The organism is Streptomyces sp. NPDC001796, assembly GCF_042892355.1.
Taxonomy (GTDB): domain Bacteria; phylum Actinomycetota; class Actinomycetes; order Streptomycetales; family Streptomycetaceae; genus Streptomyces.
This window is the reverse complement of the sequence record NZ_JBIAUC010000019.1, coordinates 56,020-111,285: the sequence shown is the minus strand read 5'-3', so window position 1 is coordinate 111,285 and position 55,266 is coordinate 56,020. Positions and strand designations below refer to the sequence as shown.

Here is a 55,266-nt window from a genome sequence, read left to right as displayed (position 1 = left end):
GGTCGCGGAGGGCCTGACGGCCGGGGCGGCGGTACAGGCCGGGCAGCCCCTGCTGTGGCTCGAGGCGATGAAGATGGAACACAAGATCACGGCCCCGGCCACGGGGACGGTCACGGCACTCCACGCCAGTCCCGGCCAGCAGGTGGAGGTCGGCGCATTGCTGGCAGTGGTGCAAACCGCCGAGTAGGGACGCGCCCCCATAGGGGCGCGGGGCTGTATCGACATGCGGCTACCGCCGCGTGAGCGCGAGCAACCACAACGGACCCGCACCGGGAGACGCCAATGAGCCCCCTTATCGAATCCGACGAACAAAAGGCCCTCCGCTCGGCCGTCGCGGCCCTGGGCGACCGGCACGGCCGCAGCCACGACCCCGTGGAACTCTGGTCGGAAGCCGCCAAGCTCGGCTACCTCGGCGTCAACCTCCCCGAGGAGTACGGAGGCGGAGGCGGCGGAATCGCAGAACTCTCCATCGTCCTCGAGGAGCTGGGCGCAGCCGGTTGCCCCCTGCTCATGCTGGTCGTCTCACCGGCCATCTGCGGCACGGTGATATCCCGCTTCGGCACCGAGGAACAGAAACAGACCTGGCTCCCCGCAATCGCCGAAGGCACCCGCATCATGGCCTTCGGCATCACCGAACCCGACGCCGGCTCCAACTCCCACCGCATCACCACCACCGCCCGCCGCGACGGCGACGACTGGATCCTCAGCGGCCGCAAGGTGTTCATCTCCGGCGTCGACATCGCGGACGCGACCCTCATCGTCGGCCGCACCGAGGACGCGCGCACCGGCAAGCTCAAGCCCTGCCTGTTCATCGTCCCCCGCGACACGCCCGGCTTCGAGCGGCGGCAGATCGACATGGAACTCACCGGCCGGGAGAAGCAGTTCGAGCTGACCCTGGACGACGTACGGCTCCCCGCCGAAGCCCTCGTCGGCGACGAGGACGCCGGGCTCCTCCAGCTCTTCGCCGGTCTCAACCCCGAACGCATCATGACGGCGGCCTTCGCGATCGGCCTCGGCCGCTACGCCGTCTCCCGTGCGGTGCAGTACGCGCGCGACCGTACCGTCTGGCAGCAGCCCATCGGCGCCCACCAGGCGATCGCGCACCCCCTGGCGCAGGCACACATCGACCTCGAGCTGGCCCGCCTGATGATGCAGAAAGCCGCCCACCTCTACGACTCCGGGGACGACATGGCCGCCGGTGAGGCCGCCAACATGGCCAAGTACGCGGCCGGGGAAGCCTGTGTGAAGGCCGTCGACCAGGCCGTACACACCCTCGGCGGCAACGGCCTCACCCGGGAGTTCGGGCTCGCCTCCCTCATCACGGTCGCGCGCGTGTCTCGTATCGCACCGGTGAGCCGGGAGATGATTCTCAACTACGTCTCCCACCAGACCCTGGGCCTGCCCAAGTCGTACTGACAACCGGCGCGCCGGCGCGAGGAGGAACAGTGTTCCGCAGCGAGTACGCAGACGTCCCGCCCGTCGAACTCCCCATCCACGACGCCGTGCTGGGCCGGGCCGCCGAGTTCGGCGAGCTGCCCGCCCTGATCGACGGCACGGACGGCACCACCCTCACCTACGAACAACTGGACCGTTTCCACCGGCGGATCGCGGCCGCGCTCGCCGAGGCGGGTGTCCGCAAGGGCGACGTGCTCGCGCTGCACAGCCCGAACACGATCGCCTTCCCCCTCGCCTTCTACGCGGCCACGCGCGCCGGTGCCTCCGTCACCACCGTGCACCCGCAGGCCACGGCCGAGGAGTTCGCCAAGCAGCTGCGGGACTCCGCGGCCCGCTGGATCATCACCGTCTCACCGCTCCTTCAGACCGCCCGCCGCGCCGCCGAACTCTCCGGCGGCGTCCAGGAGATCCTCCTCTGCGACAGCGCGCCCGGCCACCGGTCGCTGATCGACATGCTGGCCTCCACCGCGCCGGAGCCCCAGGTCGTCATCGACCCGGTGCAGGACATCGCCGCGCTCCCGTACTCCTCCGGGACGACCGGCATCCCCAAGGGCGTCATGCTCACCCACCGCCAGATCGCCACCAACCTCGCCCAGATCCGGCCCCTCATCGGCACGGGACCCGGCGAGCGCATCCTCGCCGTGCTGCCGTTCTTCCACATCTACGGGATGACGGCCCTCATGAACGCGCCCCTGCGGCAGGGCGCCACCGTCGTCGTGCTGCCCCGCTTCGACCTGGACGCCTTCCTCGCGGCCATCCAGAACCACCGCATCACCGGCCTGTACGTGGCCCCACCGATCGTGCTCGCCCTCGCCAAGCACCCGGTCGTCGCCCAGTACGACCTGTCGTCCCTGAAGTACGTCATCAGCGCCGCGGCACCCCTGGACGCCGAGCTCGCCGTGGCCTGCGCCCAGCGCCTCGGCCTGCCGCCCATCGGCCAGGGATACGGCATGACGGAACTGTCCCCGTGCACCCACGTCGTCCCCCTCGACGCCCGCGACGCGCCCCCCGGCACCGTCGGCAAACTGGTCGCCGGAACCGAGATGCGCATCCTGTCCCTCGACGACCCCGACAAGGACCTCGGCGTCGGCCAGGCCGGCGAGATCGCCATCCGCGGCCCCCAGGTGATGAAGGGCTACCTGGGGCGGCCCGAGGCCACCGACGCGATGATCGACCGCGACGGCTGGCTGCACACCGGGGACGTCGGATACGTCGACGCGGACGGCTGGCTGTTCGTCGTCGACCGCGTGAAGGAACTCATCAAGTACAAGGGCTTCCAGGTGGCCCCCGCCGAACTCGAAGCCCTCCTCCTCACCCACCCCGGGATCGCCGACGCCGCCGTCATCGGCGTCTACAACGACGACCACAACGAGGTCCCCCACGCCTTCGTCGTCCGCAGGCCGGGCGCCGACGAGCTCTCCGAGGGCGAGGTCATGATGTACGTCGCCGAACGCGTAGCCCCCTACAAGCGCGTCCGGAACGTCACCTTCATCGACGGCGTGCCCCGCGCCGCCTCGGGGAAGATCCTCCGCCGGCAGCTCAGGGAGCGCATATGACCGACCTCGTCGGCACCGCCCACGACCGCGGCATCACCACGCTCACCCTGGACTCGCCCGCCAACCGCAACGCCCTGTCGGCCGCACTCGTCGGCGGCCTGGCCGACGCGCTCACCGCCTGCGGCAAGAACCGCGACGTCCGCGCCGTCGTCCTCACCCACACCGGCACCACCTTCTGCGCGGGCGCCGACCTGCGCGACCCCCCGCCACCGGACGCCCTCGTCGGGCTGCTGCGGCAGATCATCGAGCTCCCCAGGCCGGTCGTCGCCCGGGTCACCGGGCACGTACGGGCGGGCGGCCTCGGTCTGCTCGGCGCCTGCGACATCGCCGCCGCCTCCACCGCGGCGACCTTCGCCTTCACCGAGGTGCGCATCGGGGTCGCCCCCGCCGTGATCTCCCTGCCCCTGCTGCCCCGCACCGACCCCCGCGCCCTCGCCCGCCACTACCTCACCGGCGAACGCTTCGGCGCCCCCGAAGCGGTACGCACCGGCCTGCTCACCGCCACCGGCGACGACGTCGACCAAGTGCTCGAACCCATCCTCGACGGACTGCGGCGGGCCGCACCCCAGGCCCTGGCGGAGACCAAGCGACTCCTCACCGCTACTGTGCTGCAGACCTTCGACCGGGAGGCGGCCGACCTGACCGCGCTCTCGGCCCGGCTGTTCTCCTCCCCGCAGGCCCGCGAGGGAATGACGGCCTTCCTGGAACGACGGGACCCCTCATGGGTGGTGTGAACACAGTCGAACGCGAGCGCGTCCCCAAACAGGACCGCAGCCGGGCCACCCGGCAACGGCTCCTCCAGGCCGCCGTGGCCTGCCTCGCCGACCACGGCTGGGCCGGCTCCACTGTCCTGGTCGTCGCCGAACGCGCCGGCGTCTCGAGGGGCGCTGCCCAGCACCACTTCCCGACCCGGGAGGACCTGTTCACGGCGGCCGTCGAATATGTCGCCGAGGAGCGCTCCACCGCGCTGAGGGCCCTGTTCCCGCACGGGGCCGCCGACCGGCGCGCGGTGGTCGCGGCCCTCGTCGACCTCTACACCGGGCCGCTGTTCCGGGCGGCCCTGCACCTGTGGGTCGCCGCCTCCAACGAGGAGCAGCTGCGCCCCCGCGTGACCGAGCTGGAGGCCCGCGTGGGCCGCGAGACCCACCGCATCGCCGTCGAGCTGCTCGGCGCCGACGAGACGAGGCCGGGCGTCCGCGAAACGGTCCAGGGCCTGCTGGACATGGCCCGCGGCCTGGGCCTCGCGAACCTCCTCACCGACGACGCCGCCCGCCGCGAACGAGTGGTGACGCAGTGGGCGGCACTGCTGGAGCAGGCACTGGGCTGAGGACAGCACAGGCGGCCCCGCCGACAGCCCAGGCCGCCCCGCCGTCGGCGCAGGCCGCCCCGCCGCCGGTGGAGGGCCCGGGGCGGCCCGCCGTCAGTGCGCGATGTCCGCGTACCCCTCGATCTCCTGCGGGCTGCGCGACCCCGGACCCACATAGCGGGCCGACGGACGCACCAGGCGGCCCGTGCGCTTCTGCTCCAGGATGTGCGCCGACCAGCCGGCCGTACGGGCACACGTGAACATCGACGTGAACATGTGCGCCGGTACCTCGGCGAAGTCCAGCACGATCGCCGCCCAGAACTCCACGTTCGTGGCGAGCACACGGTCGGGACGGCGGTTGTGCAGCTCCTCCAGAGCCGCCTTCTCCAACGCCTCCGCGATCTCGAAACGCGGCGCACCCAGCTCCCGGGCGGTACGGCGCAGCACGCGCGCCCGCGGGTCCTCGGCCCGGTACACCCGGTGACCGAAGCCCATCAGCCGCTCACCCCGGTCCAGCGCCCCCTTGACATAGGCCTCCGCGTCACCGGTGCGCTCGATCTCCTCGATCATGCCGAGCACCCGGGAGGGCGCACCGCCGTGCAGCGGCCCCGACATGGCGCCCACGGCACCCGACAGCGCCGCGGCCACGTCCGCGCCCGTGGAGGCGATCACCCGCGCGGTGAACGTGGACGCGTTCATGCCGTGCTCGGCTGCCGACGTCCAGTAGGCGTCGACGGCCGCGACGTGCTTCGGGTCCGGCTCGCCCCGCCAGCGGATCATGAACCGCTCCACGACGGACCGCGCCTTGTCGATCTCCCGCTGCGGCACCATCGGCAGCCCCTGACCGCGCGCCGACTGGGCGACGTACGACAGCGCCATGACGGCGGCCCGGGCCAGGTCGTCGCGGGCCTGCTCCACGTCGATGTCCAGCAGCGGTTTCAGGCCCCACACCGGGGCGAGCATGGCCAGCGCGGACTGCACGTCCACACGGATGTCGCCGGAGTGCACCGGGATCGGGAACGGCTCGGCGGGCGGCAGTCCGGGGTTGAAGGCGCCGTCCACGAGCAGCCCCCACACGTTCCCGAACGAGACATGGCCGACCAGGTCCTCGATGTCGACGCCCCGGTACCGCAGGGCACCGCCCTCCTTGTCCGGCTCGGCGATCTCCGTCTCGAACGCGACGACTCCCTCGAGCCCGGGTACGAAATCGGACATCAGGCGGCTCCTCGTGATGTGTACGGCGGAAAGGGGGGCGCCGCCCCGGCTCCACGGTCTGTAGCGGTCGTTCTCGAAAACTCGCGGTCCGAAACGGTCACCCGGGTTGATGCCCCGATCGGTCGGCGGTCACCCAACCCGAACGGCATCTGCACGATATCCCCGAGTGCCACCTTTGGGGAGACCAAGCGGCACTCAGTGCCACACAGTGATGAACCCCACCCGCACCGTGCCCACTGTCCACAAGCCGCCGAAGGCCCCCGGGCGCGTACGGCAAGATGACGACGTGACCGACCGCCACCCGGACGAACCCGCAGCCCAGCCCCCCGTGCACCCCGCCGCCAAATCCACCACGGACCCGGTTATCGAACCCATCGTCGAACGCGCGGCCGAAGGCCCCGCCGAGGGCCTGTCCGCCAACCCCGCAGAGATGCGAGCCCACTACCGCGCCGAAGGCCTCGACGAATCCACGCTCGCCCCCCACCCCATGGACCAGTTCGCCCGCTGGTTCAAGCAGGCAGCCCAGGCGGCCATCGCCGGAATGATCTACGAACCGAACGCGATGATCGTCTCCACCGCCGACGCCGAAGGGCGCCCCAGCTCCCGCACCGTCCTGATGAAGCAGTACGACGAACAGGGCTTCGTCTTCTACACCAACTACGACTCCCGCAAGGCCCAGGACCTCGCCGCCAACCCCTACGTCTCCCTGCTCTTCCCCTGGCATCCCATGGCCCGCCAGGTGATCGTCACCGGCACCGCCCGCCGCACCGGCCGCGACGAAACCGCCGCCTACTTCCGCACCCGCCCCCACGGCTCCCAGCTCGGCGCCTGGGCCAGCACCCAGTCCTCGATCATCTACTCCCGCGCCGAACTCGACGCCACCTACGAGGAACTCACCACCCGCTACCCTCAGGGCACCCAGGTACCGGTCCCCCCGCACTGGGGCGGCTTCCGCATCGCACCCTCGACGGTCGAGTTCTGGCAGGGCCGCGAAAACCGCCTCCACGACCGCCTCCGCTACGTCGCGGAACCGGACGGCAGCTGGCGGGTGGAACGCCTCAGCCCCTGAGTCTCGGTGCCCGAAAACGCAGACGACCCGCGAGCTCAGGTCCTCCGCCAGAAGACGAAGGAGCCGGCCGGACGTACCGGCGAGCCCGCGGGCCGGGTGACTGCGTTGGATTGGCCGGCTGCGCGCATCTCACACGCGCTGGTCCGGCGCCGAACTGAGTACGACGGCGGGCCGCTAGCCCGCAGTCACCTCTTCCGTCCGGTAGTCATACATCTGCCGAACCACCTCCTCTCCGAAGTGGGATCCACTCTAGGAAGCGGCCGGAGAGCAATCAACCCGTTTTTTCTCGAGATGACGGCGACGCGGACCCCGGCCGGGCGGCGGGGGCCGGCGCGGCTCACGGAGACAGCACGTCGGCCAGGAACGGCCCGATCGCGGCTCGCCATGCCTCCGGCTGGGCGTGGTGGAGGAAGTGGCCGGCGTCGGGGACCTCCGCGTACTGGCCGTGGGGGAGTACGCGGACCATCTCCTGGGCCTCCGCGCGGCCCAGTTCGCCGTCCAGGCCGCGGACGACCAGGGTGGGGCAGCGCACCTGGGCCAGTTCCTCCCAGTGCGCGTCGTACACCCAGGTCTCGCGGGATCTCAGCATGTGCTCGGGTTCGAAGACGGGGCGCCAGCCGTCCGGGGACTCGGTCATCACCTCGACGTAGAACTCGCCGCGGGCGGGGTTCGGGCGCTCGACCCAGGGGTCGTCCTCGCCGAACCACTTGCGCACGTCGGCGAGTGTGGCGAAGGGGAGGGGCCAGGACTTGAACCAGTTCTCCCATTCGCGCTGGGAGGCGGCGCCGAGTGCGGAGGCCCGCATGTCGCAGATGACCAGGGCGCGTACCAGGTCGGGGCGTTTGGCGGCGAGCTGCCAGGCGGTCAGGGCGCCCATCGCGTGGCCGATGAGGACGGCCGGGGCGAGGCCGAGTTGTTCGAGGGCGGCTTCGGCGTCGTCGATGTAGGCCTCACGGGTGTAGCCGTCGGCGGGCTTGTCGCTCTGGCCGTGGCCGCGCTGGTCGAGGGCGACGGCGCGGTGCCGTTCGGCGAGCAGGCGGGCGGTGGGCGCCCAGTGCGAGGCGCGGCCCATGAGCCCGTGCAGTAACAGCAGGCCCGGCGTCTGCTCGCCGTCGCCGGTCTTGGGCGGGTCGGCGAACTCCCATGCGGCGAGGCGTACGCCGCCCGCTCCGGTCACGTCGATGCGACGCATCGTCCTGGCACCCCCCTGCTCGGCCGGGACCGCTCGCTTCGGCGTCGGGCGGTCGGTCCGCGCGCTTGTCGTACTGGTCGTACTTTCGCTGTCGTGCTGCTTCTGCTGGTGTCGGCGGTCACTGCCGGCGCCGGTGTCGCCGCCGGGCGGTGGTGCCTGTGCTCGCTGTGCGGCGGACGCGTCATTGGTACAGCGCCCGGCCCGGCGAGATCGTCACCACCCACGCTATCGAATGACTATTCGAAAGCGCCGTTTCCGCGGCAACACCCCACCTTCGAGTGACCTCCCTGGAGGATTGGCCGCCGTCTGCGCGGGGAGATCTTCTGCGGGAGGCGGACCGCTCGGGGAAAACCGGTCCGAGGGGGCGACCCTGAGAGCTCGGGGCTCCGGGTCGAAACAGGGGAGGACAGGCCCCGGCGCCGATGGGTGCCGGGGCCCTCCCCAGGTCCGGGGTCGCGTCCGGGGCACATCCTCCCTCCCCTTCCCGGCCGTTGACATCGCTGTCATGTCCGGCCAAGAGCCCTCAGGTCATATGCCTCACGCGACAGCCTCGCATGCGAACGGTCCCGGCGCTGCGATTCCGCTCACTGAATCTTGATTGCAGTACGATCGCGGAATCATCACAACAGCCCCAGGAATCACAGAAGTTGTGAGGGCCGGGCGGGACGAGGAGGAGCGTAGCGGGACGGAGAGGGGCCAAGAGGGACCAAGAGGTCATGCAGGGTTCCAGTCATACGGGGTCCCGGCGCCCTCTGTCAGGGCTTGGCCACGAAGACGTGGGACGCGATGTCCGCCTGGAGCTCCGCCGCCTCGCCGCCGCTGCCGACGAGGACACCGCCCGCCGACTCCGTCACGCTGACCACCGAGCCGGGCTGCACGCCCGCCCGCCGCAGCGTGTACATCAGCTGCGCGTCCGTCTGGATGGGCTCGCCGATACGGCGTACGACGACCGTCTTGCCGTCCGTGCCCGGGTCCAGGTCGGCCAGCGAGACCATGCCCTCGTCCAGGAAGGGGTCCGCCATCTCCTTCTCGCCGAGCTCCTCCAGGCCCGGGATCGGGTTTCCGTACGGCGACTCGGTGGGGTGGCGCAGCAGCTCCAGGACGCGGCGCTCGACCGCCTCGCTCATCACGTGCTCCCAGCGACACGCCTCGGCGTGCACCTGCTCCCACTCCAGCCCGATCACGTCGACCAGGAGGCACTCGGCGAGCCGGTGCTTGCGCATGACGCGGGTGGCCAGGCGGCGGCCCTCGTCCGTGAGCTCCAGGTGCCGGTCGGCGGCGACCGAGACCAGGCCGTCGCGCTCCATTCGCGCCACCGTCTGGCTGACGGTCGGGCCGCTCTGGTCGAGCCGCTCGGCGATACGGGCGCGCATGGGGACCACGCCTTCCTCCTCGAGCTCGAGGATGGTGCGGAGATACATCTCCGTCGTGTCGATCAGTCCGGACATACGTGCCCCTCGAAGAGATCTGCCGGAGGCTCGACTGCTCACCGGCGTGTGCGCTGGCCCTGGATTCAATTCTGACTCATCCCACTGACAACCGGGGCGCGGCGAGGGGACCAGGCGGCCACGGGGCGCGTCGGCTCGGCACCGGACGCGCCTTCCGGTGCGCCGGTTCCAAGGCCCCGGCCGCGCACCTCGGCGCCTGGCGGGCCGTATTGACATCCCACTGGTCCAGACCGCAACGTGATCCGCGACACGGGCCGACTTCGAAGGGGCGTCGCCGATGAGCGCAGGGCCGAGCGGTGGGGAGCCGCAGGGCGGGAGCACACCGGCGGAGCGGTTCTTCGACGCGGCGATCGGGCTGCTGCGGCGCGTGCGGGACGAGGACGCGGAGGAGATCGCGGCGGCCGGCACGCTGATCGCGGACACCGTGGCCGCGGGCGGCCGGTTGTTCGCCTTCGGCGCCGGGCACTCCTCGCTGGCCGCGCAGGACCTGGTCTACCGCGCGGGCGGCCTGGCCCTGATGAACCTGCTCGCGGTGCCGGGAGTCGTCGGCGTGGACGTCATGCCGGCGACGCTGGGCTCCGCCCTGGAGCGGGTCGACGGTCTGGCGAGCGCGGTCCTCGACACGAGCCCCCTCCGCTCCGGCGACCTCCTGGTGATCATCTCCCTGTCCGGCCGCAACGCGCTGCCCGTGGAGATGGCGATGAACGCCCGCGCGCTCGGCATCAAGGTCATCGGCGTGACCTCGGTGGCGTACGCGGCGGAGACGAAGTCCCGGCATGTCTCCGGCATGTACCTGAAGGACCACTGCGACCTCGTCCTGGACTCGAAGATCACGGTGGGAGACGCGGAGCTCACCCTGGACACCATCCCGGCGCCCTTCGCCCCCGCCTCCACCGTCGTCACCACGGCCCTGCTGCAGGCGGTCATGGCCACGGCGGCCGGGGTCCTCGCGGAGCGCGGCATCGAACCGCCCCTGCTGCGGTCGGGGAACGTCGACGGCGGCCATGAGTGGAACGCCCGGGTTCTGGCGGAGTACGCCGACCGGATCTTCTACCGCCAGGCGTAGCCGCGCCCCATGGCCCTACTGCGCGGCCCGTCCCTTCACCACGTCGGACAGGTCCAGCGCCGCGGCGATCCGTACCGCCACGTCCTCCGCGTACACGGCGTCCACCCGCTCGAAGCGGCTGCGCCCGGCCCCCCGCAGAAACGTCACCACTCCCAGCGTCCGCCCCCGGCTGCGCAGCACCGCGCACAGGGCGTGCACCGCGTCCGCGGGCCACTGCCGGGCCAGCGCCCATGCGCGCGCCTGCGCCGGGTCGGCGGCGCCCGCGTCGGCCCGTACGGTCCCGGAGCGCTCCACGCACTGCAGGGCGGGATGGCCCTCGTCGTACCGCACCGGCAGTCCCGCCTTCCCGGTGAGCACGCTCGGGCCGGGGGCACCGGACGGCGTCTCGGCGGCCCGCACCAGTCGTACCGGCCCCGCCCCGTCCGGCACCCAGCCGCCCGCCACCCGGTCGATGAGGGCGTGGTCGGCGAATCCGGCGAGGGAGAAGTCCAGATGGATCGTGGCCGCCTCGCCGGGGTCCTCGCACTCGGCGGCCGCCCGCGCGGCCCGGTGCAGCTGGTTGGAGCGGAAGCGCAGCAGGGCCGCCTCCTGTTCGCTCTGCCTGGTCTCGGTGACGTCCTGGAACAGCCATCCGACCCCGAGTGGGACCGGTTCCTCCGCCAGCGGCGAGGCCAGCCGCAGGAACCCGCTCCGCCAGCACCGCCGCTTCTCGCCGTCCGCGGTCCGTACGCTCACCCAGATCTCGGCGGGCGCCGGCGGCGCCCCCTCGGCGAGCACGTGGGTCAGCGCGCTCTCCAGCTCCTCGACGCCCTGTGCGAGCAGGTCCCCGAGGGGTCGTCCCAGCACGGCCGTGCGCCCGATGCCGAGCGCCCGGGCCGCGTGGGCGTTGACGACGGCGGGCCGCAGGTCCGCGTCGACCAGCACGACACCCCAGCTCGCGTCCTCGAACAGGGCCTCGCTGAGCGCGATCGACCGCTCCAGGTCGATCTGGGCGTGCACCTCGCTGAACGCGCAGTACACCCCGGCGGGTTTCCCGTCGGGGCCGCGCACCGCCGCGGACTGGGTCCGTACGAGCACCCGCCCGCCGTCCTTGGTCAGCAGGGCGAACTCGTGCACCTGCCGCCCGGGGGCCTGCATCGCGGCCATCAGCCACGCCTCGACCTCGGCCGCGTCGGCCCTGCGCACGGCCCACCCGGCGAAGCCGCGCCGCCCCACAGCCTCGGCCGCCGACCAGCCGAGAATCCGCTCGGCCTCGCGGTTCCAGTGGGTCACGACCCCGTCCGCGTCGAAGGCGCACAAGGCCGCGTCCATCCCGTCGAGGAGCGCGGCGAGAAGATCCGAACCATCCCGCTCCGGCTCGTCCGGCACCGGCTCTTCCGTGGTCCCCCTCCGCCGGGAAGCACTCACCCGAACCCCCCTGCAGCCTGCGCGTCCGCCCGTACGGCACGCTCGTCCGCTCTCTCGCCCACATTCAACTCGACCGTGACCCAGCCCACATCTCCTTCACAGAAGATTGGGGGAAATCCTTGCGCGCTGGGGTTGCGTCCGCTCGGTCCGCTGACTAGCCCTTGCTGACCGCGGCCAGGATCTCCGGCAGCCGGCGGGCCGTGCGGGGGGCCGCGAGGCGGAGGCCGAGGAGGGTGATCAGGGCGCCGTAGGCGGCGCCCGCAGGCAGCAGGAGCCAGGTCCAGTCGTCTCCGTTCGCCGTGACGTTGAGCCAGATCGTCGCCGCGATCACGGGCGCGGAGAGCAGCGCGGCGGAGACCATGCCGCCGAGGATGGAGATCCAGGCGAGCCCCGCCTGCCCGGGGACCACGTTCTTGTAGCCCTCCTGCGGTATCGAGTACGGGAAGCGGGCCGAGGACCAGGCGCCGGTGGCCAGCATCGCGCCGAGCAGCGCCAGGGACAGTCCCAGCACCTCGGGCAGCCTGTCCCAGGCGCCCAGCAGGGCGGTGGTGGTGACGGTGACGAGGGCGGCGTACGGCAGGGTGATCAGCAGCAGGGCCAGCGCCCGGCCGCGCAGTTCGGCGTGGGCGTCGCGGGTGGAGGAGATCGTCGTGGCGACCATCCAGAAGGCGGAGGTGTCCTGCCCGAACTGGTTGTACATCTGGATGCCGAGCATGCCGGCCGCGAAGCAGGCGAAGTAGACGGACCCGGTGCCCTGGAGGGCGTTGAAGACGGGCACGATCAGCCCGATGGCCAGCGATGTCACCCACGCCGCCTTGGTCTTGGGGTCGCGCCACACATAGCGCAGGCTGCGCTCGGCCACCGTGCCGGTGCGGCCCGCCGGCAGCAGCCGGGACAGGCCCCTGGAGGACCGCTCCCGGGGCCCCGGTTCGGCGGCCTGGAGCGTGGAGGAGTCCGGTGCGGTCATCAGCTTCGTGAGGTTGCGCGACCACACGGCCAGCAGGCCCGCCGACGCGGCCGCGCTCAGCGCGAGTTGGGCGGCTCCGACGCCGTACGAACCCTTGCTCACGGAGTCCACCGCGCCGATCGCGGAGGCGGGCGGAACCCAGCGCACGACGTCGCCCACCGGCCCCAGCCGCGACAGCCCGGCCGAACCCAGCTCGCGGGCACCGAAGTTGACGAGCTGCGCGCCGACGGCGACGACCAGCCCGCTCAGTACGGCGAGGTCGCGGCCCTTGCGGCTGGTCAGCAGCCGGATGTTGGCGGCGGCGACGGCCCGCGCGAGGGTGACGCAGACCAGCAGCGTGAGCACGACGGCGACGACCGCGGTGCCGTACGCCGCCGCCCCGTGCGCCACGGAGATCACCGAGCCGACGGCCATGCAGAGCGTGAACAGCGGCCCGATGCCGACCAGGGAGGCCACCAGCAGCGCCCGGACGAGGGGCCCGGGGCGCAGCGGCAGCATCACCAGGCGGGTGGGGTCGAGCGTCTCGTCGCCGCTGGGGAAGAACAGCGGCATCACGGCCCAGCCGAGCGCGACGACCTCGATGCCGAGCACGGCGACGGAGGCGGCGTGCGCGTTGCCGCGCAGCAGGATGAGGCCGAGCAACTGGGCGGCGGCGAACAGCAGGACCAGGACGAGGGACGTGATGTACGCGGCGCGTCGCCCGGCCGAGCGCAGCAGTCCGTTCCGCAGCAGGGACAGCTTCAGCCGTACGACGACGGTTGTCAGGCCGGTCATCGGGCGCCGCCGCCGAGCCAGTCGAGGTCGGCGCCGGCGTTGCGGCCGTGCGCGCCGACCAGTTCCAGGAACGCCTGCTGGAGGGTGGGCGCGTCACCGCGTACGTCGGCCAGCGGGCCGTGCGCGCGGATGCGGCCCGCGGCCATGACGGCCACCCAGTCGCACAGCGACTCGACCAGCTCCATGACGTGGGAGGAGAACACGACGGTGGCGCCGGAGGCGGTGTACCGCTCGAGGACGCCGCGGATGGTCTGCGCGGAGACCGGGTCGACACCCTCGAACGGCTCGTCGAGGAAGAGGACTTCGGGGTTGTGCAGCAGCGCGGCGGCGAGGCCGATCTTCTTGCGCATCCCGGTGGAGTAGTCGACGACGAGTTTGTGCTGGGCCCCGGCCAGGTCGAGGACGTCGAGGAGCTGGGCGGCCCGCTTGTCGACCTCGGCACCGGGCAGTCCGCGCAACCGGCCGGTGTAGGCGAGGAGCTCGCGCCCGGACAGCCGCTCGAAGAGCCGCAGCCCTTCGGGCAGCACCCCGATACGGGCCTTCACCTGGGCGGGGTCGCGCCAGACGTCGTGCCCGACGACCTCGACGGTGCCGCGGTCGGGCCGCAGCAGCCCGGTGACCATGGACAGCGTGGTGGTCTTCCCGGCCCCGTTGGGCCCGACCAGCCCGATGAACCGCCCGGCGGGCAACTCGAGATCGACCCCGGCGACGGCGACGTGCTCCCCGAACCGCTTCCAGAGATCGTGTACGCGTACGGCGGCGGCACCCGCCCCTGCACCTTCGGTCATGTGTGCACCCTACGGGGGAGGGGCGCCCGGCTAGCGATCCCTACCGCACGCATAGGCCAAGGGCGACAGCAGCTCCTCCGCATCCGGCAGCCACCGGTTCGCCGACGTGGGCCGCCGCGCCCACTGCACGGCCCCCCGCGATCCGAACCGGGTGGGCGGCGCGGCCACATACGCGCCCTCGCCGAGCGTGACCAGGTCGAGCGAGGCGGGCTGCCAGCCCAGTCTGCGCAGCAGGTCCGGCACCTTCGCGGACGCGCCCGGCAGCACGAAGAACTGCATGCGCCGCGCCGGTGTCAGCGTCACCGGACCGAGCGTCAGCTCCATGCGCTCCATGCGCGCGAGGGCGAGGAAGCCGGCGGTCTCCGGGACGTCGATCGCGTCGAACGTGCGCCCGGTGGGCAGCAGGATCGACGCGGTCGGCCGCTCGGACCACAGACCGCGAGCGACGGTGGCACTGCCGGTCGCCTGCGTCGCCCAGTCGTCGCGTGCCGGGTGCGCCCCGGGCGCGGGACACGCGGACTGACCGCAGGAGCAGCGGTGCATCCCGTCGACGGCATCCAGCCAGGTGCCGGGGAACACGTCCCAGTGACGCTCCTCGACGTAACGGACGGCGGCGTCCAGGAGCGATTCGCCGCGCTGCTTCGGGATGTGGGCAGCTTCAGGGCCCGCGATGGTCTCTTCCACGATGAACTCAACTCCAGCGATCACCGCGGGTTACGCCTCGGACACTCGGGGCCGTCTCCGGGTGGACCAGTGCTTTTTGAGCATGTCCTTTTCATCCCACATGCGCCGGGGAGGAGCACCGTTTCCGCGGATGGGGCGCATGGATGCACGGGTGGGGGCGCGCACGGGGAACCGCAGCGGGGGTGGGGTAACCAGGTGGGGGGTGCGGGACCAGCCTTTACCCCGGCAATCTGCGCATGTCTCGCATCAGGGGAATATCCGCTGGGCATCGATCTTCAAGGCCGGATCTTTTCGGTGCACCGGCCACTCGGCGAACCGAGCCAGGAAATAGGGGGTACGCCATGGCCGCCAGGCCTCTTGTCGCGCGGCAGCCGAACGAACGACTGCAGGCGCTCATTCAGGAAGCGGGCTGCTCGAACGCGGGGCTCGCCCGCCGGGTCAACATGTGCGGCGCGGAGCACGGCCTCGACCTGCGCTACGACAAGACGTCCGTGGCCCGTTGGCTCCGTGGACAGCAGCCGCGGGGCCGGGCCCCGGCGATCATCGCGGAGGCGCTCGGCCGCAAACTGGGGCGCACGGTGACGATCGACGAGATCGGCATGGCCAACGGCAAGAACCTGGCGTCGGGCGTCGGTCTGCAGTTCTCGCCCACGGTGCTCGGCGCGATCGAGCAGGTCTGCGAGCTGTGGCGCAGCGACGTCGGACGCCGGGACTTCCTGTCCGGGTCCTCGGTCGCCGCGTCCGCGCTCGTCGAGCCGAGCCGCGACTGGCTGATCTCCGGGCCGGACCCGCAGGTCGCGCGGTCGGCCGGGCCACGGGTGGGACAGTCGGACGTGGACGCGGTACGGGCCATGACGCAGGCCCTGGTCGAACTGGACCACCAGTACGGCAGCGGGCATGTACGGCCGGTCGTCGTGCACTACCTCAACAGCGTCGTCTCCGGGCTGCTGGCGGGGTCGTACCGGGACGCGGTGGGACGCGAACTGTTCGGGGCGGTCGCGCGGTTGACCGAGCTCGCGGGGTACATGGCGGTCGACACCGGACAGCCGGGGCTCGCGCAGCGGTACTACATCCAGGCGCTGCGGCTCGCGCAGGCGGCCGGTGACCGGGGGTACGGCGGTTATGTGCTCGCCGCGTCGATGAGCCACCTCGCGGCGCAGCTCGGAAACCCGCGCGAGATCGCGCAGTTGGCGCGGGCGGCGCAGGAGGGGGCGCGAGGGCGCGTGACCCCGCGCGCGGAGGCGATGTTCTGCGCGGCGGAGGCGCGCGGTCATGCGCTGATGGGCGATGTGCGCGCCACGCAGATCGCGTCCGGGCGTGCGGTGACGGCGCTGGAGTCGGCCGACGCGGCGTCCGGGGACGATCCGGCGTGGATCGCGCACTTCGACGAGGCGTACCTGGCGGACGAGCTGGCGCACTGTCACCGGGACCTGGGGCAGGCGGAGGCGGCGGCCCGGCGGGCGGAGGAGTCGCTCGCCGGGCATCCCGAGTCCCGGGCCCGGCGGCGGGCGATCGGGCTGGTGCTCCTCGCCACCGCGCAGGTGCAGCAGCGGGAGGTGGAGCAGGCGTGCCACACCGGGTTGAAGGCCGTGGAACTGCTCGGCACGCTGCGGTCCAGTCGGGGAGCGGAGTATCTCGAGGACCTGCAGCAGCGGCTCGAGCCGTACCGGGAGGAGGCCGTGGTGCGGGAGTTCGGGGCGCGGTTGGATCTGGCAGCCGCGTAGTGCCTCCGGCGGTTGCGTGACGTGCCCGGGGGGCGCGGGGCTTCGCCCGGGGCCCCGGGGGTGTCGCCGTAGGGGTGACGGATGTCTCGTCGGTGCGGGTTGCGGCTGGTCGCTCCCCCAAGTTCTCGGCTTCGCTCGAGCCGGGGTCTCCCCAGCTCTCGGCCTCGTTCGAGCTGGGGGGACCCCCGTCGCGGCGGAAGCCGCATATCGGCACAGTCCCGCGCCCCTGCGGAGCGCTCCCCCTGTCCGACGTAGCACCGGTCATGGGGACCCGGTAGCGTGAGCCGACGATTCCGAAAGTCCCCCATTCGTAGGAGTCCCGGTGACGCAGAGTGGACAGGGCGAGGAGCCCTCGGCGCGGCCCGCGCGCGAAGGCATCGTGCTGCCCTCCGACGGCGGTGCGCCCCTACTGCCGGGCCAGACGAGCGGAGTGAACGGTTCCATACCCCCGGCGCCCGCGCCCGGCCCCGCGGGCGGTCAGGCGTGGGGGCAGCCCTGGGGGCCGGAGCAGGCCGGCCGGCAGCAGAACCAGAACCAGCAGTGGGGCGCGCAGCCGTCCTGGGAGGGCTCGGACCCGCGCTCGGCCTGGGGGCAGCAGCCGCCGGCCGGCTCGGGACAGCCGCTGCCCCCGCAGCAGAGCGCCGGTGCCGGGCCCCTGCCCCCGCCGGCCGGCTCCGCCGACGAAGGAGCCACGCAGTACCTGCCCCCCGTCGCCGTCGCCCCGAACGAGGGTGCGACGCAGTACATACCCCCGGTGGCCGCCACTCCCGACGAGGGGGCCACCCAGTACATCCCGCCGGTGGGTCCGGGCGCGCTGCCCCCGGAGATGCCCGCTGACCAGGCCACCCAGGTCCTCGGACGCGCCGCCGGTCCGCTGCCGCCCGCCGCCGGCCCCGACGCCCAGGCCACGCAGTACCTTCCGCCCGTGCCCGGCCAGCCGTACGCCGTGCGGCCCGGGGGGCCGGGGCAGGCGCCGCCGGCCGAGTTCGACAACCTCTTCCGAGGCGGCGCGGGCGGGTTCGCCGAACCCACCCAGCACCTGCCGCGGTTCGACGGCGCGGACGCCCCCGGCGCACCCGATGGCCGGGCGGCCGGCGAGCGCGGTGGCCGTACCCGCTCGCGTATCCCCCTCATCGCGGCCGTCGGCGTCGGCATAGTCGTCCTCGGGATCGGGGCCGGCGCCCTGCTCGGCGGTGGTGGCGGCAGCGGTGGCACGAGCGACGACAGCAAGTCCGTCGCCGCGACCGGGGCCGCACCGGACTCCTCGGGGTCGGGCGCCGCCGACCCGGCCCGGGCGCAGGCCGTGGCCCTGGACAAGCTCCTCGCCGACAGCGGCAACAGCCGCGACGCGGTGATCAGGGCGGTGGCGAACGTCAAGACGTGCCAGAACCTCGACCAGTCGGCCGCCGACCTGCGGGACGCGGCCAAGCAGCGCAACGACCTGGTCAGCCGGCTGTCCGGACTCCAGGTCGACAAGCTCGCCGACCACGCCGCGCTGACCGCCGCGCTCACCAGCGCCTGGAAGGCGTCCGCGTCCGCCGACAGCCACTACGCGGCCTGGGCCGACCAGGTCTCGGGCGACAAGGGCTGCAAGAAGGGCCGTGCGCGCGTCACCCCCCAGGCCCAGGCGGGCAACCGGGACAGCGGCACGGCCAGCGCCCAGAAGGCGAAGGCGGCGCAGATATGGAACGGCATCGCGCAGAAGTACGGCCTGACCGAGCGCCGGCCGACCCAGCTGTGAGCACGGCGGTGCGCGCCGCCCGGTGAAGGGGGCGGCGCGCACCGGCACGCCTCACTCGCTGTCCGTGCTCTCCAGCGTCTTCGACACGTTCACGAAGCCCTTGCGCGCCGCCACCAGCCGCCCGTCGCGCACGACCTGGAAGGTCACGTCGGAGTTGATCAGGCGGGGGAAGCCGACGACCGCGGTCAGGTCCTGGAAGCGCCAGCGCAGCGTCGGGGTGAGGCCGCCCGTGTCGATCTTCAGGCCGTTGTCGAGGGCCATGCGGATCGTGCGGGCCGACACCTCGCCGTTGCCGAGCGACTCGACGACCTTCTTCAGGACCGTGTACGCGATCCACGTGGTCTGCACGCCCGCGTCCGCCGGATCGATCCGGTTGTCGTCGAAGGCCTGCTCCTTGATCACTTCCTTCATCTCGTTCCAGCGCGTGTCCGACGCCTCCGGGTACCAGCCGGTGACGTACGCGTCCTCGTAGGGGCCGGAGCCGCCGCCGGAGGAGTCGATCACCGACTGGTCCACGCTGCCGAGCACGGACGCGGTGCGCACCGGCCGGTAGTCGGCGCTCAGGCGGCGGAAGGAGTCCATGAAGGTCCCGGTGCGTTCGTCGAGCGCCGGGACCACGCACCCCTTCTTCCCGGGATCCGCCGTCGCCTCCTCCAGCGCCTGCCGTGCCTGGTCGTCGAGGGCGGTGGCGTCCTCGGCGGCGCGCACGTCGGCCACCGGCGCGTGGTGCGCCGCCTTCAGTCCGGCGTCGAGCAGGAGGGGAAGTGCGTCACCGGCCACCGTGTCGGGACGCACCAGCGCGACGCGGCCGCAGGTCCGGCCCAGCTCCTCGCCGAGGCCGGCCAGAAGTGCGGGCTGGCCGCCGTTGACGGGATAGGACAGCACGCTCTTGAACTCGTCGTCGGTCAGGCCGTAGCCGCCGATGTAGGGGATGCCCGCCGACTCCAGCGGGGAGAGGAAGGAGCTGGCGTACTGACTGTAGGAGCCGACGACCGCGGCGGCGTTCTCCTTCACGGCGAGCCGGGCGCATTTGGCGGCGTCCACGTAGTCGTTGTGGTCGTTGCAGGTCAGGACCTTGAGCTTGCGGCCGCCCAGGCCGCCGTGCGCGTTGACCCAACGTGCGTAGGCCTGCGCCATCGCCGGCATGCCCGGCTTGTTGGTCGCCGAGGTCTGGTCGGGTGCCCAGGTCATGACGGTCACGTGGTCGTCCCCGGAACCCCCCGTGGTACCGGGGACGACCCCGCAGGCGACCGCTATCGACGCAACTGCCACCAGCGCCCCCGCGGAGAGCAGGAAGGTCCTTACGCGGGGAGTCGCTTTTTCAGGGACGAGGCCCGGAACGCGGGGGCCGGTGGGGGAGGAGCTGGTGCGTCGCCTGCCGGTCATGGACACGCACGATTCCCTCACACCGCTAACCGTCCTGTCATCCCCGGTCAACGGAAGGTGACGACGAGGTGAATTGCGGGGTCCGATGATCCGTATTTCACAGGGAACGTACGATCGATGACCGTGCAAGCTCCGGAGAACTCTTCCCGTCGCGGTCGTCGCTCATCCACCATGGGCGGCATGCCACTCAACGACATGCCGTGGTGGCGCTGGCGCAGCAATGTGCGCTCCGCGCTGCACATGCTCTCCGATCCCGTCTTCCAGCGGGACGTCTGGCTGGCCGGTGTCGAGGGGTACGGCGACGTCACCGACGCCGTGTACCGCCTGGTCGAGGACACCTGGCTGGACAACTGGTCGGCCGAGAAATACGTCGGCACGATCTTCCGGGACTCGCAGGAGGCGGCCCTCGTCGACACGGCCGTCCTGCGTGTGCTGCGGATCATGCACCAGGTCGGGCCGGACGCGCCGGTGGACGCCTACCTCAATCACCAGGCGTGGCCGGAGGCGGTGCGGGCGGCACGGGACGCCCACGTACGGCTCTCCGTGGCCGACGGGGAGGACCCGGACGTGCCGCCGCGCACGCTCGAGGTGCTGCGGATCCTGACGAGGAGCGCGTAGGCCCTGTCGCCGGCGTGGGCGCCGGGGTCCGGCGTGGGCCCTGTCTCCGCCGACCGTCCGGGTTGCGGGACGGCGGTCCACGCCGGCCCTCGGACATGAGACCCTGGCGTGCATGAACGAGCAGTCCACCCGAGCCTCGGTCCCGGCCGACCAGTACGTCCTCACGCTCTCCTGCCCTGACAAGCAGGGCATCGTGCACGCCGTGTCGAGCTACCTGTTCATGACCGGCTGCAACATCGTCGACAGTCAGCAGTTCGGCGACCAGGACACGGGACTGTTCTTCATGCGGGTCCACTTCTCCGCCGAGGCCCCGGTGACCGTGGACAAGCTGCGCGCGAGCTTCGCGGCGATCGGTGACTCCTTCCAGATGGAATGGCAGATCCACCGGGCCGACGACAAGATGCGCGTCATCCTCATGGTCAGCAAGTTCGGCCACTGCCTGAACGACCTGCTCTTCCGTGCCCGGATCGGCGCGCTGCCCATCGAGATCGCGGCCGTGGTCTCCAACCACACCGACTTCGCCGAGCTGGTGGGCTCGTACAACATTCCCTTCCACCACATCCCGGTGACGAAGGACACCAAGTCGGACTCCGAGGCGCGACTGCTGGAGCTGGTGCGCGAGCTGGACGTCGAGCTGGTGGTCCTGGCCCGCTATATGCAGGTGCTCTCGGACGACCTGTGCAAGCAGCTCAGCGGCAGGATCATCAACATCCACCACTCCTTCCTGCCGAGCTTCAAGGGCGCCAAGCCCTACCACCAGGCCCACGCGCGCGGTGTGAAGCTGATCGGCGCGACCGCGCACTACGTGACGGCCGACCTCGACGAGGGTCCGATCATCGAGCAGGAGGTCGAGCGGGTCGGCCACGACGTCACCCCGGACCAGCTGGTGGCGACGGGGCGGGACGTGGAGTGCCAGGCGCTGGCACGCGCGGTGAAGTGGCACGCGGAGCGCCGCATCCTGCTGAACGGCCGCCGTACGGTGGTCTTCGCCTAGCGACCCTGACGTCTACATCCGGCTCAGGGACGCCGCCGCGAAGAGCACGTCGCTGATCGCCTCCCGGTCGCCGACCTGCCCCGCGGCCGCATCCTGCGGTGGGACATGGCCGGCGGCTAGGCGGCAGAACTCCACCCCGTCGAGCGCGACGTGCGCCACCTCGTGCTCGGGGGAGGCCACCGCACCGGGGGAGTCGAGCGGAATCAGCCACTCGCCGCCGCCCAGACCCTCGATCTCCAGACGCAGGCTGCGCCCGGGCTCTCCCGCCGGGACCAGGTGCCGGCCACCGCGCGGGGGCGCGGCGAGGCCGGCGCGCCGCCGCGCGGCCAGGGTCAGCGGCAGTATCCGTACCGCCAGGTCGAACATCTGGTGCAGGTGGCGCGGGGCCGGCGGGTCGTAGGGGTAGTCGACGGCGTTCGCGATGTCCTCCGCGTGCACCCAGCACTCGAAGGCCCGATCCAGCATCGCGTCGTGCAGCGACAGCCCGAAGGCGCCGTACGGCACCGGGACCGCCCCGCCGGTGTCTTCGGTGAGGGAGACCGCCCGGACCAGCTGGTGGGTCTGGTCGCGCCACGGGACGCGGACGGAGCGGGTCGGCGGGAAGTGGGAGGCGCGCCAGTACGCCTCCGTGCGCCCCTCGGGGCTGCCGTCGTCCCCGGCGGTGTCCCCCAGGGGGTCCTCCAGCCCGAGCGCCACCGCGACCAGGCCGTCGACGGAGAGCAGATGGGCGATGACCCCGGCCACGGTGGTGCGGCGGCTCGCCGGTGCCCTCCCGTCGAACCAGCGCAGCCTGACCGGGGTGTGCCACTCGGCGTCGCCGATGTCCTGCAGCAGGGCGTCCAGGCGCGCGGCCTCCGCGTCGTAGGGGGCCGCCCACTCCGGCACGGGGATGCGCGGCGGGCGCCGGTCGAGGCAACTCGCCAGGACACGGGTGCGCAGGGCGGGGTCGAGATCCAGACTCTCGGAACGCTGCAACAGCCCGACCGCCTTCCGCAGCCGCCGCGCCTCCTCCGCGCACGGGCCGCAGCCACCGAGGTGCGCGTCCACGGCGGCGGTCTCCTCCGCGGAACAGGCGGCCAGCGCCCAGGCCCCGAGCAGCGACTTCAGCACCCGGTGCTCGAGCGGGACCGCATCGGCCCCGGGCGCCGCGCCCCCACCGGCCAGCGGACCCCGGGCCACTTCGGACACCTCCCGCTCGCCGGCGCCGCCGGGTGCGCCCCGCCCGTCGTTCCCCTCGTACGCGCCGCCCCCCTCGAACTCCTCCCGCCCAAGGGAACGCTCCGCCCCGCTCACCACACACCCCCCGTTTCCGGAGGCGTGCCCGAGGGCCGCGTCTCATGGGCGGTGGCGAGGAGCTGGAGGCCGAGACGGAGCCGGCGGCGGGCCTCGTCCTCCGTGATGCCGAGGTCGGCGGCGGTCTGGCGGTAGTCCCGGCGCTGGAAGTAGGCCCGTTCCAGGGCGGCGCGCAGCGGTACCGGCATCGAGGTGACGATGTAGTCCGCGCGGGCCGCCACCGAGGCCTGGCGCACCCTGCGCTCCAGGTCCTCCGCCGTGCCCCGGCCGTCCCGCGCCAGTGCGGCGGTCTCGGTGGCGCGCAGCCGCTGGACGGCGAGCCGATGGGTCAGTGCGGCGACCCAGGTCCGCAGCGGCTCCCGCCTGGGGTCGTAGGACTCGGGGTTCTCCCAGACGTACGCGAACACCTCGCGTGTGACGGCGTCCGCCCCCTCCTCGTCCCCGAGCACCCGGTGCGCGAGGCCGTGCACCAGGGAGGCGAACCGGTCGTAGCACTCTCCGAGCGCGGCGGCCTCACCCCGGGCGAGCCGCTGCTGCATCCTGCGGTCCCACCGGGGCGGTGCGTCCTTCTTCGCCATGCGGCCCCCTCGTCCCCGGACGTGCCCTGCGCCCTGTTCCGGTTCAGCGTGCGCCCCCCGATGCCTTCGAATGTAGTCCGCACATCGGACAACGCACGCCCCTTTGTGGCAATGTGCGCCCCTCGGCGAGCCGCGGATGGTAGAAGCGGTCCCGCGCGGGAGCAGGCCGGAGGCGGGCGCCTACCCAGCCGACTACGGATCAGGCCTGAACGAACAAGACCGTTACCGATTGAATTGGCTCATCTACTACCCAGTTTCGATCGACAGTTCGGTGTTTCATAGATGGGCGTTCGGGCAGCTGCGCTCCAAAGGAAGCGAAGGGACCGCTTCCGTTTCACGGACGGCGCGGGCAGGCCCGGGCAGGCGGGAGGCATGGCGGTGACGCTCACAGTGACCGGCGAGAAGCACGGCGAGTGGACGGTGCTCCAAGTGACGGGCGAACTTGACCTGATGACGTCACCGCTGCTGCGCCAGCGGGTGCACGACGTGGTGGCGGACGGCCGCCACTGCCTCGTACTCGACCTCTCCCAAGTGGTCTTCTGCGACTCCAGCGGTGTCGGTGTGCTCGTCGCCGCACGCAGACTGATCCGCTCCTGCCGGGGCCGGCTCCGCATCGTCCTGCCCGGGCACGGCGCGCCCGAGGGCACACACGTCAACCGCGTCCTCGCCGCCCTCGGCGTCCGCCGTCTCTTCGACGTGCACCCGGACCTCGGCTCGGCCACCGACGACACCTCGCGGCCCCTGTCGGCCTGACCGTACGCCAAGCGCGCGACCCGACCCCACGCCACCGCCCGACCTGCCCACGGCACCCCTCGGTGTGAGCGCCGGCACACCCTGGTCAACGGAACGTCGCAGGACAGCCACACTGTTGTCCCGGAATTCCTGCGGTCTTGGTACAACCGCCGTTTTCCGGCTCCCCGCAGGCCCCCCGCGTCGTACGCTCCCTGCGAGAAACACCCCCGATGTGATGTGAGGCGGCCCGAAACACCATGGTCAGCACCGAGTACGAGCGCAGGATCGCCGCCCGGTTCGCCGGTTTCGACCAGGACGGCAACGGCTACATCGACCGCGCGGACTTCAGCGCGGCGGCCAAGGCGGTCCTCACCGAGTTCGGCACCGCGGCCAGGTCCGAGCAGGGGCAGGCCCTGTACGCCGGGGCTGAGGCGTTCTGGCAGGGCATGGCCGGGATAGCGGACCGGGACGGCGACCAGCGCATCACCCGCGAGGAGTTCGTGGGCGGGGCGGTGAAGCGGTTGCGGGACAACCCGGAGAGGTTCGCGGAGATCGCCCGTCCGTTCCTGCACGCGGCGCTCGCCGTGGCGGACGGCGACCGCGACGGCGCCGCCACGGTCGCGGAGACGGCCCGTGCCCTGACGGCCCTCGGCGCACCGGAGGAAGTGGCCCGGGCGGCGGCCGCGGCACTCGACGCGGACGGGGACGGCAAGGTCGGCGAGAGCGAGATCGTGTCCGCGTTCGCCCGGTACTTCACGGTCCCGGAGTAGTCCCCGAGGCCTCAGAGCCCGAATAGCGCTCCCGCAGCTCGTACTTGAGCACCTTCCGCAGGGTCTCCCCCCGCGGAAGGGCCTCCACCACCTCGAGCCGCTCCGGCAGCTTGTGCACGGACAGCCCCGCCGCCCGCAGGTAGGAGGTGACCGCCGGGAGCGTCAGCTCCTCGGCGCCCGGCGGCTGTTCGACCACCGCGCACACCAGCTCCCCGCGCACCTCGTCCGGGAGCCCGATCACCGCCACGTCCTGCACCGCGGGGTGCGTGTGCAGCAGGTCCTCGATCTCCCTGGCGGAGATGTTCTCCCCCTTGCGGATGATGACGTCCTTGCGGCGCCCGGTCAGCACCAGATGACCGCTGCCGGTCAGGTGGCCGAGGTCGCCGGTGCGCAGGAACCCCTCCTCGTCGAAGGCCTCCGCCGTCTGCGCCGGATCCAGATACCCCTGGCAGACGGCCTCTCCCCGCAGCCGTACCTCCCCGTCGACGATGCGGACCTCCATCCCCTCGGGCGGCCGCCCCTCCGTCGTCGCCAGGTTCTCGGGAGTGTCCCCGGGGTCCCCCATGGTGATCATCGGGACCTCGGTCATGCCGTACCCGTGGGTCAGCTGTACGCCCATCTCGCGGGCCACGGAGTGATACAGCTCGGGCGGCTTGGGGGCGCCGCCGCCCGCGAGGAGCCGGAGCGAGCGGATCAGCTTCCGGCCCGGCTGTCTGCGTTGCTCGGCCAGGAACATCGAGTAGAACGCCGTCGAGCCGCCCGCCACCGTCACCCCGTGCCGCCGGTACTCCGCCAGCGCCCGAGGGAGCGCGAAGTGCTCGAACATCACGGCCGGGAAGCCGTACAGCAGGAGCATCACCGTGTAGTCGGGGCCCGCTATGTGGGCGTACGGAAAGGCCATGGAGCCGACGTCGTCCGGGGTCAGGCGCAGGGCGTGGGCCAGGCAGGAGCCGCCCGCGATCAGCGAGCGGTCGGTGTGCAGGACTCCCTTGGGGGCGGAGGTGGTGCCCGAGGTCCAGTAGATCCAGCGGACCGAGGTGCCCTCGGCGGGCGGGGCGGGGAGCGTCGACGGGTCGCCGTCCGGCAGGTCGTCGTACGCCTCGAAGACGCCTTTCGCGCCCAGCCGGCGGGCCATCTCCGTGTGGTCGTGTCCGCGCCAGACGCCCGGCACCGCGAAGAACTCCGCCTTGGACTCGCACAGCGCGAAGCCGACCTCGCGGTCCCGGTAGTAGGGGATCACCGGGGACTGGACGGCGCCCAGGCGGGCCAGCGCGAAGGACAGCAGGGCGGTCTCGATGCGGGTGGGCAGCTGCCAGGCGACCACCGTGCCGGGGCGTACGCCCATGCGGTACAGGCCGGCCGCCACGCGCTCGGCGCGGGTGCGCAGGTCGCCGAAGGTGAGAACCCGGTCCTCCTGGAGCAGGACCGGACGGCCGGGGGTGAGGCCGGCGCGGCGCTCGACCAGTTCCCACAGCGTGCGGGCGGAACTCAGGGCGTGCGGGGTCTCGTTCACGGCCGGCCCCTCTGCTTGGCTGACGACTCGTCAGATGACATGCTATCTGACGATCCATCAGATGAGAGCCGGTCCGGCGGAGGGGAACCATGGCGAGTGAACTGCCCCGCATCATCAGCGTCGACGACCACGTGATCGAGCCCGCGCACCTCTTCGAGACCTGGCTGCCGGCCAAGTACCGGGACCGGGGCCCGCAGCCGCTGACCGCCGGGATCGGCGAACTGGTTTACGTCGGCGGGAAGTACCAGATCACCATGGACCCGGAGGGGCCGCCGACGGACTGGTGGATCTACGAGGACCTGAAGTTCCCCTACAAGCGGAACATCGCCGCCGTCGGCTTCGACCGTGACGAGATGACCCTGGAGGGGATCACCAGGGAGCAGATGCGGCGCGGGTGCTGGGACCCCGAGGCCCGCCTGGAGGACATGGACCTCAACCACGTCGAGGCCAGCCTCTGCTTCCCGACCTTCCCGCGCTTCTGCGGTCAGACCTTCGCCGAGGCGCACGACAAGGAGGTCGCCCTGGCCTGTGTCCGCGCCTACAACGACTGGATGGTCGAGGAGTGGTGCGGCGACAGCGGTGGCCGGCTCATCCCGCTGTGCCTGATCCCCCTGTGGGACATCGGCCTCGCGGTCGCCGAGATCCGGCGCAACGCCGGCCGGGGGGTCCGGGCCGTCACCTTCTCCGAGATCCCCACCCACCTCGGCCTGCCCTCCATCCACTCCGGCTACTGGGACCCGTTCTTCGCCGTCTGCCAGGAGACCGGGACGGTGGTCAACATGCACATCGGCAGCAGTTCGCAGATGCCCGCCGCCTCGCCCGACGCGCCTCCTGCCGTCCAGGCCTCGCTCAGCTTCAACAACGCGATGGCCTCGATGATGGACTACCTGTTCAGCGGGGTCCTGGTGAGGTTCCCACGCCTCAAGCTCGCCTACTCGGAGGGACAGATGGGCTGGATCCCGTACGCCCTGGAACGCGCCGACGACGTCTGGGAGGAGCACCGCGCCTGGGGCGGTGTCCGCGACCTGGTCCCCGAGCCGCCGTCGACGTACTACCGCCGGCAGATCTTCTGCTGCTTCTTCCGCGACAAGCACGGCGTCGCGTCGCTCGACGTGGTCGGCCGAGACAACGCCACCTTCGAGACCGACTACCCGCACGTCGACTCGACCTTCCCGCACACCAGGGAGGTCGCCCTCGACCATGTCAAGGGCCTGGACGACGAGACGGTGTACAAGCTGATGCGGGGCAACGCGATCCGCATGCTGGACCTGGACCTCGACCGCTGATGGACCTGTCCTGCACCCCGGAGGAAGAGGAGTTCCGGGCCCGGCTGCGGGAGTGGCTCGCCAAGGTGCTCCCCACCCTGCCGCCCAAACCGTCCCCGGACGACTGGCCCGGGCGGCGCGCCTACGACCTCGGGTGGCAGCGCGTGCTGTACGACGCCGGGTACGCCGACGTCCACTGGGACGCCTCCCCGACCGTGCGGCTGATCTTCCTCGAGGAGACCGAGAAGGCGGGCGCGCCCTATGTGGGGGCCAACTTCGTCGGGCTGCTGCACGCCGGGCCCACCATCGCCGCCGAGGGCACTCCAGGGCAGCGGGAGCGCTGGCTGCCGCCGATCCTGCGCGGGGACGAGGTGTGGTGCCAGGGGTTCAGCGAGCCGGACGCCGGGTCCGACCTCGCCGCGCTGCGCACGCGCGCGTGGCGGGACGGCGACGACTACGTGGTGAGCGGATCCAAGGTCTGGACCTCCCACGCGTTGGTCGCCGACTGGTGCGAACTGCTGGTGCGCACCGACCCCGACGCGCCGAAGCACCGGGGCATCACCTGGCTGGCGATGCCCATGGACGCACCGGGCGTCACCGTACGGCCGCTGCGGACGCTCGCCGGGTCCGAGGAGTTCGCGGAGGTGTTCCTCGACGAGGTGCGCGTGCCGGTCGTCAACCGGGTCGGCGCGGAGAACGACGGCTGGCGCGTGACCATGGTGACGCTGTCCTTCGAACGCGGCACCGCGTTCGTGGGGGAGGTGGTGGCCTGCCGCCGCGTGCTCGGCGAACTCGCCCGCCGGGCACAGGCGAACGGCCGCTGGGACGACCCCTGCCTGCGGCGGAGGCTGGGGCGGCTGAACGCCGAGTTCCGTGCCCTGTGGCGGCTCACGCAGTGGAACGTGAGCGAGGCGGAGCAGACGGGAGGGATTCCGGGCGTGGGCGGCTCGGTCTTCAAGCTGCGGTATTCGCACGCGCGTCAGGAGCTGTACGACGCAGCCGCCGAGGTCCTGGGCCCCGAGTCCCTGGACCTCGGCCGCCCATGGGTCCTGGACCGGCTGTCGTCCCTGTCGTACACGATCGCGGCCGGCACCTCGCAGATCCAGCGGAACATCGTGGCCGAACGCATCCTCGGCCTGCCGAAGGGACGGTGACGCGGACGTGCACTTCCAGCCGACCGACGACCAGCGGGTGTTGCGGGCAGCTGTGCGCGGTCTGCTCCAGCGCCGCTTCGGCCGGGAGGTGCTGAGGGCCGCCGTGGACCGGCCCGGCGCGCTCGACCGTGGGCTGTGGCGGGAACTGGGCGAGTCGGGCTTCTTCGCGCTGCGGTTGCCGGAGGCGGACGGCGGGGCCGGACTCGGCCTGCCGGAGGCGGTTCTGCTCTTCGAGGAGGCCGGCCGGGCGCTGCTGCCCGGCCCGCTGGTGGCCACCCACCTCGCGGCGGGCGAGGTGCCGGGCGCGGCGAGCGGGCGGACGGTGGTCACGGCGGTGTACGGCGGGCTGGTGGAGTGGCTGGGGGAGGCGGACGTCATCCGTGGCGACGCGACCGGAGCCGCACCACTGGCGTCGGTGGACCCGCTGACCCCCCTGCACCGGGTCGCCCGGGCCGCCGGGCCCCCGGACCCCGTCGCCGTCCTCCTCACCGCCGCCGAACAGCTCGGCGGCGCCGCGCGGACCTGCGAGCTGGCGGTGCGGCACGCGCGGACCCGCGAGCAGTTCGGTCAACCGATCGGGGCCTTCCAGGCGGTCAAACACCTGTGCGCTGAGAGCCTGGTGCGGGTGGAGACGGCCCGTGCCGCGGTGTACGCCGCCGCCGTCACCGCCGACCCCCTCGACATCGCCGCGGCCCGTCTGCTCGCCGACGAGGCGGCCGTTCGCTGCGCCCGCGACTGCCTCCAGGTGCACGGCGGTATGGGCTTCACATGGGAGGCGGAGGTGCACCTGTACCTGAAGCGAGCGTGGGTACGGACCCAGCGTATGGGTTCGAGTGCGGAGAGTGAGGAAAAGCTGGCTGGGGAACTGCTTTCAGGGGTGAGCTGAAAGGCCCTGAGCAGGGCTTATTCGGTGCGTCCGGACCTGAATGTCGCGGATTGTGGCAATCCGTAATCACGGAGCGTTGATACCGGGTTGTGTCCTACGCGTGACTTGTCACGGGGTGGAGTCGCGGGAGGGCTCCGGTACCTTGTGTGGGATGCGAGCGGTTCTGAGCCCGATCCACCACGGTGCGGCCCCTGGGGCGGCGCCGGATCCGGCGATGTGTGCCGTTCGTGAGGCAGGGCGGCTCGTCGTGCCTGCCTGTTCGACTCACCGTGGCAAGCGTCGCACAGTATGGCGTACGCGTACTCCTTCGCGCTGGAATATGCCCGAAGCGCTTGTTGGGGTGACTGTACGTCAACCATGCTGTCGTGCAAGGGAATCACGGTCCGTGATCCTGGTTCCTGCCATGCAGACGATGACCACGATCGTGGCCCTTGCGAGGTGCGAGGCGATGTGTCCGCCGGTTCGGATGGTGTGAGCGGTGCAGGTGCTTCAAGTGCAGCTGGAGATCCGGCCCGACCCCGCTGAAGTGGGTCGGGCCCGGCGGTGGGCGCGCTCGCGTCTTACCGGGTCGGGCATAGCGGCGGACGAACCGCTGGCCGAGACGCTGATCCTGCTCGTCTCGGAACTGGTCACCAATGCCGTGGTGCACACCGGTTGCCCCGCTGTGCTGCGCCTGCTGCTGACCGGCGCCTGTGACGGCCCCTCCGATGCCCCCGCGGGGACCGTCCGTCTGGAGGTCGCCGACCGCAGCGCCTGCCCGCCGCAGCCCCGGCACGCGGGGGGCGAGGAGACCGGGGGCCGTGGCCTGGAGCTGGTCGACGGGCTCGCCGACCGCTGGGGCTGGGACGCCGAGGGTGCGGGCAAGCGCATCTGGTGCGAGGTGGACCGCTGTACCGCGCCGGCCGAGGACGGGGCGACGGTGTGCGGCGCGAAGGCGGCACCTCGCTTCGCGTATGGCGTGGTGTGACGGGACCCTACGGCGGGGTGTGAGCGGACCGGACCGGGCGTCCGCCCGGGGGAGCGCCGGTGCATGCGCCTGGGTGCGGGCGGCTCGGCGGTCGTACGGGCATGGCTGCCTGGAGTGGATCGTGGATGAGTGCGCCGGGGTCTGCTTCCGTACGCGCCGTCACAAGAACGGCAAACGTGAGGAATCGCCGAGGGCCTGTTGACGCCGTGTGTCTGTTTGATCACGCTTGTGTTCGGCGATCCGTCGTGAGGGGACGCCGAGGACTCGGGTGACGGGAGCCCTCGACGAGTGCGGATCGTGCTTCGGCGCCGGCTCCTGCGGGGTCGGGCGGCCCGGGGGGACCGTCCGGGGGTGGGTGGAGATGCCGAACGGGCCGGCGGCGCGCCGCCGGCCCGTTCGGCATCTCCGGCTCACAGGACGGCCACCGGGGCCACGGGGCTTCCGGTGCCGCCGACGAACGGTTCGGGTGTCGCGGACAGCAGGAAGGCGTAGCGCCCCTCTTCTCCACAGGCTGTGGACAACTCCTCGAGGTTCCAGTTCTGCCCCTGCGGCATACCCATCTCCACGAGATGGAGGGCGTGCACGGGCAGCCATAGATCCTCGATCTCGGGGGGAAAGACCTCGAAGGTGAGCGTGTCGTTCGCGACCGCCGCCACATCGCGCGCGTGGAACCACTCCGGGGTCCGCACCGACAGCCCCGGCGACGGATAACCGTAGGCCTGTTTGTCGCCCGAGAGATAGGTGCGGATCTGCCCGGTCCGTACGAGGACGATGTCACCCGCCCGCACCCGCGTACCGGCGAACTCCTCGGCCGCGTCCAGGTCCTCCGGCGTGACGGTGTACGAACCCTCGAGCCGCTCCCGGCCGAGCGCCCGGGGGATGTCGAGGAGCACCCCCCGGGAGACGATGTGCCGCGGTTTGTCGATCCCGCTGAACGCGGCGCCGCCGTGTGGTGTCACCGTTGCGGCCGGACGGCCGTTGTAGAGCTTCCCGGAGTGCGAGACGTGCGGGAGCGCGTCCCAGTGCGTGGCCGCCTGAAGGCCCATGGTCACGGCGTCGTCGCTGCACGCCACCGTGCCCGGGCCGAAGATCTCCTGGTTGATCTGCACCATCACGTGCAACGGATTGACCCGCCCCGCGATGACGCCGGTCTGCACTCCGTCCTGCCGGAGCGGAAGGGCGAGCGGTACCCGCCGCCCACTGCGCACACAGGCGGCGGCCTCGCGCACCACCTGGTCGGTGACGAGGTTCAGCGTCCCGATCTCGTCCTCCGCGCCCCAGCGCCCCCAGTTGTTCACGCGTCTTGCGATCTCGTGGAACTCGGCGGGCAGTGACATCGGCCCTCCCGGGGGCTTGTCCCGGAGTATCTGACGACCCGTAAAATCCGACTGCGAGAGAATCTAACGGATCGTCAGAAACCCTGGAAGGGGAAGAGGAGGGGCTGAGCATGGCGGACTTCCTGGCGGGCAGGGTCGTCGCGGTGACGGGCGGGGGCCGGGGCATCGGACGGGCGGTGGCGCTGGCCGCGGCGGCGGAGGGGGCTCGGGTCGTCGTCAACGACTACGGGGTCCTGGTGGACGGCGCCTCGCCCACGAGCGAGGTGGCCGACGCCGTGGTCAAGGAGATCGAGGCGGCGGGCGGGGAGGCCGTCGCGGTCGCCGACGACGTCTCGACCATGGCGGGCGGGCAGCGGGTGGTGGACCAGGCGCTCTCGGCGTACGGCCGCCTGGACGGGGTGGTGTGCGTGGCGGGCATCCTGCGCGAACGGATGCTGTTCAACATGACCGAGCAGGAGTGGGACCCGGTGCTCGCCACGCACCTCAAGGGCACGTTCACGGTGTTCCGCGCGGCGTCGGCGGTGATGCGGAAGCAGCGCTCGGGCACGCTGATCGGTTTCACGAGCGGCAACCACCAGGGCTCGGTGTCGCAGGCCAACTACAGCGCGGCGAAGGGCGGCGTCATCTCGCTGGTGCGCAGCGCGGCCCTGGGCCTGCACAAGTACGGGGTGACGGCGAACGCGGTGGCCCCCGTCGCCCGTACCCGAATGTCGGCGAACGTCCCCATGGAGCTGAAGGAGATCGGCGACCCCGAGGACGTGGCGGCGCTGGTGGTGTACCTCCTGTCCGACCGCGCGAAGGAGGAGGGCATCACGGGCCAGGTGTACACGATCGCGGGCCGGAAACTGGCGGTCTGGGCACAGCCGAGGGAACTGAGGGCGGCCTACGCGGAGGGCGCGTGGACCCCGGAGAGGATCGCGGACTTCCTGCCCGGAACGGTGGGGGCGGATCCGATGCCGCTGCTGGAGCAGGTGGCGGCGATGGAGAGGGCGGCACACCGCGGCCGCTGAGCCCGGCGGTTCGCGACGGCGTTCGAGACGGAGCTCGGGACTGCGAGTACGTCGGCGGCTGCGGGTGGTGTGTGGCTGGTCGCGCCGTTCCCCGCGCCCCTTTCGGGGCGGGCGCAGCCCGGCCGTTCAAGCCCATCTGGGGGCCCCGCTCGTGGAGCCCGGGGCGAGTTGGAGGACGAGGCCGTTCAGGCCGAGGCGCGGGTCTGGGGCGCAGCCCCCACGGCCGGGACGGGTAGCGGAAGCGGGGGCGAGAGACCTCCGGTCCGCGGACAACGCATCGCCGATCCACAACACAAGGCGGAGACCATGGACTTCAGCCCCGACCCGCAGGACGAAACCTTCCGCACGCAGGCCCGCACCTGGCTGCGCACCCACCTCGGCACCCCCCACACCCGCCGATCCTGGGAACGCACTCTCGGCCGAGCCGGCTGGATCGGCCTGTCCTGGACCGAGGACGGCTACGGAAACCGCCGCGCCACCCTCACCCAACAGGTCGTCTGGGCCGAGGAATACGCCCGCTCCCAGGCACCACCCCGCTCCGGTCACATAGGGGAGAACCTCCTCGCCCCCACCCTCCTCGCCCACGGCACCCATTCCCAGAAATCCCGCTTCCTGCCACCCATCGCCCGGGGCGAGGAACTGTGGTGCCAGGGCTACAGCGAACCCGGCGCCGGCTCGGACCTGGCGGGCCTGCGCACCACCGCCGTACGTGACACCCCCACCTCGTACCGGGTCACCGGCCAGAAGATCTGGACCTCCCTCGCCCACGAGGCGGACTGGTGCTTCGTCCTCGCCCGCACGGATCCCACCTCCCGCCGCCATCACGGCCTGACCTTCCTCCTCCTCCCCATGGACCAGCCCGGCCGTATCGAGGTCCGCCCCATCCGCCAGCTCACCGGGACCAGCGAGTTCAACGAGGTGTTCTTCGACGGTGCGACGGCCCGCGCCGAACACGTCGTCGGCGGCGAGGGCAACGGCTGGCGGGTGGCGATGAGCCTGCTCGGCTTCGAACGCGGCGTCTCCACCCTGGCCCAGCAGATCGGCTTCGCGAACGAACTGTCCGAGGTCGTCCGCACGGCCGTGGCCACCGGCGCGGCGGACGACCCCGTGCTGCGCGACCGCCTCGTCACCCAGTGGGCCGAACTGCGCACCATGCGCTGGAACGCCCTGCGCACCCTCGGCGACACGACGGACTCCGCCGCCCCCAGCGTGGCCAAACTGCTGTGGGCCCGCTGGCACCAGCGCCTGGGCGAACTCGCGATGCAGGTCAGGGGCGCGGCGGGCGCGGCGGGCCCGGCCGACTGGTCGCCCACTGCGCCGTACGAGCTGGACCCGCTCCAGCACCTGTTCCTGTTCAGCCGGGCCGACACCGTCTACGGCGGCTCCGACGAGATCCAGCGCACGATCATCGCCGAGCGCGTGCTCGGCCTGCCGAAGGAACCCAGGGGAACCAAGGGCTGAGGGGGTTGCGATGCGAGGCGTGCTCTACGACGGCACCCGGACCCAGGTCGTTGACGATCTGGAGGTCCGGGACCCGGGACCCGGCGAGGTCCAAGTGGCGGTCCGTGCGGCGGGGCTGTGCCACAGCGACCTCTCCGTGGTCGACGGGACCATCCCCTTCCCCGTCCCCGTGGTGCTCGGCCATGAGGGCGCCGGCGTGGTGGAGGCGGTCGGCGCGGGCGTCACCCATGTCGCACCCGGCGACCACGTGGCGCTGTCCACCCTGGCGAACTGCGGTACGTGCGCGGACTGCGACCGCGGCCGGCCGACGATGTGCCGGCAGGCGATCGGCCGCCCAGGCCGCCCGTTCACACGGGGCGGCGGGCCGGTGTACCAGTTCGCCTCCACCTCGGCCTTCGCGGAACGCACGGTCGTCAAGGCCGTCCAGGCGGTCCGCGTCCCCGGGGACATCCCGCTGCCGTCGGCGGCCCTGATCGGCTGTGGAGTCCTCACCGGGGTGGGCGCCGTGCTGAACCGCGCCCGGGTGGACCAGGGCGACACGGTCCTTGTCATCGGAACGGGCGGAATCGGCCTCAACGTCATCCAGGGCGCGCGAATCGCGGGAGCGTCGCGGATCGTGGCGGTGGACGCCAACCCGGCGAAGGAGACGGTGGCCCGCCGGTTCGGCGCGACCGACTTCCTGACCTCGACGCACGGGGTGAAGGACGTCCTCCCCTCCGGTGTCGACCACGCGTTTGAGTGCGTGGGCCGGGTGGAGCTGATCCGCGCGGCGATCGACGCCCTGGACCGCCACGGCCAGGCGGTGCTCCTCGGCGTACCGCCGGCGACGGCAGAGGCGTCCTTCCTCGTCTCGTCGATGTACCTGGACAAGGCCGTCCTGGGCTGCCGCTACGGCTCCTCCCGTCCCCAGCGGGACATCGCGCGCTACGCCCGGATGTACCGCGAGGGCCGGCTGCTGCTGGACGAGTTGGTGACGGCGACGTACCCGGTGGAGGACTACGAGAAGGCGGCGGCGGACGTGCACGCGGGGCGGGTGGCGAGGGCGGTACTGACGTTCTGACCCGGCCCGCCGCCCGGTGGACCTAGGGAGTGACGGCCGGGTCGGCGGCCCCCATGCGGAAGGTGCGCCGGTATGCGGTGGGCGTGACCCCGAGGGCCGCCTGGAGGTGCTGGCGCAGCGACTGGGCGGTGCCGAAACCGGCGTTCCGCGCCACCTGGTCCATCGACAGGTCGGTGGACTCCAGCAGATGGCGGGCCCGCTCGACGCGCTGCTGGGTGAGCCACTGGCCCGGGCTCATGCCGACCTCCTCGCGGAAACGGCGTGTGAAGGTGCGTACGGACATGGCCTCCTGCTCCGCCATGTCGCGCAGCTGGATCGGTTCGTGGAGACGGCCGAGCGCCCAGGCGCGGGCGGCGGTGGTGGTCGCCAGCTGCGGCTCGGGCACCGGGCGGTGGATGTACTGCGCCTGGCCGCCGTCGCGGTGCGGCGGGACGACCGTGCGGCGGGCCACCTCGTTGGCGACGACGCTGCCGTGGTCGCGGCGCACCATGTGCAGGCACAGGTCGATCCCGGCCGCTACGCCCGCGGAGGTCAGGATGTCGCCGTCGTCGATGAACAGGACGTCCGGGTCGACCTGGATCCGCGGGAACAGCCGCTGGAAGTGCTCGGCCTCGGCCCAGTGCGTGGTGGCGGGACGCCCGTCGAGAAGGCCGGCGGCGGCGAGGACGTAGACGCCGGTGCAGATGGAGGCGAGCCGGGTGCCCGGCCGGATCCGGGCGAGGGCGGCGGCCAGCTCGTCGGTCAGCACGCCCTCGTCGAAGACCGGGCCCAGCTCGTAGGACGCCGGGACGATCACGGTGTCGGCGGTGGCCAGGGCCTCCGGGCCGTTCTCGACGTGGATGGAGAAGTCGGCGTCCGTCTCGACCGGGCCCGGTGGCCGGACGGAGCAGGTGACGACCTCGTACAGATGCCGGCCCTCGGCGTCCTTGGGGCGCCCGAAGATCCGGTGCGGGATGCCCAGTTCGAAGGGGAGCAGCCCGTCGAGGGCGAGGACGACGACGCGGTGCGGCCGGAACGCGGACTCACGGGTCATGGCCCGATCCTAGCGAACGCTGTCCTCCGGGCCACTCGATCGAAAGGAGCCCAGGCCCGAAGATCTATGACGTGACCCAGACAACCGCAACCGCACCCACTGTCGAGGAACCACAACCGACCCGGACGACCCGCATCCACCGCGCCTGGTTCGTCGCCGCCGTCACCTTCGTGACGATCATCGGCGCCGCGGCCTTCCGTTCGCTCCCGGGCCTGCTGATCGACCCGCTGCACCAGGAGTTCCACTGGTCGCGCGGCACGATCGGCGCGGCGGTGTCGATCAACCTTGCGCTGTACGGCCTGACCGCCCCGTTCGCCGCCGCCCTGATGGACCGCTTCGGCATCCGCAGGGTGGTCGCCGTGGCCCTCGTGGTGATCGCACTGGGCTCGGGCGCGACCGTGTGGATGACGGCGCCCTGGCAGCTTCTGCTGTGCTGGGGTCTGCTGGTGGGCCTGGGCTCGGGCTCGATGGCGCTGGCCTTCGCGGCGACGGTCACCAACCGCTGGTTCACCACGCGGCGCGGTCTGGTGAGCGGCATCCTCACCGCGGGCTCGGCCTCCGGACAGCTGATCTTCCTGCCCCTGCTGTCCTGGATGGTGGAGCACCACGGCTGGCGCCCGGCGGCGGTGACGGTGGCCCTCGCCGCTCTCGCGGTCGTCCCCTTCGTCTGGTTGCTGCTGCGCGACCACCCGGCGGACGTGAGTCTGAAGCCGTACGGCGCCGAGGAGTTCGTACCGAAGCCGGAACCCGCGCGGGGCGCCGCCCGCCGCGCCGTCACCGTGCTGTTCTCGGCGGTGCGCACCGGGCCGTTCTGGCTGCTGGCCGGCACCTTCGCGATCTGCGGCGCGTCCACCAACGGCCTGATCCAGACCCACTTCGTCCCGGCCGCCCACGACCACGGCATGCCGATCACGGCGGCGGCATCGCTGCTCGCGGTCATCGGTGTCTTCGACGTGGTGGGCACGATCGCCTCGGGCTGGTTCACGGACCGCTTCGAGCCGCGCCGCCTGCTCGCCGTGTACTACGCCCTGCGCGGCACCTCGCTGCTGTTCCTGCCCATGTTGCTGGCCCCCTCCGTCCATCCGCCGATGATCTTCTTCATCGTCTTCTACGGCCTGGACTGGGTCGCCACGGTCCCGCCCACGCTGGCGTTGTGCCGGGAGCAGTACGGCGAGGACAGCGCCATCGTCTTCGGCTGGGTCCTGGCCTCCCACCAGGTCGGCGCGGCCCTGGTCGCCTTCCTCGGCGGCATGGCCCGGGACACCTTCGGCTCCTACGACGTGGTCTGGTACGCGGCGGGGGCGCTGTGCGCGGCGGCGGCCCTGATGGCCCTGGTGATCCGGCGCCGCCCGGCGGGAGCACCGGCACTGGCCTGACCCGGCCGGCTGATCGTCCGGGGCATGGCCCTAGAGGAACCGCCCCCTGTGGAACAGCAGCGGCGTGTGGTCCCCGTCGCCGGTCCCCAGGGCCTCCACCCGGCCCACCACGATGAGATGGTCGCCACCGGTGTGCACGGCGTGGATCGCGCAGTCGATCCACGCCGTGGCGCCGATGAGGCGCGGGGCCCCGGAGAAGGGCGCCGCCTCGTGCCGGACCCCGGCGAACTTGTCCCCGCCGCTCACCGCGAAGCCCCGGCACAGCTCGCCCTGGTCGGCAGCCAGCACGTTCACGCAGAACACCCCGGCGCGGGCGATCCGCGGCCAGGTCGTCGATGCCCTGCCGACCATGAACGCGACCAGTGGTGGATCAAGGGAGAGGGACGAGAACGACTGACAGGCGAAACCGGCGGGGCTCACCTCACCGTCCGCCGCCGGCGCGGTGACAACGGTGACACCGGTGGCGAAGTTTCCCAGTACACGCCGGAATTCAGCCGAGTCGACGGGCGCCCGCTCATCTTCCCGCACGGCCCGCAACTCCGGGCGCGGCAGCGCTTCGACGGGTCCCGCGACCGTGCGCGCCCCGATGGACCTGAGGTAACGGACGGCGGTGGCGGCCATCCCTGCGTGTCCCATCACACCACCCATTGAAACTGACGGAACGTCAGAAGTGAAGTCACGAGTGAAGGCCCGCGCGGTCCTCAGCGGCCGTGGTAGCGGGGCTCCCGCCGTTCCACGAAGCTCCCCACGCCCTCCCGGGCGTCCGCCGTCGTCATGTTGATCTCCTGGGCCGTGGCCTCGGCCGCGAAGGCGGCGGCGCGGTCGGCGTCCAGGGAGGCGTTGACCAGTTGCTTGGTGAGGGCCAGGGCACGGGTGGGGCCCGCGGCGAGGCGGGCGGCCCAGTCGCGGGCGGTCTTCTCCAGGGCGTGCTCCGGTACGACACGGTTGACCAGGCCCAGGCGTTCCGCGTCGGTGGCCGGCAGGGCGTCGCCGAAGAACATCAGCTCCTTGGCGCGTTGCGGACCGACCAGCCGGGGCAGCAGATACGCCCCGCCGCCGTCCGGGACCAGGCCGCGGCGCACGAACACCTCGATGAACCTCGCCGACTCGGCCGCGAGGACCAGGTCGCAGGCGAGCGCGAGGTGGGCGCCGAGTCCGGCGGCGGTTCCGTTCACCGCGGCGATCACCGGCTTCTCGCAGTCGAGGACCGCGGCGATCAGCCGCTGGGCGCCCCGGCGGATGGTCCGCGCGACGTCGCCGGCGATCCGCTCACCGGACCCCGCCCCGCCGCGCAGGTCCGCGCCGGTGCAGAAACCGCGTCCTGCGCCTGTGAGGACCACGGCGCGCACATCGGGGTCGGCGGAGGCGTCCTGCAGTTTCCGGATGAGGAGTTCGCGCAGGTCAGGGGTGATGGCATTGAGGGAGTCGGGGCGGTTGAGGGTGAGCTGCGCGACGTGATTGTCAGTGGTGTGCAGTACCAATGACTCGACGGGATCTTCGCTGTCCATGGAGTCTTCGGGGGAGGACATGATGCTGTTCCGTTTCCTGGTTCGGCTGGTTCGGCTGGTTCGGCTGATCCGGGTCTCAGCGGCACACCGCCAGCGCGTCCAGCGCCACGGCTCCCTGCCCCCTGGGCAGCACCATCAGCGGATTGATGTCCAGCTCCGCGATCCGGTCCCCGAGTTCGAGCGCCATGCGCTGGACACGGAGCACCACCTCGACGAGCGCGTCGAGGTCGGCCGGGGGGCGCCCGCGCACCCCGGCCAGCAGGGCCCGCCCGCGCAGTTCGCCGAGCATGTCCCGCGCCTGCTCCTCGCCGAAGGGCGGCACGCGCACGGCGGCGTCCCGCAGCACCTCGACCAGCACACCGCCGAGCCCGACGGTGACCGTGGGCCCGAAGAGCCGGTCGTGCGAGACGCCGACGACCATCTCGACACCCCGCTCGACCATCTGGCACACGAGGACACCGTCGAGCTTGATCCCCTCGTAGCGCGCGATGTCGGTCAGCTCCCGGTAGGCGTCCCGGACCTGGCTGGCGGAGGTCAGCCCTATCTTCACCAGCCCCAGCTCCGTCTTGTGGGCGAGCTGGGCGCCGGACGCCTTCATCACCACCGGGTAGCCCACGAGCCCCGCCGCGCGCACCGCCGCCGCCGCGCTGGTCACCAACTGCTCGCGCGGTACGCGGATGCCGTACGCCCGCAGCAGCTGCTTCGCCGCGTGCTCGCTCAGCTGCTGCCCGGGGCGCATCAGGGCCTGCGCCTTGCGGAAGGAGGGCGAGGGGGTGCGGGGTGCCTCGTCGAAGGGGGAGCGGTAGCCGCGCACGAAGCGCTGGTGGTCGAGGTGGGCGCGGACGGCCGAGACGCAGTTCGCGACCGTGCGGAAGGTGGCCACGCGCGAGGAGCCCAGCAGCGTCTCGCGGTAGGCGGCCTCGGTGCCGACCGGCGACCCCCACACCGCGCACACCAGCTTGTCCGTGTGCTCCGCCGCGTCCACCAGGTCCCGCACCAGCTTGTCGCTCAGCGGAGGGAAGGGTCCGGTGATCGGGCAGATGAGCACGCCCACCTCCGGGTCGTCCAGGAGCGCGTCGATGATCTTCCGCCCCCGCTCGTCGCCCACCGGGTGACCGCCGCTGTCGACGGGGTTGGCGACGCTCAGGTACTCGGGTATCCACTGGTGCAGCTCGGCCTGCCTGGCCCCGGACAGCACCGGCAGCCGCAGCCCAGCCCGGGCCGCCAGGTCCGCGACGTGCGCGCCCGTGCCGCCCGAGATCGAATAGACGACGACGCCGTCGGCGCGCGGGGTGCGGGCCCGGGCCAACAGGGCGGCGGTGTCCTGGAGTTCGTCCAGCCCGTCGACGCGGATCACCCCGTACTGCCGCATCGCCGCGTCGATCACGTCGTCCGCGCCGGTCAGCTTGCCGGTGTGTGAGGCGGCTGTGCGGGCGCCGGCCTCTGTGCGGCCGACCTTGACCGCGACGACCGGCACACCGCGCCGGGCGGCCCGGTCGGCGGCCAGCAGGAAGGCGCGGCCGTCCTTCAGGCCCTCGATGTAGCAGGCGATGGCGCCGACCTCTGGCCGCTCGGCGAAGTAGGAGAGGAAGTCGGCGGTCTCCAGGTCGGCCTCGTTGCCGGTGGGGGCCCAGTGGGAGAGCCGTATGCCGAGTTCCTGCAGGGCGAAGACGGGACGCCCCTGGTGCCCGGACTGGGTGATGAGCGCGATGGCCGGCCCGTCCAGGTCGTCCCGGAACCGCTCGAAGGCGTTGAGGTTGGTGTTGGGCCCCAGCAGCCGCACCCCGGCCCGCTGGGCGGCGGAGGCGAGCACCGTTTGGGCGGCGGCTCCCTCCTGCCCGGTCTCGGCGAATCCGGAGGCGAAGACGACGGCGAACTTCACCTTCGCCGCCCCCAGTTCCTCCACCACGGGAAGCGGGTCGGAGACCAGGAGCACGGCCAGGTCGACCTGTTCGGGCAGGTCCGCGACGGAAGGAGAGCAGGGCATCCCGAAGATGGACTGACGGGTGGGGTGCACGGGGTGCAGCCGGGCGCCGACCCGCTCGGCCCAGGCGAGCAGCTGCCGGGTGATGCCGGTGTGCGGGCGCCCCTCGGCGTCGGAGGCGCCGACGACGGCGACGGACTCGGGCCGGAAGAACCGGTCCAGGTCGGGGACGTCGGCATGCAGCGGCCGCCCGCTGACATCGAGGTCACCGGCGTCGGCGGCCCTGCCCCGCACCATGGGCGAGGACGGTTCCCCGCAGGCGGCGACGCGGGCCCGGCGGGAGTCGGTGGTCAGGGTGCCATGGGTTGATCCAAGCATCGCTCCGCCCGCTTCCGTGTGACGGCTCAGCAACTGACGTTCTGTCAGATTACTGAACCGACGCGAGGTCAGGAAGAGATGGGGCGCACGAGGTGGCGTGAGGCCGCCCGGCGACACCGGTGGCGGGCCGGCGGCGGCCGTGTGGGTCCCAGCTGGTTCGGTCGCCTGTGGCCGGCACCGGGTGGGCGGCCACCGCGCCGGCCCGTTCGGTCGCCGGGTCGGCGGCCGCCGTGCCGGACCCGTCCGGCCGGTGTCAGTCTGTGGTGCGCGTCCGCTCCACCCGGCGGGCGACGGCCTTCGCGATCTTCTGGGCGTCGATGGCCAGTTCGCGGAGCATCCCGCTGATCGGGTTGGTGAATCCGGTGAAGTACAGGCCGGGGGCGGTGCCCGGGGTGCGGGCGCCGTGGACGGCCGGCCTGCCGCGGGCGTCGAGCACGCCGAGGTGCCCGACCAGCCCCTCCAGGGCGCGGACGTATCCGGTCGCGGCGATCACGGCGTCCGGCTCGATCCGGCTGCCGTCGGCGAGGACGACCTTGCCGCCCTCGAAGCCCTCGACGGCCGCCACCACCTCCACCCGCCGCTTGCGCACGGCGTCGATGAGCCCGACGTCCTGCACGGGGATCGAGCCGTCCTTGACCCTGCTGTACAGCCCGGTGCCGGGCCGGGGCAGCCCGTAGGCCGACAGGTCCGGCACGCTCAGCCTCGTCACCGGCCGGGCCAGCCGGTCGACGAGCCCCACCGGCAGCCGCCGTACGAGCACACCCGTGTACTGGGTGGCCCACCCGGCGGTCGACCGCCGCAGGATGTGGGGCGCCGTCCGCACCGACAGCCGCACCCGCGAGGCGCCGCCCTCCACCAGGTCGACGGCGATCTCGGCGCCGGTGTTGCCGACACCGACGACGAGGACGTCGCGGCCGGCGTACGGCTTGGCGTTGCGGTACTCGCCGGCGTGCAGGAGCTCGCCGGTGAAGGCGCCGCGGCCGGGCCAGTCGGGCACGCGGGGGGTGTGGTTGTAGCCGGTGGCGACGACCACGGCGCTGCCGGTCAGCTCACGGCCTCCGGTGGCGTGCAGCAGCCAGCCGGTGCCGTCGGGGGCGGGATCGATGCGGGAGACCTCGACGCCGGTGACGATCTCCAGCTGGTGGTGCTCGGCGTACTTCTCCAGGTAGCGCACCACGTTGTCGCGTGACACCCACCGCCCGAAGGACCGAGGCATCGGCAGCCCGGGCAGGGCGGACAGGCGCCGCGTGGTGTGCAGGTGCAGCCGGTCGTAGTGGCGCCGCCAGGACGCTCCGACCCGGTCGGACTTCTCCAGTACGACGGCCCGTACGCCCTGGGCGCGCAACGCGTGCGCGGCGGCGAGCCCGCCCGGGCCGCCGCCGACGACGTACACCGGTCGGTCCTCGTGGGCGGGCACCACGGCACGCGGTGAAGCGGAAGACGAGTCGGCCATGAGCGGGAGCGTAATCTCGCACAGCGTTGATGGGTCTCGGTCAAGACCGGAATCGGTTGCGAATCGATCACGGCTGTAGGGGGAGTGGGTGGGACCGGTGGCGCAGGCGGACCGGTTGTGGCGGAGCCGTGGGCCGCCCTCTTGCGTGTGTGCCGCGCATGAGCTGAACTGACATACCGTCAGATCCACTCGGCGGCAGGAGAGCCCATGGACACGATCTGGCTCACCGGCGGGGAATGGCTCGCCGTGCTGCGTATCGGGCTCGGGCTGTGGTGGCTGGAGAGCTGGCGGCACAAGGACAAGAAGGCGTGGTTCGAGCGGGGGACCGGGATCGCGTGGGCGGCGGACATCGCCGCCGAGCACCGCTGGACGGCGGTGCGCAGCGGCTTCGACGCACTGGTCGCGCCCAGGCCGAAGACGATGGCGTGCGTGGTGGCGTACGCCGAACTCGCCCTCGGGCTCGGACTGATCACCGGCTTCCTCACACCGGTCGCCCTGGCCGGCGGGCTCGTGCTCAACGTCCTCTACTTCGTCCTCATGATCCACGACTGGGCCGAGCAGGGGCAGAACTCGATGATGGCGCTGATCTCGGTGGTGGCGCTGTTCGGGATGTCGTGGCAGACGTGGTCGGTGGACGGCGTGCTCGGGCTCTTCCGGTGAGCGGGCGCTTCGACGTCCCCGACGTGGACGCCTTCACGCGCCCCTACTGGGACGCGGCGGCGCGGGGACGGCTGCTGGTCCGCCGCTGCGCGGCCTGCGGGCGCGCCCACCACTACCCGCGCGAGTTCTGCCCGTTCTGCTGGAGCGACGACGTGACCTGGGAGTCGGCGAGCGGCCGGGCGACCCTCTACACCTGGTCCGTCGTCCACCGCAACGACCTGCCGCCCTTCGACGAGCGCGCATCGTACGTCGCCGCCGTGGTCGACCTCGCGGAGGGGCCGCGCATGATGACCGAGGTGGTGGGGTGCGGACCGTCCGGGCTGCGGATCGGCATGGCGCTGGAGGTGGCCTTCCAGGAGGGCGTGCCTGTCTTCCGGCCGCGGGAAAACCGGTGATCGCATCCGGTCCGATTGATTGAATGGCCAGATGGCCGACATACGCGAGAGCACCCTCAGCCGCCCCGTTCCCGAACTCCAGGGTCACGGTCTGCGGTTGAGCCTCTGGGACCCGGAGTCCGACACCCACCTCGACGCATGGTTCCGGGGGCTGACCGACCCGGATTTCGCGCGGTGGAACACGCCGCTGAAGATCGTGCGGGACAGGGCCGACGCGCGCGAGTCGCTGCGGTCGAAGGCGGCGGGCACGGCGGACGGGACCAACGTGTCGTTCCGGATCACCGACGCGGCGAGCGGTACGACACTGGGGCACATCGGCGTCAACGAGATCGACCGCGTCCTTATGGTGGCCCGCGTCGGCTACTGGGTCCTGCCCGAGGCCCGCGGCCACGGGGTCGCCGGTCGCGCGCTCGCGCTCGCCGCCCACTGGGCCCTCACCGACCTCGGTCTGCACCGCCTGGAACTGGGCCACGCCCTCGGCCACGAGGCGTCCTGCCGTATCGCCGAGCGGTGCGGCTTCCGGTACGAGGGGACGCTGCGCGACGCGATGTTCGCAGCGGGACGGCACGACGCGTTCCGGGACGTGCACCTGCACGCCAGGATCGCGAGCGACCCGGAGCCGACGGTTCCGCACCGGGAGGCGTAAATCGGCTGCACCGCACGGCGGTTCACGAGATCGTGGCCCATGGCCTCAGACGCGTACGACTGGCAGTTCACCGATGACCTCGAGGAGTTCCTCGACCGGGCCGGGGCGTTCCTGTGGTCCGAGCCCGCGCTGCACACCGTCCAGCTGACGGTCACCGACAGGCTCCGGGCGGAGGGGCGGACCGTCTTCGGTGAGGAGGCGCCGTACTACGGCCGGTGCGTCGACGGCGACGGCACCGTACGGGCCACCGTTTTCCAGACGCCGCCCTACCCGCTCAACCTGACCCCGCTCACCGCCGAGGCCGCCGACGCGCTGGCGGCACGGCTGGTGCAGGACGGGCGAGCGGTCCCGTCCGTCATGGGACCGGCGCAGGCCGCCGCCGCGTTCGTCGCCGCCTGGGAGCGCCGCACCGGGGCCCCCGCCCGCCTCGCGCAGCGCCAACGGCTCTACCGCCTCAGCACCCTCACCCCGCCCGATCCCGCGCCGCCCGGTCGCGCCCGTGTCGCGACGGCGGACGACCACGAGCTGGTTGCCCGGTGGTACGCCGGGTTCTCGGCGGACGTCGACGAGAACCCCGGGCCGAACCCGGACCGCTGGGCCCGGAGCCGGCTCGCGGAGGGCGGGGTCACGCTGTGGGAGACGCCCGACGGTACGCCTCGCGCCATGGCGAGCGTGACACCCGAGGTCGCCGGGCAGGTCCGCGTCGCCACCGTCTACACCCCCGCCCCGTTCCGCGGCCGCGGCTACGCCGGGGGCGCCACCGCAGCGGTCAGCCGGGCCGCGCTCGACGCGGGCGCCAAGGAGGTGCTGCTCTTCACCGACCTCGCGAACCCCACGAGCAACGGCCTCTACCAGCGCCTCGGATACCGGCCGGTGGCGGACTTCGCGGTGTACGAGGTCGGGGGCGGCTGAGCACCGACGCTCAGGGCCACAGCAGCTCCTTGGCCCATGTCCCGTCGGTACGGCGGTAGCGGAGCCGCACATGCCGGCGCCTCGCTTCCCCCTGGAAGAACTCCACTTCCTCGGGCCGGAGGCGGTACAGGGTCCAGGACGGGACCGGGGCGTCCGGCTCGCGCTGCGCCTGCTCCCAGGCCTGCTCCGACGTCCGTGCCAACTCCTCCGTGGAGCCCAGTACTTCGCTCTGGCGGCCGGTGAGCGCCGCCGCCAGCGCACCGGTCGAGCGGGCGTGCAGATCCGCCTGCCCCTCCTCCGACGGCGCGGCCGTGACCGGGCCGCGCACCCGGATCTGGCGGCCGTGCACGGGCCAGTAGAAGCCGAGGGCACCATACGGCCGGGCCGCCAGCTGCCGGCCCTTGCGGCTGCCGGCGTGCGTCGCGAACGACCAGCCGTCCGCGTCCGCGCCGTGCAGCATCACGATCCGCACGTCGGGTGTGCCGTCCGCGTCCGCCGTCGCCAGCGACATGGTGTGCGGCTCGGTCTGCCCCGCCGCCACCGCCTGCGCGAACCACTCCGTGAACAGCGCGAGCGGCTCCCCGGGCGCCGCCGCCGGGTCGAAGGCGGGCAGCTCGGTGGTCTCCGGGTCCCACACCCGCAGGGACCTGAGCAGCTCGTGAAGATCCGTTGCCATGCCCCCGAGTATCCGTCACCCCGGAACGCCGTTCCCGCCGCCCTCACCCAGCGCCCCTCACCCCGCCGCCCTCACCCCCGCCCCAGCACCACCGTCCCCGACGAACAGAACCAGCCCCCCGTCCCCGACGCCACCGCCAGTTCCGGCAGCCGCCCACCCCTCTTGCGGACCTGCCGTGCCCCGGCTTCGCCGCGCAGTTGCCGTACCGCCTCGACCAGCAGGAACAGCCCCCGCATCCCGGGGTGCTGGGCGGACAGCCCGCCTCCGTCCGTGTTCACCGGCAGCTCCCCGCCCTCCACCAGCAGTCGCCCCTTCTCCACGAACGCCCCGCCCTCGCCCTTCCCGCAGAAGCCGAGGTCCTCCAGCGTCACCAGCGTCATGTAGGTGAAGGCGTCGTAGATCTCCGCGAAGTCGATCTCCGCCGGGCGCACCCCGGCCCGCCGGAAGGCGAGGCGGCCGCTCACCGCCGCCGGGGACACCGTGAAGTCCGGCCACTCGGACATCGTCGTGTGCGAGACGTGCTCTCCGGCCCCCAGCACCCACACCGGCCGCGTCCGGCAGTCCCGTACCAGTTCCTCGGCCACCAGCAGGACCGCCGCCCCGCCGTCGGAGCGTATGCAGCAGTGCAGTCTGGTGAAGGGGTCCGCGATCACCGGCCCCGCCAGGACGTCACCGACCGTGATCGGGTCCCGGAACATGGCCTCCGGGTTGGCCGCCGCGTTGGCCCGGGCCTGCACCGCCACCTCGGCCAGCTGCTCGATCGTCGTGCCGTGGGCGTGCATGTGGCGGCGGGCCGCCATCGCGTACTTGGCGATCAGCGTGTGGCCGTAGGGAACCTCGAACTGAAGGGGGCCGCCGGCGCCGAAGGACAGGGTGCCCGTGCGGCGGCCCGCCCTCACGTCCGCGCGGGCCGTGGAACCGTACACCAGCAGCACCGCCCGGGCGTGGCCCGCCGCGATCGCGTCCGCCGCGTGGGCCGCCATGACCTCCCAGGTGGAGCCGCCGACGGAGGTGGAATCGACCCAGGTGGGCCGAAGGCCGAGGTACTCGGCCACCTCCGCCGGCGCCAGTGTGCCTAGCCCGGCGGAGGCGAAGCCGTCGATCACCGCCCGGTCCAGGCCCGCGTCGGCGAGGGCGCGGCGGGCGGCCTGTGCGTGCAGGGCGTACGGGGTCGCGTCGTCGACCCGCCCGCAGTCGGAGAGCGCCACTCCGACGACCGCGGTGCGCTGACCGGACCTGGGAGTCATGTACCTGACGGTACATCAGATACGCGGCGTCGGGGTCTGTGCGTGCGAAGACCGGTCGCCGTAATATGACGGCCCATCAGATCGTGGAAGGGTCGGTCGCGCATGGACACACGCTTCACCGCCGAACAGGACGAGGTCCGCCGTACGGTGCGCGAGGTGCTGGCCAAGCGCTGCGGGCCGGAGGACGTGCGCGCCGCCGCAGGGACCGCCGCCGGGTACGACCCCGCCCTGTGGGCCACCCTCGGCGGACAGCTCGGTCTGCCCGGGCTGGCGCTCCCCGAGGCCTACGGCGGCTCGGGCTGTGGCACCACCGAACTCGCCCTCGCCTGCGAGGAGGTGGGCCGGACCCTCGCCCCCTCCCCGCTGCTCGCCACCGCGGTCCTCGCCGCGCCCCTGCTGCTCGCCCTCGGCACCGACGCCCAGCGCAGCGCACTGCTGCCCCGGATCGCCGCCGGGGAGCTGACCGCCACCCTCGCCGTCCCGGGCGCCGCTCTCGCCACCGCCCTCGCCCTCGTCGGGGACAACCGGGGCGACTGGGCGGGCGGCGGACGGGCCGGTGGCATCCAGGCGCGGCGGTCGGCCGGCACCTGGCGGCTCTACGGGGAGGCGGCGCAGGTCCTCGACGGGCACAGTGCAGGGCTGCTGGTCGTGGCCGCGCACGCCGGAGGTTTCGCGCGGTCGCGGACGCTGCTGTTCCTCGTACGGGACGGTGCCGTCCGGACGCGGCAGACCGCCCTCGACGGGACGCGGCCCTGCGCCCGGATCCAACTCCGCCAGACGGAGGCGGAACTGCTCGGTGAGGACGGTGCCGACGTGCCGGGGGCGCTCGCCGCGGTCGGGGACCGTGCCGCCGCCGTGCTCGCCTGCGAGGCCGTGGGCGCCGCCGACCGGGTGCTGGAGCGGACCGTCGAGTACGTCCGTCGGCGGGAGCAGTTCGGGCGGCCCATCGGGTCCTTCCAGGCTGTGAAGCACCGGCTGGCCGACGTGTACGTGCGGGTGCGCGCGGCACGCTCGGCGGCGTACTACGCGGCCTGGGCCGGTGCGGAGGAATCAGGAGGTGCGGCGCGATGGGGGTACCCCCAGGCGTTGAGCACTGGGGGAGCCTCCCTGGAAGGGCGGTGGCGGGAGTCGGGTGGGCAGGTCGGCGGGCTCGCGCTCGCCCAGGCCCTTCAGGCGCTGCGGACCGCCGCGGCCGAGGGGATCCAGTTGCACGGCGGTATCGGTTTCACCTGGGAGCACCCTGCGCATCTCTACTTCAAACGGGCCACCGGCGACGAGCTGCTGTTCGGGCCCGTGCACCGGCTGCGGGCGCACGCGGCGGACGCGGCGGGGCTCTTCGAGCAGAGGGAGGTGGCCGTATGACGGCCCTCGGTGTGCGGATCGTGCAGAAGGTGTCCTCCACGCGGGCCTTCGCCAGGGCCGCGCCGCACGTCGTGCCCGCCCTGGACCGCGCGGTGCACCGGCTGACCGGTGGAAAGGTGCTGCTCAGCGCGCAGCTGCTGCCGGGCGTGATCCTCACGTCCACCGGCGCGAGAAGCGGCCTCGCCCGCCGTACGCCGCTCGCGTGCATGCCGGAGGAGGGCGGCAGCTGGCTCCTGATCGGCTCCAACTTCGGGCGGCCCGGCCATCCGGCCTGGACCCACAACCTCCTCACCCACCCCGAGGCGGAGATCAGCTTCAGGGGCGAGGACATCCCGGTCACGGCCCATCTGCTGCGGGGGAGTGAGCGGGAGGCCGCGTGGAAGGCGGCACTGGCGTTCTGGCCGCCGTACGCCACGTACCAGGAGCGGGTGGAGCGGGAGATCCGGCTGTTCCGGCTCGTACCGCGATGACCGCGCTCCTGGACACGGGGCACTGGCACGGTGGGCCGGACGGCGCGACAGGCGGCGGTCCACTCGGGTGAACCGCCGCCTGGGTGACAGGACTTGGCGTCGTCGCGGCGAAGTGCCGTGGCCGGGGCTACTTCGTCGGCTTCCTGCCGGTGACGCCCAGATACACCAACAGCGCGAGGTTCGGCTTCAGTTCGGCCTGCTTGACGCCCCAGGACGTGAAGCCCTTCTGGTGGGAGGACACGGACGCGAGCATCGCCACGAGCGCGCCCGCCACTGCCGCCGGGTTCACGTCCTTGTCGACCCTGCCCTTGGACTGGAGCTCGGCGATCGAGTCCGCGAGGGAGTTGTTCACCGAGTTCAGGATCTTCATGCGGATCTTGTAGAAGCGCTTGTCGCCCTCGGCCGCGCCGAGGTCCACGACGCGCAGGATGGCGTCGTGTTTGCGCCAGAACTCCAGGAACCCCTCCACGAGTTCCTGCGCGGTCTGCCAGCCGGCCTTCCCGGCCCAGGAGCGGCCTTCCAGCAGCTGGGTCAACCCGGCGCCCTCCGCGGCCATTTGGTCCGCGATCTCGAGAACGGCGCCCTCGACGTCCGGGAAGTACTGGTAGAAGGTCGCCGGTGACGTCCCCGCCTTCCGGGCGACATCAATGACTTTGACGTCGCGGTAAGGCGAGGAGCTGAGCATCTCGCTGAGGCAGTCGAGCAGCTTCTGCCGCGTCGCCTGCCCGCGTCGACCGGCCACGCGGCCGTCGACGGTACGCACTTGTCCTGTCATGCCGTCAGCTTACCGAGGGGTGATCGAAGCGCGATTCGGCCGACTGCAAATGGGGAGTACAGGGGCCTGCACCCGCTTCCGGGGCGGTGAAAAGGGAGTACGCCCGCGAGCGCTCCACGGGTCGTGCACGTTAGCTTGGCAGCATGGCCGAAAATCCGCCATCGTCTTCGCACGACGGCCCCTTCCCCGAGGGCGTCCCGTGCTGGATCGACGCGCAGTTGCCCGACGTCGAGGCGGGCAAGCGGTTCTACGGTGAACTCTTCGGGTGGAGCTTCGAGGAGGCGCCCGGCTCCACCGTGTGGGCGCACCTCGGCGGCGAACCGGTGGCCGCGCTGACCCGCAAGGTCGACGGGCGGATGCCCACCGTCTGGACGGTGTACTTCGCCACCCCCGACGCCACCGCGCTGGCCCGGCGGATCCTGGCGGCCGGCGGCCAGGTCGTCGCCCTGCCCGAGCCCGTGGACGGCCTCGGCACCGCGGCGCTGGCCGCCGACCCCGAGGGCGCCGTGTTCGGGCTCTGGCAGGCCGGGGCGCACGCGGGCTTCGGCAAGCGGCACGAGCCCGGCTCCTTCACCTGGGCCGAGCTGTACACGCGGGACACCGCCGCCGCGAACACCTTCTACTCGGGCCTCTTCCACGACGCCCTGTTCGGCCCCGGTGCCGTCCCCGACTTCGGGCGGGCCCCGCTCGAGGACGTCTTCCCCGCCGAGATGCCGCCGCACTTCCTCGTCCACTTCGGCGTCCGGGACGGCGCGGCGGCGCTCGACGCGACGGTCCGGCTGGGCGGGCGCGTACAGGTACCGGCGTTCGACACCTCGTACGGACGGGTGGCGGTGGTCAGCGACGACCAGGGGGCGTCCTTCGCGCTCCTCCAGCGCTGACGCGGCCCGCGGGCCCCTGTCCGCAGGCCCCTGTTCCACCATGCGGGCGCCCGCTTCCCGTACCCTCGTGCGCCATGCTTTTGTCCTGAGACACCCCGTTCCGCCCTCGGGTTAGCTTCCGCACGCCCGGACAGGAAGAATCGGGGTGCGTGCCGCCATGGCGGTGCGGTGGTGAGACGCTGCACGGGGTCGCGTGCACAAGGCGCATGACGCGACCCGTACGGGGAGGTGGCAGGCAAGTGGTGGATCAGCTGACGCAGCACGATCCGCGGCGGATCGGGCCGTTCGAGGTGCTGGGACGGCTGGGTGCCGGCGGCATGGGGCTGGTCTATCTCGCGCGCTCGGCGTCCGGCCGGCGCGTGGCGATCAAGACGGTGCGTACGGAACTGGCCGAGGACCAGCTGTTCCGGGTGCGCTTCACCCGCGAGGTCGAGGCCGCGCGGGCGGTCTCCGGCTTCTACACGGCGGCCGTGGTCGACGCCGACCCGCGCGCGGCCGTGCCCTGGCTCGCCACCGCCTATGTGCCCGCGCCCTCCCTCGAGGAGATAGTGACCGAGTGCGGCCCGCTGCCGGCCCAGGCGGTGCGCTGGCTCGCGGCAGGCGTGGCCGAGGCCCTGCAGTCCATCCACGGGGCGGGCCTGGTCCACCGGGACCTGAAGCCGTCGAACGTCCTCGTCGTGGAGGACGGCCCCAGGGTGATCGACTTCGGGATCGCCTCCGGTGTATCGAACACCCGTCTGACCATGACCAACGTAGCCGTCGGCACGCCCGCCTACATGTCCCCCGAACAGGCCAAGGACTCACGCAGCGTCACCGGCGCCAGCGACGTGTTCTCGCTCGGCTCGATGCTCGTCTTCGCGGCCACCGGGCACCCGCCCTTCCACGGCGCGAACCCCGTCGAGACCGTCTTCATGCTGCTGCGTGAGGGCCCGGACCTGTCCGGCCTGCCGGACGAGCTGCGCCCGCTCATCGAGTCCTGCATGCAGATGGACCCCACCGCCCGCCCCAACCCCGCCGACCTCCAGGCGCAGCTCGCCCCGCACCTGTTCGGTTCGGGCTCCGACGACAGCGGTACGGCGTCGGCATGGCTGCCCGAGAAGGCGGTCACCCTGATCGAGGCCCGCCGCGGCGGGCGCCCCGCCACCAAGCCCTCCACCTCCGGCAACCGCAGCGGCGGCGGCGCGCGCCCCGCGGTGCCGCCCCCGCCGTCCCACGACCCGGTGCCGATGCCGGTCGGCGCACCCGACTCCGGGCCGGTGCGGCTCGCGGGCGCCTCCGTGCCGATCGGCCCCGGACCGCGGGTCGCCGACGCCCGGGCCGCCGCGCTGCAGGCGCCGCCGCCTCACGCCGCGCTCGCCGCGTCCTGGTCCCGTCCGGGGGCCGGGGTCAACGGCGCGCCCGGAGCCGTGCCCGCGGTCCCCGCGCCGCCCGTGCCCCCGGATGCCGCCTCCGGTTGGCGACCGTGGCGGTTCCGCATGTCGAACGACGTGTGGGGCACTCCCGCGGTCGCCGACGACCTGGTCTACGTCACCTCCTTCGAGGTGCACGCCCTGGATGTGGCGACCGGCCGCCGCCGTTTCAAGACCCGCGACGTCGCCTGGTCGATGTCGGTCGCGGACGGCCGTGTCCACGCCTCCGACGGGCCCACCCTGTTCGCCCTGGACGCCCGCGAGGGCACCGATCTGTGGCGGCTGCAGATGGACGGCTGGGTGTACTCCCTCAAGGCCGACCGCGGCACGGTCCTCACCGCCACCCGCGGCGGCGGCGTCCAGGCGTGGGAGGCGTCCGGCGGCCGGAAGCTGTGGGAGCTCACCGGCGCGCAGACCGAGTTCGAGACCCCGGAGGCGGGTCCCGCGCTCCACGACGGCACGGCGTACGTGTGGCAGGACGCCCGGCTGCGCGCCCTGGACGCCCGCAGCGGCGAGGAGCGCTGGTCGTACCCCATCGGCGACGCGGCCTCCTGCGGCGGGGTCCCCGTACGCATCACCCACGCGACCGACGGCTGTGTGTACGTCTGTGCCGGCACCCGGGTCCTGGCCCTGGAGGTGGCGAGCGGCATGCTGCGCTGGCACTTCGAGGCGCCGGCGGTCTTCCTGAGCCCGCCCGCCTTCGCACCGGGCCCGGCGGTGACGGGCGGCGGCGTCTACCTCGCGGACTACCTGGGCACGGTGTACGCCCTCGACGCGGCGGACGGCCGCGACCGCTGGCGCATCGCCACCGAGTCCCGGGCGGCGATCGACCCGGTGCTCGTGGCGGGCGGGCACGTCCACGTGGGCAGCGGCAAGGGTCTGTACACCCTCGACGCGGTCACCGGCACCCCCAAGTGGCGCTTCCAGGCGGGCGGCGACATCGTGGGCTCCCCGGCGGTCGCGGAGGGCCGCATCCACTTCGGCTCGACGGACCACCTGCTGTACACGCTGAAGGCCGACGACGGCCGCCTGCGCTGGAAGCTGGCCACCGGCGGCGAGATCACCGGCGCCCCGGTGGTGAAGGACGGCGTGGTGTACGCGTGCAGCAAGGACCGCTGCGTGTACGCGCTGGACGCGGAGAAGGGCACGGGGACGTCCCGCACCACCTGAGCCACCGGGTGGGCGGAGACGGCCGCCGCACCGGACCGGACGGAAGGGGCTCGGGGCGGCGGCCGTCACCGCTGACGCTACGCCCTGTGGTCGGGACGTGCCATACCGTGGCGGCCCGGACGGGGGCCGGGCGGTGCCTCACCGCACCCGGAACCCATCCCTCCGTCGCGCCGCGAACAGCTCCGCCTGTCGCTCCGCCGGCAGGTTCCCGAGCGCGATCAGTGCCGGTGCCTGCGCCAGGGCCTGCACCCGTGCCGCCTCCTTCGCCGCCCACAGCGCCCGTACGGTGCCCTGCACGCCCTCCGGCGGATACGAGGCGACGACGGCGGCACAGCGCAGCGCGGCCTCCAGCGCGCCGCCGGGCGCGGTGAGTTCGGACACCAGCCCGATCTCGTACGCCCGCCGCGCCGAGATCCGCTCGGCGGTCCCCATCAGCGCCATTCGAGCGGCCTCCCCGTACGGCATCCGGTGCGCCATGTAGACCGCCTCGTACGCGCTGACCATCCCGTAGGCGGTGTGCGGGTCGAAGAAGGAAGCCGTCTCGTCCGCGACGACGAACTCGCTCTCGCCGAGCAGATAGAAAGCCCCGCCGCAGGCCATGCCGCACACGGCGGCGATCACCGGCTTCCACAGGTCGTTCGCCTTCGGGCCGATCCTCAGCAGCGGATCGTCCAGCATGTACGGCGAGCCCGGCTGCGGCACGTCCGCGTCCCGGTCGAGCCCGGTGCAGAAGGCCCGCTCCCCGGCACCGGTGAGGACGACGGCCCGTACGGAGTCGTCGTACCTGAACGCGCGCCAGCAGGCGGCCAGTTCACCGGCCGTCGCAAGGTCGACGGCGTTGAGCCTCCCGGGCCGGTCCAGGGTGACGACCGCGACCCCGGTGTCCCTGTCGGCGTCGATCCGCAGCCCTTCGCTCACGACCGCTCCAGCACCCACCGGGGCAGCCCGTCCCCGTCGAAGACGGCCTGCACTCCCGCACCGATCCGGATCCGCTCGGGCGGCACGGAGTTCAGGGGCGCGCCGGGCCCGGTGACGAGGTTCCCGACCAGGCGGATGTGCGGCGCCTCGGCCAACTCGACCAGGATCACGTTGTACGGGGCCTGCGCGGCGTACGCCGGGAGCAGCGGCGGGTGCGGGACGACGTACGACCAGATCCTCCCCTTCCCGCTCATCCGCCGCCACCGGCTCGCGAAGGACCGGCAGTGCGGGCAGCAGGGCCGCGGCGGGAAGCGCGGCTCGCCGCAGTCGGAGCAGGTCTGGACGCGCAGTTCGCCGCGGGCGGCGTACTCCCAGAAGGGGGCGCCGTCGTCGTCGGGGACGGGGGAGAGGAGGGCGTCGGGCATGGTTCAACTCCTCAGCAGCAGGGCGGAGGTAGGGACCCCCTCGCCGGCGGTGACGAGGCAGGTGGCGGCGCCCGGAACCCGGGCGGTGCTGGTCCCGCGCAGCTGCTTCACGCCCTCGTTGATCAGGTTGAATCCGTGGACGTACGCCTCGGACAGCCCGCCGCCCCCGGTGTTGATCGGCAGCCGTCCACCGGTCTCCAGGGCACCGCCCTCGGTGAACGCCCCGCCCTCT

General features: G+C 72.5%; 52 protein-coding genes (2 of these 52 cut by a window edge). 29 read left to right on the top strand and 23 right to left on the bottom strand.

All coding sequences use genetic code 11. The annotated features are described in order from the left end of the window. The 5 genes from ACFYZE_RS29395 to ACFYZE_RS29375 form a co-directional block, all read left to right on the top strand. Positions 1 to 187: the 3' end of a biotin carboxylase N-terminal domain-containing protein gene (locus ACFYZE_RS29395; RefSeq protein ID WP_389000421.1), read on the top strand. It extends 1,655 nt beyond the left edge of the window; 187 of the gene's 1,842 nt are visible here — the last part of the coding sequence; its start codon lies off the left edge, out of view; the stop codon is at positions 185 to 187. A gap of 95 nt (positions 188 to 282) precedes the next feature. Next, complete coding sequence (locus ACFYZE_RS29390; protein ID WP_389000418.1) at positions 283 to 1,416, top strand: acyl-CoA dehydrogenase family protein; 1,134 nt, start codon at positions 283 to 285, stop codon at positions 1,414 to 1,416. A 29-nt stretch (positions 1,417 to 1,445) separates the two neighbouring features. Next, entirely contained in the window at positions 1,446 to 3,011 is a 1,566-nt protein-coding gene (locus ACFYZE_RS29385; RefSeq protein WP_389000416.1) for a 4-coumarate--CoA ligase family protein, read from the top strand. Then, positions 3,008 to 3,745 carry an enoyl-CoA hydratase family protein gene (locus tag ACFYZE_RS29380; RefSeq protein ID WP_389000413.1) on the top strand — a complete coding sequence of 246 codons (738 nt, stop codon included), beginning with the start codon at positions 3,008 to 3,010 and terminating at the stop codon, positions 3,743 to 3,745. Before ACFYZE_RS29385 ends, ACFYZE_RS29380 begins: the two co-directional genes overlap by 4 nt. Continuing rightward, the gene (locus tag ACFYZE_RS29375) at positions 3,733 to 4,338 is read left to right on the top strand and encodes a TetR/AcrR family transcriptional regulator (protein WP_389000410.1); all 606 of its coding nucleotides are present in this window, start codon (positions 3,733 to 3,735) and stop codon (positions 4,336 to 4,338) included. The genes ACFYZE_RS29380 and ACFYZE_RS29375 overlap by 13 nt, the downstream gene beginning before the upstream one ends. Positions 4,339 to 4,431: 93 nt before the next feature. On the opposite strand, the gene ACFYZE_RS29370 is transcribed toward ACFYZE_RS29375, so the two are convergent. Beyond that, a complete protein-coding gene (locus tag ACFYZE_RS29370; RefSeq protein WP_389000407.1) occupies positions 4,432 to 5,532 on the bottom strand; it encodes a citrate synthase 2 in 1,101 nt (366 codons plus the stop codon). A 430-nt stretch (positions 5,533 to 5,962) separates the two neighbouring features. Between ACFYZE_RS29370 and pdxH the strand changes: the two genes are divergently transcribed. Next, a complete protein-coding gene (gene pdxH / locus ACFYZE_RS29365) occupies positions 5,963 to 6,601 on the top strand; it encodes a pyridoxamine 5'-phosphate oxidase (RefSeq protein WP_389000451.1) in 639 nt (212 codons plus the stop codon). A gap of 337 nt (positions 6,602 to 6,938) precedes the next feature. Here pdxH and ACFYZE_RS29360 read toward each other — a convergent pair whose 3' ends face one another. Next, positions 6,939 to 7,793, bottom strand: a complete 855-nt coding sequence (locus ACFYZE_RS29360) for an alpha/beta fold hydrolase (protein ID WP_389000404.1) — start codon at positions 7,791 to 7,793, stop codon at positions 6,939 to 6,941. A gap of 755 nt (positions 7,794 to 8,548) precedes the next feature. Next, positions 8,549 to 9,241 (bottom strand): metal-dependent transcriptional regulator, encoded by a 693-nt coding sequence (locus ACFYZE_RS29355; RefSeq protein WP_103837795.1) that lies wholly within the window; start codon positions 9,239 to 9,241, stop codon positions 8,549 to 8,551. Positions 9,242 to 9,518: 277 nt separating this feature from the next. Between ACFYZE_RS29355 and ACFYZE_RS29350 the strand changes: the two genes are divergently transcribed. After that, complete coding sequence (locus tag ACFYZE_RS29350) at positions 9,519 to 10,307, top strand: SIS domain-containing protein (protein ID WP_389000401.1); 789 nt, start codon at positions 9,519 to 9,521, stop codon at positions 10,305 to 10,307. A gap of 15 nt (positions 10,308 to 10,322) precedes the next feature. On the opposite strand, the gene ACFYZE_RS29345 is transcribed toward ACFYZE_RS29350, so the two are convergent. From ACFYZE_RS29345 to ACFYZE_RS29330, 4 genes are all read right to left on the bottom strand, one after another. Continuing rightward, positions 10,323 to 11,714: a PAS domain-containing protein gene (locus ACFYZE_RS29345; RefSeq protein WP_389000398.1), complete on the bottom strand. Its 1,392-nt coding sequence runs from the start codon at positions 11,712 to 11,714 to the stop codon at positions 10,323 to 10,325. 154 nt (positions 11,715 to 11,868) lie between these two features. Next, positions 11,869 to 13,455: a transporter gene (locus tag ACFYZE_RS29340; RefSeq protein WP_389000395.1), complete on the bottom strand. Its 1,587-nt coding sequence runs from the start codon at positions 13,453 to 13,455 to the stop codon at positions 11,869 to 11,871. Beyond that, on the bottom strand, positions 13,452 to 14,243 hold the full coding sequence (locus ACFYZE_RS29335) for an ABC transporter ATP-binding protein (protein ID WP_389000392.1): 792 nt from the start codon (positions 14,241 to 14,243) through the stop codon (positions 13,452 to 13,454). Before ACFYZE_RS29335 ends, ACFYZE_RS29340 begins: the two co-directional genes overlap by 4 nt. Positions 14,244 to 14,273: 30 nt before the next feature. Further along, positions 14,274 to 14,927, bottom strand: coding sequence for a bifunctional DNA primase/polymerase (locus ACFYZE_RS29330; RefSeq protein WP_389000449.1), 654 nt, complete (start codon positions 14,925 to 14,927; stop codon positions 14,274 to 14,276). Positions 14,928 to 15,268: 341 nt separating this feature from the next. Between ACFYZE_RS29330 and ACFYZE_RS29325 the strand changes: the two genes are divergently transcribed. Next, entirely contained in the window at positions 15,269 to 16,651 is a 1,383-nt protein-coding gene (locus ACFYZE_RS29325; protein ID WP_389000389.1) for a transcriptional regulator, read from the top strand. A gap of 322 nt (positions 16,652 to 16,973) precedes the next feature. Continuing rightward, positions 16,974 to 18,392, top strand: a complete 1,419-nt coding sequence (locus ACFYZE_RS29320) for a hypothetical protein (RefSeq protein WP_389000386.1) — start codon at positions 16,974 to 16,976, stop codon at positions 18,390 to 18,392. Between the two features lie 51 nt (positions 18,393 to 18,443). On the opposite strand, the gene ACFYZE_RS29315 is transcribed toward ACFYZE_RS29320, so the two are convergent. After that, on the bottom strand, positions 18,444 to 19,778 hold the full coding sequence (locus tag ACFYZE_RS29315) for an ABC transporter substrate-binding protein (RefSeq protein WP_389000383.1): 1,335 nt from the start codon (positions 19,776 to 19,778) through the stop codon (positions 18,444 to 18,446). A 117-nt stretch (positions 19,779 to 19,895) separates the two neighbouring features. On the opposite strand from ACFYZE_RS29315, the gene ACFYZE_RS29310 reads away from it, so the two are divergent. Further along, positions 19,896 to 20,396, top strand: a complete 501-nt coding sequence (locus ACFYZE_RS29310) for a hypothetical protein (protein WP_200420883.1) — start codon at positions 19,896 to 19,898, stop codon at positions 20,394 to 20,396. A 112-nt stretch (positions 20,397 to 20,508) separates the two neighbouring features. Next, positions 20,509 to 21,390: a formyltetrahydrofolate deformylase gene (gene purU, locus ACFYZE_RS29305; protein WP_389000380.1), complete on the top strand. Its 882-nt coding sequence runs from the start codon at positions 20,509 to 20,511 to the stop codon at positions 21,388 to 21,390. A gap of 12 nt (positions 21,391 to 21,402) precedes the next feature. Here purU and ACFYZE_RS29300 read toward each other — a convergent pair whose 3' ends face one another. Together ACFYZE_RS29300 and ACFYZE_RS29295 are read right to left on the bottom strand one after the other, a co-directional pair. After that, positions 21,403 to 22,569, bottom strand: a complete 1,167-nt coding sequence (locus tag ACFYZE_RS29300) for a maleylpyruvate isomerase N-terminal domain-containing protein (protein ID WP_389000447.1) — start codon at positions 22,567 to 22,569, stop codon at positions 21,403 to 21,405. A 110-nt stretch (positions 22,570 to 22,679) separates the two neighbouring features. Then, on the bottom strand, positions 22,680 to 23,261 hold the full coding sequence (locus tag ACFYZE_RS29295; RefSeq protein ID WP_389000377.1) for a sigma-70 family RNA polymerase sigma factor: 582 nt from the start codon (positions 23,259 to 23,261) through the stop codon (positions 22,680 to 22,682). A 372-nt stretch (positions 23,262 to 23,633) separates the two neighbouring features. Between ACFYZE_RS29295 and ACFYZE_RS29290 the strand changes: the two genes are divergently transcribed. Both ACFYZE_RS29290 and ACFYZE_RS29285 read left to right on the top strand, forming a co-directional pair. Further along, the gene (locus ACFYZE_RS29290) at positions 23,634 to 24,014 is read left to right on the top strand and encodes an STAS domain-containing protein (protein ID WP_389000374.1); all 381 of its coding nucleotides are present in this window, start codon (positions 23,634 to 23,636) and stop codon (positions 24,012 to 24,014) included. Positions 24,015 to 24,250: 236 nt separating this feature from the next. Next, entirely contained in the window at positions 24,251 to 24,763 is a 513-nt protein-coding gene (locus ACFYZE_RS29285; RefSeq protein ID WP_389000371.1) for an EF-hand domain-containing protein, read from the top strand. Here the strand turns inward: ACFYZE_RS29285 and ACFYZE_RS29280 are convergent. After that, on the bottom strand, positions 24,747 to 26,276 hold the full coding sequence (locus ACFYZE_RS29280) for a class I adenylate-forming enzyme family protein (protein ID WP_389000368.1): 1,530 nt from the start codon (positions 26,274 to 26,276) through the stop codon (positions 24,747 to 24,749). The two genes, ACFYZE_RS29285 and ACFYZE_RS29280, sit on opposite strands and share 17 nt — an antisense overlap. A gap of 89 nt (positions 26,277 to 26,365) precedes the next feature. Between ACFYZE_RS29280 and ACFYZE_RS29275 the strand changes: the two genes are divergently transcribed. The 4 genes from ACFYZE_RS29275 to ACFYZE_RS29260 all read left to right on the top strand — a co-directional run bounded on the left by ACFYZE_RS29275 (position 26,366) and on the right by ACFYZE_RS29260 (position 30,548). Then, complete coding sequence (locus ACFYZE_RS29275) at positions 26,366 to 27,562, top strand: amidohydrolase family protein (protein ID WP_389000365.1); 1,197 nt, start codon at positions 26,366 to 26,368, stop codon at positions 27,560 to 27,562. Next, positions 27,562 to 28,695: an acyl-CoA dehydrogenase gene (locus tag ACFYZE_RS29270; protein ID WP_389000362.1), complete on the top strand. Its 1,134-nt coding sequence runs from the start codon at positions 27,562 to 27,564 to the stop codon at positions 28,693 to 28,695. Before ACFYZE_RS29275 ends, ACFYZE_RS29270 begins: the two co-directional genes overlap by 1 nt. Positions 28,696 to 28,702: 7 nt before the next feature. Continuing rightward, positions 28,703 to 29,581, top strand: a complete 879-nt coding sequence (locus tag ACFYZE_RS29265) for an acyl-CoA dehydrogenase family protein (RefSeq protein WP_389000359.1) — start codon at positions 28,703 to 28,705, stop codon at positions 29,579 to 29,581. A 478-nt stretch (positions 29,582 to 30,059) separates the two neighbouring features. Continuing rightward, positions 30,060 to 30,548 carry an ATP-binding protein gene (locus ACFYZE_RS29260; protein WP_389000356.1) on the top strand — a complete coding sequence of 163 codons (489 nt, stop codon included), beginning with the start codon at positions 30,060 to 30,062 and terminating at the stop codon, positions 30,546 to 30,548. Between the two features lie 410 nt (positions 30,549 to 30,958). On the opposite strand, the gene ACFYZE_RS29255 is transcribed toward ACFYZE_RS29260, so the two are convergent. Then, positions 30,959 to 31,885, bottom strand: coding sequence for a cyclase family protein (locus ACFYZE_RS29255; RefSeq protein WP_389000353.1), 927 nt, complete (start codon positions 31,883 to 31,885; stop codon positions 30,959 to 30,961). Positions 31,886 to 31,995: 110 nt separating this feature from the next. Here ACFYZE_RS29255 and ACFYZE_RS29250 point away from each other — a divergent pair, with 110 nt between their 5' ends. From ACFYZE_RS29250 to ACFYZE_RS29240, 3 genes are all read left to right on the top strand, one after another. Then, positions 31,996 to 32,895 (top strand): SDR family oxidoreductase, encoded by a 900-nt coding sequence (locus ACFYZE_RS29250; RefSeq protein WP_389000350.1) that lies wholly within the window; start codon positions 31,996 to 31,998, stop codon positions 32,893 to 32,895. A gap of 306 nt (positions 32,896 to 33,201) precedes the next feature. Then, positions 33,202 to 34,356, top strand: a complete 1,155-nt coding sequence (locus ACFYZE_RS29245; protein ID WP_389000347.1) for an acyl-CoA dehydrogenase family protein — start codon at positions 33,202 to 33,204, stop codon at positions 34,354 to 34,356. Between the two features lie 10 nt (positions 34,357 to 34,366). Then, positions 34,367 to 35,416: a Zn-dependent alcohol dehydrogenase gene (locus ACFYZE_RS29240; RefSeq protein ID WP_389000345.1), complete on the top strand. Its 1,050-nt coding sequence runs from the start codon at positions 34,367 to 34,369 to the stop codon at positions 35,414 to 35,416. 22 nt (positions 35,417 to 35,438) lie between these two features. Here ACFYZE_RS29240 and ACFYZE_RS29235 read toward each other — a convergent pair whose 3' ends face one another. Further along, a complete protein-coding gene (locus tag ACFYZE_RS29235; protein ID WP_389000342.1) occupies positions 35,439 to 36,449 on the bottom strand; it encodes a GlxA family transcriptional regulator in 1,011 nt (336 codons plus the stop codon). Between the two features lie 71 nt (positions 36,450 to 36,520). Here ACFYZE_RS29235 and ACFYZE_RS29230 point away from each other — a divergent pair, with 71 nt between their 5' ends. Then, positions 36,521 to 37,825, top strand: a complete 1,305-nt coding sequence (locus ACFYZE_RS29230) for an MFS transporter (RefSeq protein ID WP_389000339.1) — start codon at positions 36,521 to 36,523, stop codon at positions 37,823 to 37,825. Between the two features lie 30 nt (positions 37,826 to 37,855). Here ACFYZE_RS29230 and ACFYZE_RS29225 read toward each other — a convergent pair whose 3' ends face one another. The 4 genes from ACFYZE_RS29225 to ACFYZE_RS29210 all read right to left on the bottom strand — a co-directional run bounded on the left by ACFYZE_RS29225 (position 37,856) and on the right by ACFYZE_RS29210 (position 43,088). Beyond that, the gene (locus ACFYZE_RS29225; protein WP_389000336.1) at positions 37,856 to 38,461 is read right to left on the bottom strand and encodes a flavin reductase family protein; all 606 of its coding nucleotides are present in this window, start codon (positions 38,459 to 38,461) and stop codon (positions 37,856 to 37,858) included. A gap of 65 nt (positions 38,462 to 38,526) precedes the next feature. Further along, positions 38,527 to 39,354 carry an enoyl-CoA hydratase/isomerase family protein gene (locus ACFYZE_RS29220; protein WP_389000333.1) on the bottom strand — a complete coding sequence of 276 codons (828 nt, stop codon included), beginning with the start codon at positions 39,352 to 39,354 and terminating at the stop codon, positions 38,527 to 38,529. Between the two features lie 55 nt (positions 39,355 to 39,409). After that, positions 39,410 to 41,635: an acetate--CoA ligase family protein gene (locus ACFYZE_RS29215; RefSeq protein WP_389000330.1), complete on the bottom strand. Its 2,226-nt coding sequence runs from the start codon at positions 41,633 to 41,635 to the stop codon at positions 39,410 to 39,412. Between the two features lie 253 nt (positions 41,636 to 41,888). Further along, positions 41,889 to 43,088, bottom strand: coding sequence for a flavin-containing monooxygenase (locus tag ACFYZE_RS29210; protein ID WP_389000327.1), 1,200 nt, complete (start codon positions 43,086 to 43,088; stop codon positions 41,889 to 41,891). Between the two features lie 207 nt (positions 43,089 to 43,295). On the opposite strand from ACFYZE_RS29210, the gene ACFYZE_RS29205 reads away from it, so the two are divergent. The 4 genes from ACFYZE_RS29205 to ACFYZE_RS29190 are packed head-to-tail and all read left to right on the top strand — an operon-like array spanning position 43,296 to position 45,701. Further along, positions 43,296 to 43,748: a DoxX family protein gene (locus tag ACFYZE_RS29205; protein WP_389000325.1), complete on the top strand. Its 453-nt coding sequence runs from the start codon at positions 43,296 to 43,298 to the stop codon at positions 43,746 to 43,748. Then, the gene (locus tag ACFYZE_RS29200; RefSeq protein ID WP_389000323.1) at positions 43,745 to 44,143 is read left to right on the top strand and encodes a Zn-ribbon domain-containing OB-fold protein; all 399 of its coding nucleotides are present in this window, start codon (positions 43,745 to 43,747) and stop codon (positions 44,141 to 44,143) included. The genes ACFYZE_RS29205 and ACFYZE_RS29200 overlap by 4 nt, the downstream gene beginning before the upstream one ends. 31 nt (positions 44,144 to 44,174) lie before the next feature. Next, the gene (locus ACFYZE_RS29195; protein WP_389000320.1) at positions 44,175 to 44,789 is read left to right on the top strand and encodes a GNAT family N-acetyltransferase; all 615 of its coding nucleotides are present in this window, start codon (positions 44,175 to 44,177) and stop codon (positions 44,787 to 44,789) included. Between the two features lie 39 nt (positions 44,790 to 44,828). Further along, positions 44,829 to 45,701, top strand: coding sequence for a GNAT family N-acetyltransferase (locus ACFYZE_RS29190; RefSeq protein ID WP_389000317.1), 873 nt, complete (start codon positions 44,829 to 44,831; stop codon positions 45,699 to 45,701). A 10-nt stretch (positions 45,702 to 45,711) separates the two neighbouring features. Here ACFYZE_RS29190 and ACFYZE_RS29185 read toward each other — a convergent pair whose 3' ends face one another. After that, complete coding sequence (locus ACFYZE_RS29185; RefSeq protein ID WP_389000315.1) at positions 45,712 to 46,377, bottom strand: pyridoxal 5'-phosphate synthase; 666 nt, start codon at positions 46,375 to 46,377, stop codon at positions 45,712 to 45,714. A 71-nt stretch (positions 46,378 to 46,448) separates the two neighbouring features. Then, a complete protein-coding gene (locus ACFYZE_RS29180; RefSeq protein ID WP_389000312.1) occupies positions 46,449 to 47,624 on the bottom strand; it encodes an acetyl-CoA acetyltransferase in 1,176 nt (391 codons plus the stop codon). A 102-nt stretch (positions 47,625 to 47,726) separates the two neighbouring features. Between ACFYZE_RS29180 and ACFYZE_RS29175 the strand changes: the two genes are divergently transcribed. Together ACFYZE_RS29175 and ACFYZE_RS29170 are read left to right on the top strand one after the other, a co-directional pair. Continuing rightward, positions 47,727 to 48,986: an acyl-CoA dehydrogenase family protein gene (locus ACFYZE_RS29175; RefSeq protein WP_389000310.1), complete on the top strand. Its 1,260-nt coding sequence runs from the start codon at positions 47,727 to 47,729 to the stop codon at positions 48,984 to 48,986. Further along, complete coding sequence (locus tag ACFYZE_RS29170; RefSeq protein WP_389000307.1) at positions 48,983 to 49,456, top strand: nitroreductase family deazaflavin-dependent oxidoreductase; 474 nt, start codon at positions 48,983 to 48,985, stop codon at positions 49,454 to 49,456. Before ACFYZE_RS29175 ends, ACFYZE_RS29170 begins: the two co-directional genes overlap by 4 nt. A gap of 127 nt (positions 49,457 to 49,583) precedes the next feature. Here the strand turns inward: ACFYZE_RS29170 and ACFYZE_RS29165 are convergent, their stop codons facing one another. Then, on the bottom strand, positions 49,584 to 50,219 hold the full coding sequence (locus ACFYZE_RS29165) for a TetR family transcriptional regulator (protein ID WP_389000445.1): 636 nt from the start codon (positions 50,217 to 50,219) through the stop codon (positions 49,584 to 49,586). Between the two features lie 155 nt (positions 50,220 to 50,374). Between ACFYZE_RS29165 and ACFYZE_RS29160 the strand changes: the two genes are divergently transcribed. Together ACFYZE_RS29160 and ACFYZE_RS29155 are read left to right on the top strand one after the other, a co-directional pair. Next, a complete protein-coding gene (locus ACFYZE_RS29160; protein WP_389000305.1) occupies positions 50,375 to 51,112 on the top strand; it encodes a VOC family protein in 738 nt (245 codons plus the stop codon). Between the two features lie 239 nt (positions 51,113 to 51,351). Beyond that, positions 51,352 to 53,691, top strand: a complete 2,340-nt coding sequence (locus tag ACFYZE_RS29155) for a PQQ-binding-like beta-propeller repeat protein (protein WP_389000302.1) — start codon at positions 51,352 to 51,354, stop codon at positions 53,689 to 53,691. A 138-nt stretch (positions 53,692 to 53,829) separates the two neighbouring features. Here ACFYZE_RS29155 and ACFYZE_RS29150 read toward each other — a convergent pair whose 3' ends face one another. The 3 genes in view from ACFYZE_RS29150 to ACFYZE_RS29140 are tightly spaced (at most 3 nt apart) and all read right to left on the bottom strand, a layout consistent with a single transcriptional unit that may run on beyond the window. Continuing rightward, positions 53,830 to 54,609, bottom strand: coding sequence for an enoyl-CoA hydratase/isomerase family protein (locus ACFYZE_RS29150; protein WP_389000299.1), 780 nt, complete (start codon positions 54,607 to 54,609; stop codon positions 53,830 to 53,832). Further along, positions 54,606 to 55,034 (bottom strand): Zn-ribbon domain-containing OB-fold protein, encoded by a 429-nt coding sequence (locus ACFYZE_RS29145; RefSeq protein ID WP_389000296.1) that lies wholly within the window; start codon positions 55,032 to 55,034, stop codon positions 54,606 to 54,608. The genes ACFYZE_RS29150 and ACFYZE_RS29145 overlap by 4 nt, the downstream gene beginning before the upstream one ends. Positions 55,035 to 55,037: 3 nt before the next feature. Next, on the bottom strand, positions 55,038 to 55,266 hold the final stretch of the coding sequence (locus ACFYZE_RS29140; protein WP_389000293.1) for a lipid-transfer protein. Its footprint extends 920 nt past the window's final position; only the last 229 of its 1,149 coding nucleotides appear in the window; the start codon falls outside the window, past its right edge; its stop codon occupies positions 55,038 to 55,040.

What these genes read in the sequence shown, in the direction of transcription:
- ACFYZE_RS29325 (WP_389000389.1), top strand. Translation starts at nt 15,269, where the DNA reads ATGGCCGCCAGGCCTCTTGTCGCGCGGCAGCCGAACGAACGACTGCAG.
- ACFYZE_RS29240 (WP_389000345.1), top strand. Translation starts at nt 34,367, where the DNA reads ATGCGAGGCGTGCTCTACGACGGCACCCGGACCCAGGTCGTTGACGAT.
- ACFYZE_RS29285 (WP_389000371.1), top strand. Translation starts at nt 24,251, where the DNA reads ATGGTCAGCACCGAGTACGAGCGCAGGATCGCCGCCCGGTTCGCCGGT.
- ACFYZE_RS29270 (WP_389000362.1), top strand. Translation starts at nt 27,562, where the DNA reads ATGGACCTGTCCTGCACCCCGGAGGAAGAGGAGTTCCGGGCCCGGCTG.
- ACFYZE_RS29205 (WP_389000325.1), top strand. Translation starts at nt 43,296, where the DNA reads ATGGACACGATCTGGCTCACCGGCGGGGAATGGCTCGCCGTGCTGCGT.
- ACFYZE_RS29210 (WP_389000327.1), bottom strand. Translation starts at nt 43,088, where the DNA reads ATGGCCGACTCGTCTTCCGCTTCACCGCGTGCCGTGGTGCCCGCCCAC.
- ACFYZE_RS29170 (WP_389000307.1), top strand. Translation starts at nt 48,983, where the DNA reads ATGACGGCCCTCGGTGTGCGGATCGTGCAGAAGGTGTCCTCCACGCGG.
- ACFYZE_RS29220 (WP_389000333.1), bottom strand. Translation starts at nt 39,354, where the DNA reads ATGTCCTCCCCCGAAGACTCCATGGACAGCGAAGATCCCGTCGAGTCA.
- ACFYZE_RS29295 (WP_389000377.1), bottom strand. Translation starts at nt 23,261, where the DNA reads ATGGCGAAGAAGGACGCACCGCCCCGGTGGGACCGCAGGATGCAGCAG.
- ACFYZE_RS29380 (WP_389000413.1), top strand. Translation starts at nt 3,008, where the DNA reads ATGACCGACCTCGTCGGCACCGCCCACGACCGCGGCATCACCACGCTC.
- ACFYZE_RS29145 (WP_389000296.1), bottom strand. Translation starts at nt 55,034, where the DNA reads ATGCCCGACGCCCTCCTCTCCCCCGTCCCCGACGACGACGGCGCCCCC.
- ACFYZE_RS29175 (WP_389000310.1), top strand. Translation starts at nt 47,727, where the DNA reads ATGGACACACGCTTCACCGCCGAACAGGACGAGGTCCGCCGTACGGTG.
- ACFYZE_RS29185 (WP_389000315.1), bottom strand. Translation starts at nt 46,377, where the DNA reads ATGGCAACGGATCTTCACGAGCTGCTCAGGTCCCTGCGGGTGTGGGAC.
- ACFYZE_RS29315 (WP_389000383.1), bottom strand. Translation starts at nt 19,778, where the DNA reads ATGACCGGCAGGCGACGCACCAGCTCCTCCCCCACCGGCCCCCGCGTT.
- ACFYZE_RS29245 (WP_389000347.1), top strand. Translation starts at nt 33,202, where the DNA reads ATGGACTTCAGCCCCGACCCGCAGGACGAAACCTTCCGCACGCAGGCC.
- purU (WP_389000380.1), top strand. Translation starts at nt 20,509, where the DNA reads ATGAACGAGCAGTCCACCCGAGCCTCGGTCCCGGCCGACCAGTACGTC.
- ACFYZE_RS29375 (WP_389000410.1), top strand. Translation starts at nt 3,733, where the DNA reads ATGGGTGGTGTGAACACAGTCGAACGCGAGCGCGTCCCCAAACAGGAC.
- ACFYZE_RS29290 (WP_389000374.1), top strand. Translation starts at nt 23,634, where the DNA reads ATGGCGGTGACGCTCACAGTGACCGGCGAGAAGCACGGCGAGTGGACG.
- ACFYZE_RS29350 (WP_389000401.1), top strand. Translation starts at nt 9,519, where the DNA reads ATGAGCGCAGGGCCGAGCGGTGGGGAGCCGCAGGGCGGGAGCACACCG.
- ACFYZE_RS29180 (WP_389000312.1), bottom strand. Translation starts at nt 47,624, where the DNA reads ATGACTCCCAGGTCCGGTCAGCGCACCGCGGTCGTCGGAGTGGCGCTC.
- ACFYZE_RS29335 (WP_389000392.1), bottom strand. Translation starts at nt 14,243, where the DNA reads ATGACCGAAGGTGCAGGGGCGGGTGCCGCCGCCGTACGCGTACACGAT.
- ACFYZE_RS29250 (WP_389000350.1), top strand. Translation starts at nt 31,996, where the DNA reads ATGGCGGACTTCCTGGCGGGCAGGGTCGTCGCGGTGACGGGCGGGGGC.
- ACFYZE_RS29340 (WP_389000395.1), bottom strand. Translation starts at nt 13,455, where the DNA reads ATGACCGGCCTGACAACCGTCGTCGTACGGCTGAAGCTGTCCCTGCTG.
- pdxH (WP_389000451.1), top strand. Translation starts at nt 5,963, where the DNA reads ATGCGAGCCCACTACCGCGCCGAAGGCCTCGACGAATCCACGCTCGCC.
- ACFYZE_RS29235 (WP_389000342.1), bottom strand. Translation starts at nt 36,449, where the DNA reads ATGACCCGTGAGTCCGCGTTCCGGCCGCACCGCGTCGTCGTCCTCGCC.
- ACFYZE_RS29310 (WP_200420883.1), top strand. Translation starts at nt 19,896, where the DNA reads ATGACCGTGCAAGCTCCGGAGAACTCTTCCCGTCGCGGTCGTCGCTCA.
- ACFYZE_RS29275 (WP_389000365.1), top strand. Translation starts at nt 26,366, where the DNA reads ATGGCGAGTGAACTGCCCCGCATCATCAGCGTCGACGACCACGTGATC.
- ACFYZE_RS29360 (WP_389000404.1), bottom strand. Translation starts at nt 7,793, where the DNA reads ATGCGTCGCATCGACGTGACCGGAGCGGGCGGCGTACGCCTCGCCGCA.
- ACFYZE_RS29195 (WP_389000320.1), top strand. Translation starts at nt 44,175, where the DNA reads ATGGCCGACATACGCGAGAGCACCCTCAGCCGCCCCGTTCCCGAACTC.
- ACFYZE_RS29390 (WP_389000418.1), top strand. Translation starts at nt 283, where the DNA reads ATGAGCCCCCTTATCGAATCCGACGAACAAAAGGCCCTCCGCTCGGCC.
- ACFYZE_RS29225 (WP_389000336.1), bottom strand. Translation starts at nt 38,461, where the DNA reads ATGGGACACGCAGGGATGGCCGCCACCGCCGTCCGTTACCTCAGGTCC.
- ACFYZE_RS29355 (WP_103837795.1), bottom strand. Translation starts at nt 9,241, where the DNA reads ATGTCCGGACTGATCGACACGACGGAGATGTATCTCCGCACCATCCTC.
- ACFYZE_RS29160 (WP_389000305.1), top strand. Translation starts at nt 50,375, where the DNA reads ATGGCCGAAAATCCGCCATCGTCTTCGCACGACGGCCCCTTCCCCGAG.
- ACFYZE_RS29190 (WP_389000317.1), top strand. Translation starts at nt 44,829, where the DNA reads ATGGCCTCAGACGCGTACGACTGGCAGTTCACCGATGACCTCGAGGAG.
- ACFYZE_RS29255 (WP_389000353.1), bottom strand. Translation starts at nt 31,885, where the DNA reads ATGTCACTGCCCGCCGAGTTCCACGAGATCGCAAGACGCGTGAACAAC.
- ACFYZE_RS29215 (WP_389000330.1), bottom strand. Translation starts at nt 41,635, where the DNA reads ATGCTTGGATCAACCCATGGCACCCTGACCACCGACTCCCGCCGGGCC.
- ACFYZE_RS29370 (WP_389000407.1), bottom strand. Translation starts at nt 5,532, where the DNA reads ATGTCCGATTTCGTACCCGGGCTCGAGGGAGTCGTCGCGTTCGAGACG.